This is a genomic window from Chromobacterium sp. CCUG 30098, from assembly GCF_059916605.1.
The window spans coordinates 34024-89248 of record NZ_JAUCGS010000006.1; the positions used below are offsets into that span (position 1 = coordinate 34024).

56 protein-coding genes (1 of these 56 cut by a window edge) are annotated in these 55225 nt (G+C 64.4%); 25 read left to right on the top strand and 31 right to left on the bottom strand.

The annotated features are described in order from the left end of the window. Nucleotides 1–458: 458 nt before the first annotated feature. From QUG03_RS14515 to uraH, 3 genes are all read right to left on the bottom strand, one after another. The gene (locus QUG03_RS14515; RefSeq protein ID WP_500820302.1) at nt 459–908 is read right to left on the bottom strand and encodes a hypothetical protein; all 450 of its coding nucleotides are present in this window, start codon (nt 906–908) and stop codon (nt 459–461) included. A gap of 400 nt (nt 909–1308) precedes the next feature. Beyond that, nucleotides 1309–2565, bottom strand: coding sequence for a urate hydroxylase PuuD (locus tag QUG03_RS14520; RefSeq protein WP_500820303.1), 1257 nt, complete (start codon nt 2563–2565; stop codon nt 1309–1311). A 33-nt stretch (nt 2566–2598) separates the two neighbouring features. After that, nucleotides 2599–2952 (bottom strand): hydroxyisourate hydrolase, encoded by a 354-nt coding sequence (gene uraH, locus QUG03_RS14525; RefSeq protein ID WP_500820304.1) that lies wholly within the window; start codon nt 2950–2952, stop codon nt 2599–2601. A gap of 177 nt (nt 2953–3129) precedes the next feature. On the opposite strand from uraH, the gene QUG03_RS14530 reads away from it, so the two are divergent. The 7 genes from QUG03_RS14530 (at nt 3130) to QUG03_RS14560 (ending at nt 9071) form a co-directional block, all read left to right on the top strand. Further along, nucleotides 3130–3870: a GntR family transcriptional regulator gene (locus QUG03_RS14530; protein WP_488905690.1), complete on the top strand. Its 741-nt coding sequence runs from the start codon at nt 3130–3132 to the stop codon at nt 3868–3870. Between the two features lie 17 nt (nt 3871–3887). Beyond that, nucleotides 3888–4826 (top strand): allantoinase PuuE, encoded by a 939-nt coding sequence (gene puuE, locus QUG03_RS14535; RefSeq protein ID WP_488905689.1) that lies wholly within the window; start codon nt 3888–3890, stop codon nt 4824–4826. Then, nucleotides 4817–5329 (top strand): 2-oxo-4-hydroxy-4-carboxy-5-ureidoimidazoline decarboxylase, encoded by a 513-nt coding sequence (uraD, locus tag QUG03_RS14540; protein ID WP_253313552.1) that lies wholly within the window; start codon nt 4817–4819, stop codon nt 5327–5329. Before puuE ends, uraD begins: the two co-directional genes overlap by 10 nt. 24 nt (nt 5330–5353) lie before the next feature. Then, nucleotides 5354–5971: a LysE family translocator gene (locus QUG03_RS14545; protein WP_486636360.1), complete on the top strand. Its 618-nt coding sequence runs from the start codon at nt 5354–5356 to the stop codon at nt 5969–5971. 47 nt (nt 5972–6018) lie between these two features. Next, nucleotides 6019–7059 (top strand): allantoicase, encoded by a 1041-nt coding sequence (gene alc / locus QUG03_RS14550; RefSeq protein ID WP_488905688.1) that lies wholly within the window; start codon nt 6019–6021, stop codon nt 7057–7059. 42 nt (nt 7060–7101) lie between these two features. After that, nucleotides 7102–7605, top strand: coding sequence for an ureidoglycolate lyase (locus QUG03_RS14555; RefSeq protein ID WP_488905687.1), 504 nt, complete (start codon nt 7102–7104; stop codon nt 7603–7605). A 110-nt stretch (nt 7606–7715) separates the two neighbouring features. Then, nucleotides 7716–9071: a nucleobase:cation symporter-2 family protein gene (locus tag QUG03_RS14560; protein WP_107797758.1), complete on the top strand. Its 1356-nt coding sequence runs from the start codon at nt 7716–7718 to the stop codon at nt 9069–9071. A 27-nt stretch (nt 9072–9098) separates the two neighbouring features. On the opposite strand, the gene QUG03_RS14565 is transcribed toward QUG03_RS14560, so the two are convergent. The 18 genes from QUG03_RS14565 to QUG03_RS14650 form a co-directional block, all read right to left on the bottom strand. Then, complete coding sequence (locus QUG03_RS14565) at nt 9099–10556, bottom strand: diguanylate cyclase domain-containing protein (RefSeq protein WP_500820305.1); 1458 nt, start codon at nt 10554–10556, stop codon at nt 9099–9101. Between the two features lie 279 nt (nt 10557–10835). Beyond that, a complete protein-coding gene (locus QUG03_RS14570) occupies nt 10836–12536 on the bottom strand; it encodes a hydrogenase maturation protein (RefSeq protein WP_500820306.1) in 1701 nt (566 codons plus the stop codon). Nucleotides 12537–12764: 228 nt separating this feature from the next. Beyond that, a complete protein-coding gene (locus QUG03_RS14575) occupies nt 12765–13505 on the bottom strand; it encodes a LytR/AlgR family response regulator transcription factor (RefSeq protein ID WP_107797761.1) in 741 nt (246 codons plus the stop codon). Continuing rightward, the gene (locus tag QUG03_RS14580) at nt 13493–15208 is read right to left on the bottom strand and encodes a tetratricopeptide repeat-containing response regulator (RefSeq protein WP_107797762.1); all 1716 of its coding nucleotides are present in this window, start codon (nt 15206–15208) and stop codon (nt 13493–13495) included. The genes QUG03_RS14575 and QUG03_RS14580 overlap by 13 nt, the downstream gene beginning before the upstream one ends. An 85-nt stretch (nt 15209–15293) precedes the next feature. Beyond that, nucleotides 15294–17450, bottom strand: coding sequence for a UvrD-helicase domain-containing protein (locus tag QUG03_RS14585; RefSeq protein WP_235085037.1), 2157 nt, complete (start codon nt 17448–17450; stop codon nt 15294–15296). Between the two features lie 78 nt (nt 17451–17528). Continuing rightward, nucleotides 17529–17999 carry a DUF2269 family protein gene (locus tag QUG03_RS14590; protein WP_500820307.1) on the bottom strand — a complete coding sequence of 157 codons (471 nt, stop codon included), beginning with the start codon at nt 17997–17999 and terminating at the stop codon, nt 17529–17531. After that, the gene (locus tag QUG03_RS14595; RefSeq protein WP_500820308.1) at nt 17996–18364 is read right to left on the bottom strand and encodes a DoxX-like family protein; all 369 of its coding nucleotides are present in this window, start codon (nt 18362–18364) and stop codon (nt 17996–17998) included. Before QUG03_RS14595 ends, QUG03_RS14590 begins: the two co-directional genes overlap by 4 nt. Beyond that, complete coding sequence (locus QUG03_RS14600) at nt 18361–19200, bottom strand: NAD-dependent epimerase/dehydratase family protein (RefSeq protein WP_500820309.1); 840 nt, start codon at nt 19198–19200, stop codon at nt 18361–18363. Before QUG03_RS14600 ends, QUG03_RS14595 begins: the two co-directional genes overlap by 4 nt. Next, nucleotides 19197–19568 carry a hypothetical protein gene (locus tag QUG03_RS14605; RefSeq protein ID WP_253313544.1) on the bottom strand — a complete coding sequence of 124 codons (372 nt, stop codon included), beginning with the start codon at nt 19566–19568 and terminating at the stop codon, nt 19197–19199. The genes QUG03_RS14600 and QUG03_RS14605 overlap by 4 nt, the downstream gene beginning before the upstream one ends. Before the next feature lie 115 nt (nt 19569–19683). Next, on the bottom strand, nt 19684–20211 hold the full coding sequence (locus QUG03_RS14610) for a GbsR/MarR family transcriptional regulator (RefSeq protein WP_107797769.1): 528 nt from the start codon (nt 20209–20211) through the stop codon (nt 19684–19686). Nucleotides 20212–20329: 118 nt separating this feature from the next. Further along, nucleotides 20330–20560, bottom strand: a complete 231-nt coding sequence (locus QUG03_RS14615) for a DUF2061 domain-containing protein (protein ID WP_019102374.1) — start codon at nt 20558–20560, stop codon at nt 20330–20332. 277 nt (nt 20561–20837) lie between these two features. Beyond that, complete coding sequence (locus tag QUG03_RS14620) at nt 20838–21680, bottom strand: isopenicillin N synthase family dioxygenase (protein ID WP_500820310.1); 843 nt, start codon at nt 21678–21680, stop codon at nt 20838–20840. A gap of 134 nt (nt 21681–21814) precedes the next feature. Further along, nucleotides 21815–22618 (bottom strand): DUF3658 domain-containing protein, encoded by an 804-nt coding sequence (locus QUG03_RS14625; protein ID WP_500820311.1) that lies wholly within the window; start codon nt 22616–22618, stop codon nt 21815–21817. Then, entirely contained in the window at nt 22615–23394 is a 780-nt protein-coding gene (gene cysE, locus QUG03_RS14630; protein ID WP_107797772.1) for a serine O-acetyltransferase, read from the bottom strand. The genes QUG03_RS14625 and cysE overlap by 4 nt, the downstream gene beginning before the upstream one ends. A 34-nt stretch (nt 23395–23428) precedes the next feature. Next, nucleotides 23429–24139 (bottom strand): TIGR02117 family protein, encoded by a 711-nt coding sequence (locus tag QUG03_RS14635; RefSeq protein WP_500820312.1) that lies wholly within the window; start codon nt 24137–24139, stop codon nt 23429–23431. A 7-nt stretch (nt 24140–24146) separates the two neighbouring features. Beyond that, on the bottom strand, nt 24147–25643 hold the full coding sequence (rng, locus tag QUG03_RS14640; protein ID WP_048413615.1) for a ribonuclease G: 1497 nt from the start codon (nt 25641–25643) through the stop codon (nt 24147–24149). A 17-nt stretch (nt 25644–25660) separates the two neighbouring features. Beyond that, nucleotides 25661–26257 carry a Maf family protein gene (locus QUG03_RS14645; RefSeq protein WP_107797774.1) on the bottom strand — a complete coding sequence of 199 codons (597 nt, stop codon included), beginning with the start codon at nt 26255–26257 and terminating at the stop codon, nt 25661–25663. 73 nt (nt 26258–26330) lie between these two features. Then, entirely contained in the window at nt 26331–26486 is a 156-nt protein-coding gene (locus QUG03_RS14650; protein WP_158274200.1) for a hypothetical protein, read from the bottom strand. Nucleotides 26487–26505: 19 nt separating this feature from the next. On the opposite strand from QUG03_RS14650, the gene QUG03_RS14655 reads away from it, so the two are divergent. The 6 genes from QUG03_RS14655 (at nt 26506) to QUG03_RS14680 (ending at nt 32004) form a co-directional block, all read left to right on the top strand. Then, nucleotides 26506–27684 carry a multidrug effflux MFS transporter gene (locus QUG03_RS14655; RefSeq protein ID WP_500820313.1) on the top strand — a complete coding sequence of 393 codons (1179 nt, stop codon included), beginning with the start codon at nt 26506–26508 and terminating at the stop codon, nt 27682–27684. Nucleotides 27685–27860: 176 nt separating this feature from the next. Further along, entirely contained in the window at nt 27861–28658 is a 798-nt protein-coding gene (rsmA, locus tag QUG03_RS14660; RefSeq protein WP_107797776.1) for a 16S rRNA (adenine(1518)-N(6)/adenine(1519)-N(6))-dimethyltransferase RsmA, read from the top strand. Between the two features lie 126 nt (nt 28659–28784). Beyond that, complete coding sequence (locus QUG03_RS14665; RefSeq protein ID WP_019102383.1) at nt 28785–29690, top strand: glutamate/aspartate ABC transporter substrate-binding protein; 906 nt, start codon at nt 28785–28787, stop codon at nt 29688–29690. Nucleotides 29691–29852: 162 nt separating this feature from the next. After that, complete coding sequence (locus tag QUG03_RS14670; RefSeq protein WP_227106438.1) at nt 29853–30593, top strand: amino acid ABC transporter permease; 741 nt, start codon at nt 29853–29855, stop codon at nt 30591–30593. Further along, on the top strand, nt 30590–31264 hold the full coding sequence (locus tag QUG03_RS14675) for an amino acid ABC transporter permease (RefSeq protein WP_107797779.1): 675 nt from the start codon (nt 30590–30592) through the stop codon (nt 31262–31264). The genes QUG03_RS14670 and QUG03_RS14675 overlap by 4 nt, the downstream gene beginning before the upstream one ends. 5 nt (nt 31265–31269) lie before the next feature. Then, complete coding sequence (locus QUG03_RS14680) at nt 31270–32004, top strand: amino acid ABC transporter ATP-binding protein (protein WP_107797780.1); 735 nt, start codon at nt 31270–31272, stop codon at nt 32002–32004. Between the two features lie 203 nt (nt 32005–32207). On the opposite strand, the gene QUG03_RS14685 is transcribed toward QUG03_RS14680, so the two are convergent. The 6 genes from QUG03_RS14685 to QUG03_RS14710 all read right to left on the bottom strand — a co-directional run bounded on the left by QUG03_RS14685 (nt 32208) and on the right by QUG03_RS14710 (nt 38636). Next, on the bottom strand, nt 32208–32549 hold the full coding sequence (locus QUG03_RS14685; RefSeq protein ID WP_199225780.1) for a hypothetical protein: 342 nt from the start codon (nt 32547–32549) through the stop codon (nt 32208–32210). A 75-nt stretch (nt 32550–32624) separates the two neighbouring features. Beyond that, nucleotides 32625–32984, bottom strand: coding sequence for a GIY-YIG nuclease family protein (locus tag QUG03_RS14690; protein WP_500820314.1), 360 nt, complete (start codon nt 32982–32984; stop codon nt 32625–32627). Further along, complete coding sequence (locus tag QUG03_RS14695; RefSeq protein WP_227106442.1) at nt 32971–34551, bottom strand: TerC family protein; 1581 nt, start codon at nt 34549–34551, stop codon at nt 32971–32973. The genes QUG03_RS14690 and QUG03_RS14695 overlap by 14 nt, the downstream gene beginning before the upstream one ends. A 136-nt stretch (nt 34552–34687) precedes the next feature. Continuing rightward, entirely contained in the window at nt 34688–35833 is a 1146-nt protein-coding gene (gene ccsB, locus QUG03_RS14700; protein WP_107801571.1) for a c-type cytochrome biogenesis protein CcsB, read from the bottom strand. Next, on the bottom strand, nt 35833–37851 hold the full coding sequence (locus QUG03_RS14705) for a cytochrome c biogenesis protein ResB (RefSeq protein ID WP_500820315.1): 2019 nt from the start codon (nt 37849–37851) through the stop codon (nt 35833–35835). Before QUG03_RS14705 ends, ccsB begins: the two co-directional genes overlap by 1 nt. A 167-nt stretch (nt 37852–38018) precedes the next feature. Continuing rightward, complete coding sequence (locus QUG03_RS14710) at nt 38019–38636, bottom strand: c-type cytochrome (protein WP_107797784.1); 618 nt, start codon at nt 38634–38636, stop codon at nt 38019–38021. A gap of 91 nt (nt 38637–38727) precedes the next feature. Here QUG03_RS14710 and yihA point away from each other — a divergent pair, with 91 nt between their 5' ends. Next, a complete protein-coding gene (gene yihA, locus QUG03_RS14715; protein ID WP_107797785.1) occupies nt 38728–39360 on the top strand; it encodes a ribosome biogenesis GTP-binding protein YihA/YsxC in 633 nt (210 codons plus the stop codon). 314 nt (nt 39361–39674) lie between these two features. Here the strand turns inward: yihA and QUG03_RS14720 are convergent, their stop codons facing one another. The 3 genes from QUG03_RS14720 to QUG03_RS14730 all read right to left on the bottom strand — a co-directional run bounded on the left by QUG03_RS14720 (nt 39675) and on the right by QUG03_RS14730 (nt 41895). Further along, a complete protein-coding gene (locus QUG03_RS14720) occupies nt 39675–40547 on the bottom strand; it encodes a septal ring lytic transglycosylase RlpA family protein (protein WP_107797786.1) in 873 nt (290 codons plus the stop codon). Nucleotides 40548–40679: 132 nt separating this feature from the next. Further along, nucleotides 40680–41144, bottom strand: a complete 465-nt coding sequence (locus QUG03_RS14725) for a tRNA (cytidine(34)-2'-O)-methyltransferase (RefSeq protein ID WP_081555202.1) — start codon at nt 41142–41144, stop codon at nt 40680–40682. Between the two features lie 40 nt (nt 41145–41184). Continuing rightward, complete coding sequence (locus QUG03_RS14730; protein ID WP_500820316.1) at nt 41185–41895, bottom strand: ComFC family protein; 711 nt, start codon at nt 41893–41895, stop codon at nt 41185–41187. Nucleotides 41896–42039: 144 nt separating this feature from the next. Here QUG03_RS14730 and bioB point away from each other — a divergent pair, with 144 nt between their 5' ends. The 10 genes from bioB to QUG03_RS14780 all read left to right on the top strand — a co-directional run bounded on the left by bioB (nt 42040) and on the right by QUG03_RS14780 (nt 52712). After that, complete coding sequence (gene bioB / locus QUG03_RS14735; protein WP_107797787.1) at nt 42040–43023, top strand: biotin synthase BioB; 984 nt, start codon at nt 42040–42042, stop codon at nt 43021–43023. 116 nt (nt 43024–43139) lie between these two features. Next, a complete protein-coding gene (gene bioF, locus QUG03_RS14740) occupies nt 43140–44294 on the top strand; it encodes an 8-amino-7-oxononanoate synthase (RefSeq protein WP_500820317.1) in 1155 nt (384 codons plus the stop codon). A 72-nt stretch (nt 44295–44366) separates the two neighbouring features. Further along, a complete protein-coding gene (locus QUG03_RS14745) occupies nt 44367–47216 on the top strand; it encodes a bifunctional diguanylate cyclase/phosphodiesterase (RefSeq protein ID WP_500820318.1) in 2850 nt (949 codons plus the stop codon). Next, on the top strand, nt 47206–47835 hold the full coding sequence (locus QUG03_RS14750; RefSeq protein ID WP_107797790.1) for a class I SAM-dependent methyltransferase: 630 nt from the start codon (nt 47206–47208) through the stop codon (nt 47833–47835). Before QUG03_RS14745 ends, QUG03_RS14750 begins: the two co-directional genes overlap by 11 nt. A 24-nt stretch (nt 47836–47859) precedes the next feature. Next, nucleotides 47860–48624 (top strand): pimeloyl-ACP methyl ester esterase BioH, encoded by a 765-nt coding sequence (gene bioH, locus QUG03_RS14755; protein ID WP_107797791.1) that lies wholly within the window; start codon nt 47860–47862, stop codon nt 48622–48624. Then, nucleotides 48621–49523 carry a malonyl-ACP O-methyltransferase BioC gene (gene bioC / locus QUG03_RS14760; RefSeq protein WP_107797792.1) on the top strand — a complete coding sequence of 301 codons (903 nt, stop codon included), beginning with the start codon at nt 48621–48623 and terminating at the stop codon, nt 49521–49523. The genes bioH and bioC overlap by 4 nt, the downstream gene beginning before the upstream one ends. 4 nt (nt 49524–49527) lie before the next feature. Beyond that, nucleotides 49528–50073 (top strand): GNAT family N-acetyltransferase, encoded by a 546-nt coding sequence (locus QUG03_RS14765; protein ID WP_500820319.1) that lies wholly within the window; start codon nt 49528–49530, stop codon nt 50071–50073. Nucleotides 50074–50088: 15 nt separating this feature from the next. After that, nucleotides 50089–50988 (top strand): patatin-like phospholipase family protein, encoded by a 900-nt coding sequence (locus tag QUG03_RS14770; protein WP_107797794.1) that lies wholly within the window; start codon nt 50089–50091, stop codon nt 50986–50988. 90 nt (nt 50989–51078) lie between these two features. Then, nucleotides 51079–51732: a glutathione S-transferase family protein gene (locus QUG03_RS14775; protein ID WP_107797795.1), complete on the top strand. Its 654-nt coding sequence runs from the start codon at nt 51079–51081 to the stop codon at nt 51730–51732. A gap of 122 nt (nt 51733–51854) precedes the next feature. Further along, the gene (locus QUG03_RS14780) at nt 51855–52712 is read left to right on the top strand and encodes a sterol desaturase family protein (RefSeq protein ID WP_500820320.1); all 858 of its coding nucleotides are present in this window, start codon (nt 51855–51857) and stop codon (nt 52710–52712) included. A gap of 119 nt (nt 52713–52831) precedes the next feature. On the opposite strand, the gene QUG03_RS14785 is transcribed toward QUG03_RS14780, so the two are convergent. Further along, on the bottom strand, nt 52832–53560 hold the full coding sequence (locus tag QUG03_RS14785) for a glycine zipper 2TM domain-containing protein (protein ID WP_227106455.1): 729 nt from the start codon (nt 53558–53560) through the stop codon (nt 52832–52834). A 513-nt stretch (nt 53561–54073) separates the two neighbouring features. Between QUG03_RS14785 and QUG03_RS14790 the strand changes: the two genes are divergently transcribed. Then, a protein-coding gene (locus tag QUG03_RS14790; protein ID WP_235084993.1) for an amino acid permease crosses the window boundary here: on the top strand, nt 54074–55225 show its 5' portion. 231 nt of this gene lie beyond the right edge of the window; only the first 1152 of its 1383 coding nucleotides appear in the window; its start codon is at nt 54074–54076; the stop codon falls past the right edge of the window.

Genomic DNA, 55225 nt, shown 5'->3' on the forward strand with positions numbered 1-55225 from the left:
CAATACCTCCGACCAAACCATCCGCCGTAGGGAGGGAGGAGCGCAGCGGTACCCACGCGGAAACGCGATGGGATCGATGCTTGGATCTTGGCGGCGGGCTTTGGTGGGTATCGCCTATCGGCTCCACCCACCCTACAAATACCTCCGACCAAACCATCCGCCGTAGGGAGGGAGGAGCGCAGCGGTACCCACGCGGAAACGCGATGGGATCGATTTGGATCTTGGCGGCGGGCTTTGGTGGGTATCGCCTACGGCTCCACCCACCCTACAAATACCCCCGACCAAACCTCCTGCCGTAGGGTGGGCGGAGCACAGCGATACCCACGCGGAAACGCGGTGGGATCGATGCTTGGACCTTGGCGGCAGGGTTTGGTGGGTATCGCCTATCGGCTCCACCCACCCTACAAGACCATCCGCCGTAGGGTGGGTGGAGCGCAGCGATACCCACCGCAAGACGCTTAGCGGTTTCGCAGGCGGATGCGACGGAAGCGCGCTTCCAGGCTGAAGCGCTGTCCCAGCGCCAGGTAGATCTGGTGTTGGCTATCGACATGGCGGTAAACCCGGACCCGGTCGGCGCCCAGCAGCATCATGATTTCCAGATAGTTGAAAAAGCCCATCCACTGGCCGCGACCGGCGCGGTCGTCAAAATCGATGTCGCGCGCCACGCGGCTCAGCAGGCCTTTGCCGACGTATTCCCGGTTGTCCTTCAGCCATTGCAACAGGTGAGCCGCGCATTCGCGGCCATAGGCGTGGTCGGCGAGGAGATCCTTGCTGGGCGTGGGCATTTGCCAGTAATGCGGGTAGGTGCGGCCGGGGCAGAAGCGGACGAAGGGGAGCAGTGCGCTCTGTTGCTCCAGGGCGTTCAGTTTGTAGCGACGGCGCGGGGGAAAGTTTTGAGCATGTTGCATGGTGTTTCTCCTGCTGTGACACAAGATAAACCACCTGCCGGGGAAGGCTGAGGGATTAGGCAGGCGCGTGGCAGGATTGGCGTACTGGTCTACTTACCAAACCAGTGAGTGCATGGCACTCCCCCACCATGCGCCTGCCAAATGGCACGGCCATAGTAAAGCTGCTCACGCGGCATGCCGCGTAAGCAGAAGTTGGTAAGTAGAGGACGGGACGCCAATCCCGTGTACCGCTTGTTTTGGCGGCAACGTGGGGATTGTTGCCGAGCGGCGGGCGGGGGTCAAGGCGAGGCGGCTTCTTGATCGTTTCAAGATATCCACAGATGGGGCGGAATGGGAAAGTTATCCCCAGTCAACCCATATGGCTAAGCCGCTCGCCATTTTCAAACGGGTCGGCGTTGCGTTAGCGGCCGGGCGCCGGCCCCCATTTCGCCAGAGTCTCGCGCTCTTCCTGGGTCATCTGGGTCAAATTGGCCAGCGGCATGTATTTGGACGCCACCGCCTGCTTGATTCGGTGCGCGTTGATGAGAATCTCCTGCGCATCGTCAAACTTCAGGCCGGCCGGCGGCGCCACGAAACCGGCCTGACTGGGCGTGGCCGAGTGACAGGAGAGGCAGCGGTTTTGAATGATGGCGTGAATCTGCCGCAGACGGACATCGGCCGCCGTTTGCGCCGCCGCCGGTTCAGCGGCGTCCACCGCGGCTTGCGGCGCCGCGGGCGCGGTATTGGGCGGGGGCGGCGCGGCCAATAGCGCCACGCCGACCAGCAGCAGGCCGCCCAGCGCCGGCAGCAGCGGCCGCTGGCGGCCGGAGTGGCGCAGCACGAAGTATTGGCGGATCAGCGCGCCGGACAGGATGAACAGCACCATGATCAGCCAGGCGTGGCGGCTGCCGAAGGTGAAGGCGTAGTGGTTGCTGATCATCAGGAACACCACCGGCAGCGTGAAATAGGTGTTGTGCACCGAGCGCTGCTTGCCGCGCAGTCCATCCAGCGGATTGGGTTTGTCGCCGGCCTGGATGGCGCGCACCATGCGGCGCTGACCGGGAATGATCCAGAACAGGACATTGGCCGACATGCAGGTGGCCATGACCGCGCCGGTGATCAGGAAGGCGGCGCGGCCCTGGAAGATGTGGCTGCTGGCGTAGGCCGCCAGCGCCATCAGCAGCGCCACGGCCAGGCTGAGCGCGCCGTCGCGGTTCATGTCCGGGCTGATGCGGCGGCAGAGCTGATCGTAGGCCAGCCAGCCGCCCAAGAGGAAGGCGACGGCGATTAAGGCGGCCGCGCCGCCGGACAAGGCCGCCGCCCAGGCCCAGGGGCTGGCGGGGTTGACCAGGTAGAAGGCGGGATTGAGCAGGTAGAGCAGGGAGAACAGGCCGAAGCCGGACAGCCAGGTGGCGTAGGATTTCCAGAATGACCAGTGCAGTTTGTCGTCCAGCGGGAAGGGCGGTTGGCCCAGGTATTTCTGGTTATGGTAAAAGCCGCCGCCGTGTACGGCGAACATCTCGCCGTGCAGGCCGCGCCGGGCATCGGCGGGGGCGGGCGGCGACAGGCTGTTGTCCAACATGACGAAGTAAATCGATTCGCCTATCCAGGCGATGGCGGCGATCACGTGCAACCAGCGCAGCAGCAGGTTGCCCAGCTCCAGCAGGTAGTTTTCCATGGCGAGGTTTCCGGGTGGGGGACGGGAACAGCGTCAACTGCCGCGGTAGGTGGAGTAGCTCCACGGCGTCAGGACCAGCGGCACATGGAAGTTTTCGTCCGCCTTGGCGACGCCGAAGCGCAAGACCACCTGATCTAGAAAGCGCGGTTCCGGCAGCTTCACGCCTTGGGCGGCGAAGTAATCGCCGGCATGGAATAGCAGTTCGTACACGCCGGCGCGCAGTTGCTCGCCTTCCAGCAGCGGCCGTTCGCAGCGGCCGTCGCTGTTGGTCGTCGCCTCGGCCAGCAACAGCCGTTGTTCTCCGTCCAGCCGGTACAACTGGCAGCGCACGCCCGCCGCCGGCTTGCCGTGCATGGTGTCCAGCACATGGGTGGTCAATTTGCCCACGGTTGTTTCTCCTTTGTTGTGCGGCCCGATCTGGCGGACCTGTTGTCGATCTTGCTGTTCGCGATGGCGATTTAAAATTGTCGACAATTTGTGTTGACGATAGTGTTTGCCAACGACAATAATTGTCAACAAAATTCTGAAGGCATAGAGCGGGATATGGAAATACCGGGAGAGGACATGTTGCATTCCGCTAACGGAACGCAGGCCGCGGCGCCCAGAGCGTCCACCTTGGTGGGCGACGGCGCGCCGAGCAATGACGCCGATCGTTTGTACTGGGAAATCTTCGACGCGGTGATAGACCAGCGCTTATTGCCGGGGGTCAAGCTGACCGAGGCGGTGCTGTGCGACGCCTTTCAATGCTCGCGCAGCAGCGCCCGCAGCGCGCTGGCCCAGCTGGCGCACGACAAGATCGTCGACATCCTGCCCAACCGCGGCGCTTTCGTCGCCAAGCCGGACGAGAAGGAAACCCGCGATGTGTTCGAGGCGCGGCGCATGGTGGAGGCGGCGATTCTGGACAAGCTGCTGGCCTTGCCCGATCTGGCCGAGCGCCTGCCGCCGATGCGGCGCATGGTGGCCGACGAGCGCGCCGCCTTCGAGCGCGGCGACCGGGTCAGCTGGATCCGTCTGTCCAACGCCTTCCATGTGCAATTGGCGCGGCTTGCCGACAACGAGGTGTTGACCGAGTTGATGCACGGCCTGTGTTCGCGCACTTCGCTGATCATCGCTTTGTACGATGTGCCCGGCCGCAGCGCTTGTTCCTTCGACGAGCATGAAGCGATTCTGACGCGGCTGGAGGCGGGGGACCGCGCCGGCGCGGCGGCGGCGATGCACCATCATCTGGAGGATTGCGAGCGGCGGATGAAGGTGGAAACCCATACCCATTTGGACCCGTGGACGGTGTTCAATCTTAAGCGCTGACAGCGGGAAGGATGGCCATGCAGGCGGATTATCCACGCGATTTGATCGGCTACGGCCGCGATCTGCCGGAGGCCAATTGGCCGGGCGCGGCGCGCATCGCCGTGCAGTTCGTGCTCAATTACGAGGAAGGCGGCGAGAGTTGCGTGTTGCACGGCGACGCCGGCTCCGAGCAGTTCTTGTCGGAAATCATCGGCGCGGCGGCCTACCCGGCGCGGCATCTGTCGATGGAGTCGATTTACGAGTACGGCTCGCGCGCCGGGGTGTGGCGCATTCTGCGCGAGTTTGAGCGGCGCGGCCTGCCCTTGACGGTGTTCGGCGTCGGCATGGCTTTGGAGCGGCATCCGGAGCTGGCCGGCGCGCTGGCGGAGCTGGGCCACGAGATCGCCGGCCACGGCTATCGCTGGTTGCATTATCAGCAGGTGGACGAAGCGGTGGAGCGCGAGCACATGCGGCGCTGCGTGGAGGCGATCCGTCGTTTGACCGGCCAGCGTCCGTCCGGCTGGTATACCGGCCGCGACAGCCCCAATACGCGCCGGCTGGTGGCGGACGACGGCGGCTTTCTCTACGACTCCGATTACTACGGCGACGATTTGCCGTTCTGGACCCTGGTGCGGCGCAGCGACGGCGGCGAGCAGCCGCATCTGATCGTGCCTTACGCGCTGGACACCAACGATATGCGCTTCGCCACCGCGCAGGGCTTCAATACCGGCGAGCATTTTTTCAGCTATCTGAAAGACGCGTTCGACGTGCTTTACGCCGAAGGGGCGGACAAGCCGCGCATGTTGTCGGTGGGTCTGCATTGCCGCTTGATCGGCCGGCCCGGCCGCTTTGCCGGCCTGTGTCGTTTTCTCGATTATCTGGAGCGTCATCCGCGGGTATGGATCTGCCGGCGGCTGGACATCGCCCGGCATTGGTGGGAGACGCATCCTTTCACCGGAGAGCGGCCATGTCCTTGACGCTGGAACGCATCAACGCCCTGCCGACGGAGCAGTTCGTCACCGCGCTGGGCGGTGTTTTCGAGCACTCGCCGTGGGTGGCGGCGCAGGCGGCCGGCCTGAGGCCGTTCGCCAGCGTGGCGGACCTGCACGGCTGCATGCGGCGGCAGGTGGAGGAGGCGGGCGCGGAGGCGCAATTGAAACTGATCCGCGCCCACCCGGAGCTGGCCGGCAAGGCCGCGCTGCGCGGGGAGTTGACCGCCGAATCCGCCGCCGAGCAAGGCGGCGCCGGCCTGGATCAGTGTTCGCCGCAGGAACTGGAGTTGTTGCGGCGGCTGAACGCCGACTACCGGGCCCGTTTCGGTTTTCCCTTCATCCTGGCGGTGCGCGGCTATGGGCGCGCCGGCGTCATCGCCGAGTTCCAGCGGCGGCTGGCTGCGGAGCCGGAGGCGGAACGGCTAGCCTGTTTGCAGCAAATCTATCGGATCGCCGGCCTGCGCTTGGCCGAACTGATTTCTTCCTGATCCCGCGCCTAGACCGGAGCCGCCATGTCCAGCCAGATTCTCGTCATGTACTTGTTGTCCATCCTGGTGGTGATCGCCGTGCCCGGCCCCCTGTCGCTGTTCATGGTCGCCACCAGCGCCGAGCATGGCCTGTTGCGCGCCTGGCCGGCGTTTGCCGGCGGCGTGCTGGCGTCTTTGTCGCTGCTGCTTTTGTCCGCCTTGGGCGTGGGCGCGCTGATCCTGGCCTCTCCCGGTCTGTTCTCCGTCCTGCAGACGCTGGGGGCCGGCTATCTGCTGTGGCTGGGTTTCAAGACCTGGCGCGGCGCCGGCCGGGCCGCGGCGGCTCAGGGCAGCCGAAAGGCGGCGCCGGCGCAATGGTTTTCCCATGCTTTTCTGCTGGGCATCAGCAATCCCAAGGACATCGCTTTTTTCGTGGCGCTGCTGCCGCAGTTTATCAACGCCCAAGCGCCGCTGGCGCCGCAACTGGGCTGGATGGCGGCCGGCTGGGTGGCGATCGATTTATCGTGCAAGACCGCGTACGGCCTGTTGGCGGAGCTGTTCTTCCAGCGTCTGGCGGTGCTGCGGCTCGTCTTCCTCAAGGTTTCGGCCTTGTTTTTTCTCGCCTTGGGGCTGGCGCTGATTTGGAGCCGGCTGGCGGCATGAACGGCGTACGGCGCGCGCGCCGACGTCATTGATAAGGAGAAAGTTTGATGGCGCTTGTCAATCACCCGGCGGGAACGGCGCTGCACGCCCCGGCGGTCGAGGTGCCGGAGTTCGCCCGGCGTTACGCCAATCTGGCCGCGGCGGATTTCGGCGCCAGGGTCCTTGCCTGTTCCGATCAGTGGTTCGCCGCGGCGGAACGGATGCTGCAAGCGTCCGAGCCGGTGTTCATCGTCGGCGAGTTCGACGATCACGGCAAATGGATGGACGGCTGGGAAACCCGCCGCCGCCGCAACGGCGGCTACGACCACGCGGTGATCAAGCTGGGCCTGCCCGGGGTGATCAAGGGACTGGACATCGACACCAGCCACTTCAGCGGCAACTACCCGCCGGCGGCCTCGGTGGACGCCTGCCGTTCGGCCGGCGATCCGGACGAAGGCAGCGAGTGGGTGGAAATCCTGTCGGCCACCTCCTTGGGCGCCAGCGCTCATCATTTCATCGCCATCGACGATGCGCGTGATTGGACCCATCTGCGTTTGAATATTTACCCGGACGGCGGCGTGGCGCGTTTCCGCGTCTACGGCCAGCCCGCCTGCGACTGGGCGCGACAGGACCCGGACGCGCTGCATGAGGTGTCGGCGCTGGAAAAGGGCGGCCGCATCGTCGCCTATAACGATGCCCACTTCGGCGTGCCCTTCCGGCTGATCATGCCGGGGCGCGGCGTGAATATGGGCGACGGCTGGGAAACCCGTCGCCGCCGAGAGCCGGGCAACGACTGGTGCATCGTCGAGCTGGGACATGCGGCGCTGGTGGACAGCATCGAAGTCGACACCGCGCATTTCAAGGGCAATTACCCGGATCGGGTCTCGGTGCAGGCGGCTTACGTTCGTCAAGGCACCGATCAATCCATCGTGACCCAAGCCATGTTTTGGGAGCACTTGTTGCCGGAGCAGAAAACCGAGATGGACCGGCAGCATTTTTACGACAAGACCATGCTGCGCGATCTGGGCGCGGTCACCCATGTGCGGCTGAACATCTTCCCGGACGGCGGAGTCAGCCGGTTGCGGATTTGGGGACGGCTGGCGGATTGAGCCGCTCGCCCTTGCCGACGGCGTTCTGTTGAGGAGCGAGGCATGAGGATTCTAAGCTTGGAACCGTTGACCAAACAGGCGTTCGCCCCGTTTGGCGATGTGATCGAAATCGACGGCAGCGATTGGTTTCCCATCAATCAGGGCAGCACTCGCCGCTATCACCGGCTGGGCCTGGTGGAGGCCGGCGGCGGCCAGCCCGGCATCAGCATGGCGCGCGGCGACGCGCATGGCCTGCCGTTGGAGATCCGCATGCTGGAACGGCATCCGCTGGGCAGCCAGGCCTTCATCCCCTGCAGCGGCGCCGCCTGCGTGGTGGTGGTGGCGCCGGCAGGCATGGGCGACCGCCCGGACGAAGACCGGATTCGCGCCTTCCTGGCGCGCGGGGATCAGGGCGTCAACTACCACCGCGGCACCTGGCACCACCCGCTGACCTGTCTGGAGCAGGTGGGCGATTTCATTCTGCTGGACCGCATCGGCACCGGCGACAACTGCGACGAGGCCGTCTTGTCGCGCCCCTGCCTGATCAAACCGGGCGGCGCGGGCTGAGCCTGCGCCGCCTTCCCTTTTTGCTGTCAAGGAGTCGATTGTGTAATACCCGCAAGTCGCCAGGACCGCGTGTTTGAAAAAGCGGCCCGGCATCTACCAAGGAGACGAGCATGGATGGCAAGCAGACGGTGCACCCGGTGGATCAGCCCCTGCCGGCGGGCAAGCTGTTCACCCTGGGCCTGCAGCATGTGTTGGTGATGTACGCCGGCGCGGTGGCGGTGCCGCTGATCATCGGCGGTTCCCTGGGCTTGCCCAAGGAGCAGATCGCGTTCTTGATCAGCGCCGATTTATTCTGTTGCGGGCTGGTGACGCTATTGCAGTGCGTGGGCTTCCGCGGTCTGGGCATCCGGCTGCCGGTCATCATGGCGGTGACTTTCGCCGCCGTGGGCCCGATGGTGGCCATTGGCGGCAACCCGGCGCTGGGCCTGCCCGGCATTTTCGGCGCCACTATCGGCGCCGGGGTGCTCAGCCTGTTGCTGGTGCCGCTGATGGGGCGCTTGATCGGCCTGTTTCCGCCGCTGGTCACCGGGGTGGTGATCACGTCCATCGGCCTGTCCATCATCCGCGTCGGCATAGACTGGGCCGCCGGCGGCAGGGGCAACCCGGATTACGGCCATCCGCTTTATCTGGGGGTATCGGTGGCGGTGCTGGTGTTCATCCTATTGATCACCCGCTATCTGAAAGGCTTTTTCTGCAATATCGCGGTGCTGCTGGGTTTGCTGTTCGGCTTTGTCCTGGCCTTGCTGCTGGGCAAGGTCAATCTGGGCGGCCTGGGCGAGGCGGCCTGGTTCGCGCCCATCGCGCCCTTCCGTTTCGGCATGCCGCGCTTTGAGCTGTGGTCCATCCTGACGCTGACCGTGGTGATGCTGATCATCTTCGTGGAGTCCATGGGCATGTTTCTGGCGCTGGGGGAGATCGTGGAACGTCCGGTGGACAGGGCGGCCTTGGTGCGCGGCCTGCGGGTGGACGCGCTGGGCACGGTGATCGGCGGTCTGTTCAATTCCTTCCCGCATACCTCGTTTTCCCAGAACGTCGGCCTGGTGGGCGTCACCGGGGTCAGCAGCCGCTGGGTGTGCGTGATGGCCGGCGGCATCCTGGTGGTGTTTGGCCTGGTGCCCAAGATGTCGCTGATCGTGGCGTCTATTCCGCCCTTTGTGTTGGGCGGGGCCGGCCTGGTGATGTTCGGCATGGTGCTGGCCACCGGCATCAAGATTCTGGGCAAGGTGGACTATCAGACGCAGAGGCATAATCTGCTGGTGGTGGCCATCAGTCTGGGTCTGGGCATGATTCCCACGGTGTCGCCCGGTTTTTTCCGGCAACTGCCGGAGGTGCTGGCGCCGCTGCTGCACAGCGGCATCCTGTTGGCCACGGTCAGCGCGGTGGCGCTGAATGTCTGGTTCAACGGCCTGGCGCGGCCGCGGGAGACGGCGTCGTCAGGCGTCGCGCTTGGGGAGGCCGCGCATTAGCGGGGGCGGGGTTGCGGCGGCCTGGGATCAGGCCGTCTCGGCGCCCGCCGCCGCGATCTCGCGCTTGTCGCCGTACATTTTGCGGTCCGCCACCGTCAGCAGTTCGTCGATCAACAAGCCGTCCTCCGGGTAATAGGCGATGCCGATGCTGACGCCCACCGTGATCAGGTTATCGTTGACCTCGTAGGGCTGATGAATCACCTGTTTCAGGCGATTGACGATTTTGTCCGCCTCGCGGTTGGATTCTATGTCTTCCATCAGCACCACGAACTCGTCGCCGCCCAGCCGCGCGACCGTGTCTTCGCCGCGCAATTCTTCTTTGATGCGGGCGGCGATCAGTTGCAGGATGCGGTCGCCGGTGATGTGGCCGTAGGTGTCGTTCACCGGTTTGAAGCGATCCAGGTCCAGGAACAGCAAGGCCAGCCGCTTGCCGCTGCGGTCCACCCGAGAGATGGCGTGTTGCAGCCGGTCGTAGAACAGATTGCGGTTGGCCAGGCCGGTCAGACGGTCGTGATTGGCCAGGTAGAACAGTTGGTTTTCACGCTGGCGACGTCCGTGCGCCAGTTGCAGATAGTGGTGCGACACCAGCAGCAGGCCGGCCAGCAAGGCCAGCGACAGGAATAGCAGCATGCCCCATTCAAACGCGCCTATCTGCCGCCAGCCCAGTTGCTGGCTGATGGTGAGCAAGAGCGGCTGGCTGGCGCCGCCCAGCGGATGGCGGGCTTCCAGCCGGGGGAAGAGCAGGGTTTCCAGGGCGCTGGCGCGTGCCGCGTCACGCAGCAGGGTGGGCGGGCCGGGCGGCGGGTCGTTGCGGTGGAACAGGCGCACTTCCACGCCCTCGCGCAGCGCCAGCGGGCTGGGCAGCAGGCTGTCGGCGCGTATCGCCATGGCGGCGAAGTGGGCCGGCGCCAGCGGGGCGGCCAGCGGCTTGCTCAGCATATCGTCCATGGCGCGGATCAGCAGATAGCCGGCCGGGAGGCCGGGCAACTTGATCTGACTGGAGATTTCCATCCGTCCGCTTTCCAGCGCGTTCTGAAGGGCTTGGCGCGCGGTTTGCAGCCGGCCCAGGTCCGCGGCCAGCAGGCCGGGCTGGGGCATGGGTTCGATGAAGGCGAGCGGGAACAGGCCGAAGCGGCCTTCCCAGCCGTCGCCGCTGGCGGCGGGCAGGGGCAGCGCCTGGCCGTACAGCTGCTTCAAGCGTTGTCTGAACATCGGCAATTGGCCGGGACTGATGCGTTCGATATGCCCCAGCCACTGGATCTGGGGATAACGGCGCAGCAGTTGCCGGGCCAGCCTTTTCTCGGACGGCAGGCTCCAGCTGCGGTCCAGCGTGCTGAAGGTGGCGTAGCTGTCCAGCACGGTTTCATGGCTTTGCAGTTTTTGATTGAGCTGTTCGGACAGCAGCAGGGCGTCGCGGTTGAATTGCTGCTCCGCGCCCAGCAGCGCGTGACTGGCGACCGACAGGGCCACTAGCGCACTCAGCACCAGCCATATCGCGATGCATCCTGCATAAACCAGCCGTGTCCGCATGTAGCAACCGTAGGAAGGGGGAAAGAGGGGATGACAGATTTTATAAGAAGGAGCGGCTATTTTTTAGCTTTGACTGATGAAAAAGCGGGTTTTAAGTAGTTGTACGTAAAACAATACTGTGGTTTTTCGGGATGAGATTGAAATCAAACGGCCCGCCAGGGCGGGCCGTTTGGGCGTTGAAGAGACGGGGCTTTGCTCTTTGAAGGCTGTTTTAAAGCGCTGTCTCGCCGTTGCTCAGCGCGCCTGCGCCCAGTCGGCGATCAGGCGTTGCGGCGTGCCGCAGGCTTTGCGCTTGAGCACGAAGTTGCGGCATTTTTCCAGGAACTGGCCGCGGTTTTCCACCATGTCCTGGCGCATCTCCAGCAGCTCGGTCTGGCGGCAGCGCTCCATGCGCTCCAGATCCAGCTCGGCCTTGCGCGCGCGCTGCGGGCGGAAGCGGTCGTCGCTCAGCGCCAGTCCGGCGGCCTGCCGCAGCCAGACGCCGAAGTCGTGCGGGTCGTGCGGGCCGATGTCGTGGACCATGCCCAGACGCCAGGCTTCGCGCGCGCTCAGCGGCAGGCAGGCTTCGGTCAGCTGCTGGGCCTGTTCCTCGCCCACCGCGCGCGGCAGGCTGTAGGTCCAGTATTCCGAGCCGTACAGGCCCATGGTCTTGTAGTGCGGGTTGAGCACCACGCCGCCGCGGGCGAACACCAGATCGGCGGCCAGGGCCAGCATCACGCCGCCGGCGCCGGCGTTGCCGCTCAGGCCGGACACCACCAGCTGCCGCGCAGTCAGCATTTCCTGGCAGACGTCGTCTATGGCCTGGATATTGGCCCAGGCTTCCAGCCCCGGTTCCGGCGCGGCCTGAATCACGTTGAGGTGGACGCCGTTGCTGAAGCTGCCGCGGCCGCCGCGCACCAGCAGCACGCTGGTGTCCTGGGCCTTGGCCCAGCGCAGGGCCTCGCTCAGCCGCCGGCATTGCTCGGTGCTCATCGCGCCGTTGTAGAACTCGAAGGTCAGCTCGCCGACGCGGCCGTATTCGCGGTAGCGGATGGGCTGATAGCTTTCCTCGCAGTGAGGATGGGTGGCGAGGCTCCAGTCCAACCGCGGCACGTCGTCCAGCAAGCCGGCCAGCACATGGCGCGCCGGGCGTTTGAAGGTTTCTTCGCCGGCCTCCGGCTTGCGGCGCAGCGCGCCCAGCCACAGGCTGTGCTCGCCGGCGCCCACCAGCACGGCGTCGTCGTGCACCGCCAGCAGTTGGCCAGGCTGGCCGGCGCGGTAGTCCAGATGGGCGTCGTAGACGTAGTAGTCGCCGCCGGCCAGTTGCGTCAGCACGCCGGGCTGGCCGTCGGCGGCGTCGATGCGGCGCTTGATCTCGGCGGCGGGCTGTTGCCACAGGAAGGCGCGGTCGCTTTGCCGCATATTGGCTTGCAGCCGGCCGCGCACATGCGCTTGGCCGTAGTCCAACGGCGCGGGCTTGAAGCCGGTGCCGAACTTCTCCACCACGTCGCGGATGCAATACAGGGCGGCGTCGCTGACCGGGCCGTTGTAGAGCTCGGATTTGCGCACGTCCGGCGGCATGTCGAATTCGCAGCTGGACCAGATCGGGCCGGCGTCCATTTCCTCCACCGCCTGCAGCGCGGTGACGCCCCAGCGTTTTTCCCGCAGCGTGATGGCCCAGTCCAGCGCCGAGGCGCCGCGGTCGCCGACGATGCCGGGGTGGATGATGACCACCGGCCGGCTGGCGTCGCGCCACAGGGTTTCCGGCACCCGGTCCTTGAGGAAGGGGCAGATGACGAGATCGGCGCCGGATTGCTGGATGTTGGCGCTGACTTCCTGTTCATTGGTGAACAGCTGCACGCTGACTTGGTGGCCGGACTGGCGCAATTCCAGCCAGGCACGCTGGGTGAGTCCGTTGAACGCCGACGACAACAAGATGATTTTCAATGACCGCATGACCGCTCCTTGCCCAAAAATGAATGTATGGCCGGCGGCGGGACGCTGCCGCGCGAACCGTGCGCATGGGCGAGGATGATAGTTTTAGTTCTGATAATGACAAATGACTAAAGTCAAGCTTGATGCGATTGAAAAGCAGAACGCAGCTTTCTGCCATTAATGATTACAGATGCTTTGGTTTTGTGATCTGTATATATGGCGACGGCGCGCGGGGAGGGAAGGGCGCGCCTAGTCCTGCTGGTGCAGGCATTGCTTGATGCCGGCCAGCTGCCGCCGGCTGACCGGCAGAGGCTGGCCGATATCGGCCAGGCGCACCTGCCATTGTTCCTCGCCGTCCGCGCTGGCGCGGAACAGCTCGCGCAGCGCGTGGCGCATCACCAAGCAATTGCGGTGGATGCGCACGGCGGCGTCGCCCAGCCGCTGTTCCAGCGCGATCAGGGTTTCGTCCAGCAGGTATTCCGCGTCCGGGGTCACCAGGGTGACGTATTTGAGTTCGGCCTTGAGGTAGCGGGCCTGGGAGAAGGGGATGGGCAGCAGGCGGTCGCGCTGGCGCACGGTGAAGCTGGCTTCCGGCTGCGGCGCATCGCCGCGCTGGCGGCCGGCGCGCTCCAGCGCCTGACGCAGGCGTTCGCGCCGCACCGGCTTGAGCAGGTAGTCTATGGCCTCCAGTTCGAAGGCGCTGACCGCGTACTGTTCATGGGCGGTGGTGAAGATCAGCTGCGGCGCCAGCGGCTGGCGCCGCAGTTGCTGAGCCAGTTCCAGGCCGGAAACGCCGGGCATGGAGATGTCGGCCAGCACGATGTCGGCCGGGTTTTGCGCCAGCCAGCTCATGGCCTGGCGGCTGTCGGTCAGGCAGTAAACATGTTGCAGGCCTTGCTCGCGCAGCAGTTGGCGCAGGCGCTCGCAGGCCAGCGGTTCGTCGTCCACCACCAGCGCGCGCCAATCTTGCCAGGGGCTTACAGCACCCATTGCGGCTTGCCCAGCTTTTCCACCAGCATGCGCCAGGCTTGCAGGATTTTCTGGAACTTGTTGTTGGTGGGGGCGAGGTCGCGCACCTTGCTCAGCATGTCGTGGGCGCGGCGCATATGGCTTTCGTGCCAGCCCTGGCGGTGGACGTAGGCCATGGTGGCGTTGATCAGGTTGAGCATGACCTGGATGTTTTGCGGCATTTCCTCGTGGGCTTTGACGAAGCGCTCGATGGCGGAGTCGAATTGCCCGGCCTGGGCTTCGCGCACCGCCTGGTTGTTGAGTTCCAGCACCGATTGCACATTGTCGGCGATCAGCTGGCGGCCGTCCTCGCCCAGGCCCACTTCTTCGAACATGTCGCCGAAGCGCGCCAGCAGTTCCTCGTCGTCGTGATGGTTGCGCACCAGGTCGCGCATCACGCTGTTGCCGGCGTCCTTGTGGCCCTGGGCGTAGCAGGCGCGGGCGAACTCCATCTGCGCGTCGCTGCTGAGTTTGGGCGCCAGCTGGCGGAATTTGGTCTCGGCGTCGCTAAACAACTGACGCGCCTTGTCGCGGTTGCCCTTTTTGTTTTGCAGCTGGCTGTCCACCACGCCGGCCATCCATTCGCCTTCTTCGTTGTAGCGGTAGTCGCGGCGCAGATTGGACAGGGTGCGGCCGACGTTGGCGGTGTCGCCGCGCGCCAGTTGCACCCGCGCCAGCGCGGCGTAGTGGGTGGGGCTGCGGTGCCAGGTGTATTTGGCGATGTCCAGCGTGGTCTGGCAGGCGCCTTCCGCCACTTCCAGCTGATTATTGAGCAGGGCCACTTCCGCCAGCTGCTGCTGGCGGCGGAACACCACCGGCGAGATGTCGGTGGCCTGTTTCAAGGTGGCCTGGGCTTCGTCCAGATTGTGGTTGCTGCGGTAGAGCTTGGCCAGCCAGTCGTAGGCTTCCATCACCCGGTCGTTGTCGGTGAGCACCTCTTCGAACAGCAGCCGCGCCTCGTCGTAGGCTTTCAGCCCGGTCAGCGATTTGGCCAGGCCCATCTTGGCCCAGGGCACCGGCTTGATGCGCAGCACGTCCATGTACAGGGAACGCGCGCTGTCGAAGTCGCCAATCTTCAGCGCCAGCGAGCCCTTGAGCTTCATGAAGTCCAGCGTGAATTCGCCTCGCTCGCCGATCAGGCGCGTGCAGACTTCGATGGCGCTCAGGTATTCGTGGCGCATGATGGCCTCGTCCACCAGACGGAAGGCTTCGCGGCGGCGCATCGCCTTTTCCAGCCGCTCGCGCAGCACTTCGCCGGTGAAGGGTTTGAGCAGGTAGTCGTCCGGCCCCAGTTCCGCGGCGGAGATCACGCGCTGGGAGCGGCGCTCGCCGGTGACGATCATGAACACGCAGGACTGCTTGATCAGATTGCGTTCCTTGACCTCTTCGAACAGGTAGAGGCCGTCGTAGCCGTTGCCCAGATCGTAGTCGCACAGCACCACGTCGAACTCGTACTTGCCCATCTTGGCCAGCGCGTCGCCGGCCTTGCTGGCGTACTCCACCTTGTCGGCGCCGAAGGAGGAAAGGGTCATCGCCAGCGCGCGCTGCATTTCCGGCAGGCTGTCTATGATCAGGAACAGACGCTTGCTGTACGGATCGTCGTAGCTTTTCCGCGGCGCGGCGCCGGTCTTGCTGGCGGCGGCGACGCTCTGGAAGGTGGTCGAGTTGGTGTTGGCTGTGCTCATCTCGCTATCTTTGACGATTCTCCGCAAACTGTCATCAGTGCGACTTACAAAAATCGCTCAAGCGGCCGCCGCCGCGGCGAGAGGCTTAGCCGGCGCTCAGCTTGGCGTAGCGCAGATCCAGCCACTTCACGCCGTGCTCGGCGAAGTTGATTTGCAGGCGCACATCCTCGCCGCCGCCTTCGGCGTTGATCACCACGCCGCTGCCGAACTTGGCGTGTTCCACCGATTGGCCGATGCGGAAGCCCTGGCTGTTGTCGGCGGCCACGCGGCCCACCTTCGGAACCGCGCGCCAGGATGCATTTGTCGATGCATTTGTCTTGGCCGTCGCTTTCACTTTAGCAGATAGGTCGTGGGTGAGCTCCGCCGGGATTTCGTCGACGAAGCGCGAGCGGATGGGGTAGCGGCTCTGGCCGTGCAGCATGCGGCTTTGCGCGTTGGACAGATAGAGGCGCTGACGCGCGCGGGTGATGGCCACGTACATCAGCCGGCGTTCTTCTTGCAGGCCCTTGCCGTCGTTCATGCTGTTTTCATGCGGGAACAGGCCTTCTTCCAGGCCGGAGACGAAGACGGCGTCGAATTCCAGGCCCTTGGCGGCGTGCACCGTCATCAGTTGCAGCGCGTCGCTGCCGGCTTCGGCCTGGTGTTCGCCGGCTTCCAGGCTGGCGGCGCTGAGGAATTCGGTCAGCGCTTGCGCCGGCTCGTCCGGCATGAAGCCGGCGGCGGCGTTGATCAATTCGTCCAGGTTGGCCAGGCGCTCTTCGCCTTCTTTCTTGTCCTGCTCGTACATCGCGCGCAGGCCGGAGTCGTCTATGGCCAGGCTGACGGCTTCGGCCAGCGGCAGCTCGCGGCCGCGTTCGCGCATGCGCTCCACCAGCAGCACGAACTCGCCCAGTTTGGCCGCGGTGCGGCCGCCGCCGGAGGCGCAGGCGGCCTGCCACAGGGTGACGCCCTGCTCGCGGCTGACCGCTTGCAGGCCTTCCACCGTGCGCGCGCCGATGCCGCGCGCCGGCACATTGATCACGCGCAGCAGCGCGTTGTCGTCTTCCGGGTTGGCGATCAGGCGCAGATAAGCCAGCGCGTGTTTGACTTCCTGGCGTTCGAAGAAGCGCAGGCCGCCGTAGATGCGGTAGGGAATCTGGGCGTTGACCAGCACGTGTTCCAGCAAGCGCGACTGGGCGTTGGAACGGTAGAGAATGGCCATGTCGGACAGATTGAAGCCGTCCCGCTTGAGGCTGCGCACCTCGTCGCTGATGAACTCGGCTTCCTCGCCGTCGGAGTAGGCTTCGAACAGGCGGATCTTTTCGCCCTCGCCGGCGTCGGTCCACAGATTCTTGCCCAGCCGGCCATCGTTCTGCTCGATCAGCGCGTTGGCGGCGTTGAGGATATTGCCCATCGAACGGTAATTCTGTTCCAGCCGCACCGGCTCGCTGACCGAGAAGTCGTTGAGCAGGGAGCGCATATTGCCCACTTCCGCGCCGCGGAAGGCGTAGATGCTCTGGTCGTCGTCGCCGACGGCGAACAAGGAGCCGCCGTCGCCGGCCAAGAGCTTGAGCCAGGCGTACTGCAGGCGGTTGGTGTCCTGGAACTCGTCCACCAGGATGTGGCGGAAGCGGCTGCAATAATGCTGGCGCAGCGCCTGGTTGGCGCTCAGCAGCTCGTAGCTGCGCAACAGCAGTTCGGCGAAGTCCACTACGCCTTCGCGGCGGCATTGGGCGTCGTAGGCGGCGTACAGCTCCACCAGCTTGGCTTCGTAGGGATTGAGCGCCGGCGGCAGCTTGTCGGCGCGCAGGCCGGCTTCCTTGCTGCCGTTGATGAAGCTTTGCACCGCGCGCGGCGGGAATTTCTCGTCTGACAGTTCCAGGCTTTTCAGCAGGCGTTTGATCGCCGCCTGTTGGTCGGCGGAGTCCAGAATCTGGAAGGTCTGCGGCAGGCCGGCGTCGCGGTAGTGGGAGCGCAGGAAGCGGTTGCACAGGCCGTGGAAAGTGCCTATCCACATGGTGCGCACGTTGACCGGCACCATGGTCGCCAGCCGGGTCTGCATCTCGCGCGCGGCCTTGTTGGTGAAGGTCACCGCCAGAACGCCGCTGGGACTGGTTTGTCCGGTGGACAACAGCCAGGCGATGCGGGTGGTCAGCACCCGGGTCTTGCCGCTGCCCGCGCCGGCCAGCACCAGCGCGCTCTTGTCGGGCCAGGTGACGGCGCGCAGTTGTTCTGGATTGAGGCCGGCGAGGAGATCTGTCATGGCGAGGTGTCTATCTGGTTCAGGCAAAACGCCATTTTACACCAGGCGTGCGGCGTGGCGGTTTTGGCGCGCCGTTGCTTACAGTGTCGGTTTTAGCACCATCAGAAAATACACCGCCAGCATCGCGCAAAACGCCGGATAGCCCAGGCATTCCCAGTAGCGGGCGTAGCGCCAGTAGCGCGCGGGCAGCGGCTGGCCGGCGGCGACGGCGGCGCGCGCCATCGCCGCCATGCGGGTTTGCAGCCGCAGCACCGGCAGCCAGCACAGGCCGGCGAACAGGAACAGGCCGATGGAGGCGAGCAGCCAGTTGCTGGCGAGCGGCCAGCCGGCCTGCCGCGCCAGCCACAGGCCGGACAGCGGTTGGAAGATCACCGCCGGCGTGGTGAACCACCAGTCGGCGCGCACTACCAGCCGCGCCACTTCGGCCTGGGCCGCAGTCTGGCGGCCGCGGTTGGTGAAGAACAGGTAGAAGGCGGAGCCGAAGCCGGTGCCCACCATCAGGGTGGCGGACAGGATGTGCAGGGTTTTGACCACGAGATAGGCGTTCATGCGGAAGTCTCCCGGCGGGCGCCCAGCCACAGCAGCATGGCCAGGATGGGCAGGTTTTTCACTAAGGGGGCGAACGGATGCAGCCAGTTTTCCGGCAGCCAGAGCGCCAGCGTCAGGCTGTAGCCGGCGACGGCGGCGGCCTGGGTCCGCCACAAGGCGCGGCAGGGGCGTCCCAGCGTCAGCAGGCCGAAGACGAGGTCCAGGCCGCAGGCGGCGAGGAAGAGCGGCGCGGCCCAGGCGGCGGGCAAGGGCAGCCGCTGCAGCATGGCGACGGACGCGTCCCAGGCGCTGAGCGGCGGCTGCAGGCCGCTCCACAGCCACAGCGCCGCCAACGCGTATTCGATGTTGCGCGTGGAGGGGGTCATGGCGCTTCCCGGAATTGGCCGCTGGCCAGCGGCGCGCGTTGCAGCAGCGCGCCGAGGGTGGACGGGTCGCCGCAGCTGCCGTGGTTCAGCATCTCCAGGGTGTCGCGGCTGATCAGGCTGGACGGCCAGCGTTCGGCCAAAGCCGCCAGTGTCCGGCTGGCCTGGGGCGGCAGGTTGAGGGTGTAGGCCGGGGCGTTCAGTCCTTGCAATCGACGCAACTGGCGCAGGTAGTCGGCCAGGGTCAGCGCCTCGGCGCCGACGAACTCGATGACGCCTTCCGGCGCGTCGTCGGCCAAGGCCAGCCGCGCCAGCCCCTCCACCGCGTCGTCCAGCGCCAGCGGCTGGATGCACTGATTGCCGCCGTCGGGCAGCAGCCACAGGGGCAGCCGCGCCAGTTGCAGCAATAGCCGGCTGCTGGCGCCTTGCGGGCCGTAGATCAGCGAGGGCCGCGCGATGCGGGCTTCCAGGCCGCTGGCCAGCAGGGCGGCGTCGCCGCGGCCCTTGCCGGCCAGGAACGGGGTGGCGGCCTGCGGGTCCGCGCCCAGCGCCGACAGCTGCACCCAGCGGCGCACATCGGCTTGATAGGCCATGCTGGCCAACTGCAGCGGTCCCAAGTGATGAACGGCTTCCAGCACGCCGGCTGGGCGGTCCAGCAACTGGCCGGCGGCGTTGACCACCGTGTCGACGCCTTCCAGCCATTGACGCCAGTCGGCGCGCGGCTGGCGCAGGTCCAACTGCCGGCGCGAGGGCGCGCTGACTTGGTGCCCGTCCCGTTCCAGCCGCTGGCGCAGCGGCCGTCCGATGAAGCCGCCGCCGCCCAAGAGCAGTATCTTCATTGCGCGGTCTCCTGAGGCGCGGCGGGCAGGGGCTGGGCCTGCCGCGCGACGGGGCGGGGCGCCACCTGTCGCCAGACCAGGCGCAGCAGCACCAGCAACTGGGCCACCACGCCCAGCAGCGCCCACATCAGGATGGCGCGGATGTCCAGCCATAGAGAGGCGGAAGGGGCGTCCGGCGCGAACAGCAGCACGGCCAGCAGCGGTCCGGCCAGGATCAGGATCAAGAAGGCGCGCTGCCAGAACGGGCCGCCGGCGCCGTGCTCGCACAGGGCCTGGGTCACTTGCCGCAAGGGGCCGGCCAGCAGCCACCAGCACAACAGGCTGCACAGCAGGGGGACGATGATCATGCTGGTGATGAATCCGCTCATGGTGTTCTCCTTTGTTTCTGAAATTTCTGTCAAAACAGAAATGTAATGGCAAAAAAAATGCGCGAGGTTTCCGGCGGGGCAAGGCCGCCCGGCGGCGCCCGCGTGCGCGGCGAATTTATTTATCCCGTCCCAGCAGTTTCTGAATGCTGGCGCCCATCTTCAGCACCCGGCTCAGCGTGGCGGTGGACAAGCGCAGCATTTCCCGAGTCCAGGAGGTGAGGGTGTCCATGAACTGCCAGGTGTTGCGGATGCGTTCCTGCGCCAGCGGACTCTCCTGCTGGAAGTCCGGGCTGTCCATGCATTCCTTCAGCACCAGCAGGGTGGGCTCGATTTCACGGCGCTGCCGCTCCGCCACGATGATGCGGAACAGTTCCCAAACGTCGCCCGAAGTTTCAAAGTGGTCGCGGCGGTCGCCCAGCACGTGCACGATGCGGATCAGCTGCCAGTTCTGCAGCTCTTTCAGGCTGTTGCTGATGTTGGAACGGGCCACGTTGAGGGTGTCGGCCAGTTCTTCGGCGTTCAGCGGGCGGCCGGTGATGAAGAGCAGCGCGTGTATTTGAGCGACGGTGCGGTTCACGCCCCAGCGGGTGCCCATTTCGCCCCAGTGCAGCACGAAGCGTTGGGATACGGGTGTCAGTTCCATGGTGCTTACGATAGTTGTTTCCGAAATTTCTGTCAATACAGAAATTCATTGGCATGGAGCGGAACGAAGCGCCGCGAGAGCAAGGCCGCGCCCGGATCGGGGCGCGGCGCCGTTGGCGTCAGTGCTGATGGAACAGGGCGTTGTGTCCGGCGGCGCCGGTTTCGGCGGCTTGGGCCTTGCGGCCGCGGATGCGGTCCCACACCTTCTCGTGGAAGTAATAGGCCACGGTGTTGACCAGCGGTTCCACCAGGGCCAGCAGGCTGGAGACGCCGATATTCCCGGTCAGCAGATAAGCCACGCTGAAGGCGACGGTGAAGTGGCAGATGGCGAAAGTAATGGTCTTGAGCATGGCAGGGCTCCACGTTGAGTATTTATTGAATGATAGTCATTATCATTTAAGTGGGCCAGTTGAATATTTTGCTCAGAGCGATAGCATTTTTCTAATGAATTTTTGGATTTGATTGCGGAGGGTCGCCAGCGGCGGTGGGAAGCCGCCGCTGCGAGGGGTTTGCCGTCTGTTCACGATCGCGCGAGCGCAGGCGAGACAAGGCGTTGCGGCAAGGGGATGATGGATGAGGCTGCGAAGCCGCACCCACCGGGTTAGGCCGCGCGACGCGCGGCGGTTCTTACATCTTGACGCCCAGTTCGCGCAGGCGCTCGTTCAGATAGCTGTCCGCGGTATAGCGTTCGGACAGCACCACTTCCGGACGCGGGTGCAGGAAGAGCGGCAGCGAGATGCGGCTCTTGGTCGCGCCTTCGCCGCAGGGGTTGACCACGCGGTGTTGGGTGGACGGATAGTAGCCGCCGGAGGCCTCTTGCAGCATGTCGCCGATATTGACCACCAGGGTGCCGAAATCACAGGGCACGTCCAGCCATTCGCCTTGCTTGTCCTGCACTTGCAGGCCAGGCTCGTTGGCGGCGGGCAGGATGGTCAGCAGATTGATGTCGCCATGGGCGGCGGCGCGCAGCGAGCCGGCCGGCTCCTGGCCGGTGAGTGGCGGATAGCGCAGCACGCGCAGCAGGGTTTTCTGGCTGTCGGCGATCATGTGGGACAGCGGCTCGGTGTAGCTGGCGGCGATATGGGCCGGTGTGTATTGCTGCACCCAGGACAGCAGCTCCTGCGCGAGCTGGTTGGCGACGGCGTAGTAGTGGTCGGCGTCGGCCTTGAGTTCCGGCGGCACGCGGCCCCAGGGGTAGATGTGGAAGTATTCCTTGATGTCTTTCAGGCTTGCGCCCTTGGCGGTTTCCGATACCTCCGGGGAGAACCAGCCGTCCTGACGTTCCATGGAAAAGGCGTAGTCGTATTTGGTCTGGCTGTTGAAGAAGGCCAGCCAGTCGGCGTAGATATTTTCCACCAGGCTTTGCGGGATCGGATGGTTGACCAGCACGCCGAAGCCGGTTTCGTGCAGGGAGCGGGTGAATTGTTCCGCCGCGTCCGGCGCGTGGTAGTCGACAACTCTGACATTCATGGGGTGGGGTTCCTGAGGATTGCAGGACGCTGCCATTCAATGGCGGGGCAGGCGCCGAGGGCTGGGATTTTACCCGCGGCTCCTGGCATCACCAAGCGCGGGCCGCGGGGGTGTCGCGTCGCGGCAACGTCGGTTCAGCCGCCGGCGCGGATGAAGGGCGAGGAGCCGCCGCCGGCCATGGTTTCGGCGCGGAGCCGGCCCGCGCGCAGCAACTGCTGGACGCGCCAGAACAGGATGTCGGAGGACAGCAGCGCTTCCCGGATGTGGACGAGGGCGTCGCCGACCAGGCGGGACACCGCGCGCGGCTGCTCGCCGCTCAGCTCCAGCAGCAGCGCGTCGTAGCGGTCCAGCGGCGCTTCGACGACGTCATCGTCTTGCAGGCGGCGCAGGCCTTGGCCGTGTTCGCGCCAGCGGCGCCATTGCGAGGCCAGCGCCTGGCGTTCGCCGGCCGCCAGCGGGCGCTCCCGCCGCCGGCAATCCGCCAGCCGTTCCAGCGGCAGCATGGCCATGCTCCACTCCGCCATCTCGTCGCCGGCCTGCCAGACGGGCACCGGCGCGACGCAGACGGTCAACGGGCAGTCCGCCGGCAGCTGCTCGGCCAGCAGCGCCAACGCCAGGCGGTCGCCGGCGTTGCGGCCTTGCCAGACGGTGAGCGGCCGCGGCCGCTCCAGCAGCCGCAGCAGCGCTTTGCGGCCGGCTTGATGCCGGCGCAGCCAATCGTCCTCGTATTCCGGCAGCCAGGGCTGGGCCTGCAGCAGTTGCTGATGCCAGGCCAGGCGCAGGCCTTGATCGATGGCGTCGGCGTCCAGCAGCGGCCCGGCGCTCAGGTCTTCGATGAAGGGCAGGACCTCGCCGTCCAGCAGGCCATCGCGCCGCAGCGCGTTCAGCATGCCGGCGGCGGAGTCGCCGACGGCGAGGTGAACCCGCTCCGCGCTCATACGCGCTGGTCCATGTCCAGCGCCGGGGTGCCTTCGGCGCGGGCCACCACGCGGGCGGGCACGCCGACCACGGTGGTGTGGGCCGGCACGTCTTCCAGCACTACGCTGCCGGCGCCTATCTTGGCGCAGGCGCCCACCAGGATGTTGCCGAGAATGGAGGTGTTGGCGCCGATCAGTACGCCGTCGGCGATCTTGGGATGGCGGTCGCCGTGTTCCTTGCCGGTGCCGCCCAGGGTCACGCCCTGCAGCAGCGAGACGTTGTCGCCGATGACGGCGGTTTCGCCCACCACCACGCCGGTGCCGTGGTCCAGCATCACGCCCTGGCCGATGCGCGCGGCCGGGTGGATGTCGGCGCCGGTGACTTCGGAGATGCGGTTCTGCAGAAAGAGCGCCAGGGTTTTGCGCTCCTCCCGCCACAGCCAGTGGGTGATGCGCTGGCACTGGATGGCGTGGAAGCCCTTGAAGTAAAGCAGCGGGGTGGAGTAGTTGTCGCAGGCCGGGTCGCGGTCGAAACAGGCGCTGATGTCGGCGCGGGCGGCGGCGCTGATGGCCGGATCGGCGTCCAGCGCCTCGCGGAACAATTCCATCAGCGCGCGGGCGTCCATCACCGGGCTGGCGAGCTTGCTGGACAGGTGGAAGGCCAGCACGTCTTCCAGGGTGGTGTGGCGCAGCACGGTCATGTGCAGGAAACTGGCCAGCATGGGCTCGTCTTGCGCGGCTTGTTCGGCTTCCCGCCGGATGGCGGACCAGAGCGGGTCGCCGTTTGCTTCGTTCATTTTGCGAAACTCCCTTGCGCTGGGGCGGCGCGCCTCAGCGGTCTTTCAATTGCCAGGATAGTGCGCGGTCGAATGGGGACCACCAGGCGGTGCGCGCGCCGCTGGCGGCCAGCGCGTCGCGTACCCACTGGTTGCAGGTGGTCAACGGGCTGTAGCGGCCGTTGGCCAGGTAAAACGCGTCCTGATCATGATAATGATAGCCCGGCATCCACAGGGCCTGGCCGGCCGCGTCGCGGGCGACGGCGGCCTGGATGAAGCCGGTCAGCCGCCGGTATTGTTCCGGCGCGAGCAGCAGGCGCCGGGTGGCGGCGCCTTCGCGCGGCGTCGGCAGGTATTCCACGTGCAGCACGGCGCCGTCCAGCCCGGACAGCGCGTAGAGCGCCTTGCCTGGGGTGAGGTCGGACCAGTTCCGCGTTTCCAGGTAAAAGCTGCGGCTGCCCCAGCCTATGCCCACATAGGGCAGTTTGTCCAGATTGGCCCCGGTCCGCGGATGGCGCGGGGAAAAGGTCTCGTCCCAGTCCATGCCCGGGGCGCGGCGGGGCAGCAGCAGGCCGGCGTGCACGCCGTTGCTGTCCAGGTAGACCGGTATGCCGGACTCGGCCGGCCGCCAGTCCCGGTTGACCGGCAACAGGCCCAGGGTCAGCGCGGCGAGCAGATAGAGGGCGATCAGGGCCAGCAGGCCCAGCGCCGCGCGGGACAACAGGCGCGGCAGCCGGGCCGCCGGACGGGGCGGGCGGGATGGCATGCGCGGCTTACAACAGGACGACGTCGAATTGTTCCTGGGTGTAAGTGGCTTCCACCGACAGCGAGATCGGCTTGCCGATGAAGTCGATCAGCATCGCCAGGCTTTGCGATTCCTCGTCTATGAACATGTCGATCACCGATTGCGCGGCCAGGATGCGGTAGCCTTTGGCGTCGAACTGGCGCGCCTCGCGCACGATTTCGCGCTGGATCTCGTAGCACACGGTTTGCGCGGTCTTGATCTCGCCGCGGCCCTGGCAGGTGGGGCAGGGTTCGCACAACACGTGGGCCAGGCTTTCGCGGGTGCGCTTGCGGGTGATTTCCACCAGGCCCAGGCTGGTGAAGCCATTGAGGGTGACGCGGGTGCGGTCGCGCGCCATCGCCTTGGCCAGCTCCGCCAGCACCGCGGACTGGTGCTCGTCGTTGTCCATGTCGATGAAGTCGACGATGATGATGCCGCCCAGATTGCGCAGCCGCAGTTGCCGGGCGATGGTCTGGGTGGCCTCCAGATTGGTCTTGAAGATGGTTTCGTCGAAATTGCGGTTGCCGACGAAGCCGCCGGTGTTGACGTCTATCGTGGTCATCGCTTCGGTCTGGTCGATGATCAGATAGCCGCCGAACTTGAGGTTGACGCGGCGCGCCAGCGCCTTGTCGATCTCGGCTTCGATGCCGTGCAGCTCGAACAGTGGGCGTTCGCCGCTGTAGCGCTCGATCTTGTCCACGGCGATCTGCACGTATTGCTCGGCGAACTCCACCATGCGGCTGTAGTTCTCGGTGGAATCCACCACCACCTTGTCGGTGAAGTCGCTGACCATGTCGCGCAGCACGCGCACCGCCAGCGGCAGGTCCTCGTAGAGCAGGCTTTGCGCCGGCAGGTGCTGGGACTTGTGGCGGATGTCGGACCACAGCTTGGACAGGTAGTCGATGTCGGCGGCCAGTTCGTCGTCGCGCGCGGTCTCGGCGCTGGTGCGGATGATGTAGCCGCGCGGGCTATTGGCCGGCAACAGCTTTTCCAGCCGGGACTTCAGATTGTGGCGCTCGCTTTCGCTGTCTATTTTCTGCGAGACGCCGATGTGCTCTTCCTGCGGCAGGTGAACCAGGAAGCGGCCGGCCAGAGAGATCTGAGTGGACAGGCGCGCGCCCTTGGTGCCGATCGGATCCTTGATCACTTGCACCAGCACGGTCTGGCCTTCGAACAGCATTTTTTCGATGCGTTGCGGCTCGGTCGGGTGCTGGCGTTGTTCCAGCACGTCGGCGATGTGCAGGAAGGCCGCGCGCTCCAGGCCGATTTCAATGAAGGCGCTCTGCATGCCGGGCAGCACGCGCTTGACCTGGCCCAGGTAGATGTTGCCGACGATGCCGCGGCTGGCGGCGCGCTCCACGTGCAGTTCCTGGACGACGGCGTCTTCCAACACCGCGACCCGGGTTTCCTGCGGGGTGATGTTGACCAGGATTTGTTCTTTGGGGCGCGGCAGATCGCGCGGCAGGGGTATCGATTGATGCAGCATGGTGGTTCCCCGCGCGCTCATGGAAACTGAAAGCCGAATTCGCTCAGCAGCGCCGCGGTTTCGAAGATAGGCAGGCCCATCACGCCGCTGTGGCTGCCGTGGATGCGCTCGACGAAGACGCCGGCCTTGCCCTGGATGCCGTAAGCGCCGGCCTTGTCGAAAGGCTCGCCGCTGTCCAGATAGCGCTCGATGTCCTGCTCGCTGAGCGGACGGAAGAACACCTCGGTCACCGAGGTCTTGAGTCTGACTTGTTCGCCTTCGCGCACCGCCACGCTGGTGATGGCCTGATGGCCGCGGCCGGAGAAGGCGCGCAGCATGCGGCGGGCGTCGTCGGCGTTTTCCGGCTTGCCGAAGATTTCGCCGTCCATCGCTACCGTGGTGTCGGCGGCCAGCAAGGGCCGGGACGGCAGTCCGCAAGACTCCACCACCTGCCAGCCGGCCTCGGCCTTGGACAGCGCCAGCCGTTCGGTATAGGCGACGGCGGACTCGCCGGGCCGCACCGATTCGTCGATGTCGGCGTGGATGCGCTCCAGGTGCATGCCCAACTGTTCCAGAATTTCGCGGCGGCGCGGGCTGCCGGAAGACAGGTAAATCCGGGTGTCATTTGCGGTCATGATAGTCTGCTCATTTGTTCTTTCGGTCGTCGTCTAGGTTACCAGACGCGTGATGCCGCAACCATCGAATCCATCAGACGCCGGGCGTTTTCAGGCCGGCAAGCTCCCATTCAAATGGCGTCAATTTCCTGTTTTTAAAGGCGTGGAAGCGGCGCGCGGACGGGTTTTTTTCCGGCGGCCTGCTGCGGCGGAGCGCGCTGCCCGGTATCATGGCGGCTTGCTTCCCCATCTCCTGTCGTCATACCCCGATGCCCAAGTCCAGCGTTTCCCCGTTTGCCCGCGCCGCCACTTTGGCGGCCATTCTGTTGATCCTGTTCAATCCCTTGGGCATCGATCTTTACCTGTCGGCGATGCCGGCGATGCAGCGGCATTTCCAGGCCGACGTCGCGATCAGCCTCAGCGTGTTCATCTTCAGCCTGGGGCTGGGGCAGTTGCTGTTCGGCCCGCTGGCGGACCGGATCGGCCGCAAGCCGGTGGCCCTGGGCGGCCTGCTGCTGTATGCGGCGGCGGCCTATTTGGCCAGCCGCAGCGACAGCCTGGGCGGTTTCCTGGGTCTGCGCGCGCTGCAAGGCCTGGGCGCCAGCGCCAGCTCGGTGTGCGCGTTCACCCTGGTGCGCGATTGTTTCTCCGGCAATGCGGCGGCCCAGCGCTACAGCCTGCTCAACGCCGCGCTGAACGTGGTACCGGCGATGGCGCCCTTGCTGGGCGGCTGGCTGACCGCGCGCTGGGGCTGGCAGTCCTGCTTTCTGGCGCTGGCCGGCAGCGCGGTGCTGGCGGCGGCGTGGCTGGCCTGGAAAATGCCGGAAACCCGGCCCGCGGCTTCCAGCGCCGCCGGCCCGGCGATGGGCATGCGCCAGGTGCTGGCGACGCCGGCGCTGCGCCGTTACGGCGCTTGCTGCTGCGCGGCGCTGGCCTTGATCGTCAGCTATGTGACGCTGGCGCCGGCGGTGCTGATCGAGCGCGGCGGGGTGGACAGCACCCCCTTCGGCCTGCTGTTCGGCGGCAACGCTCTCTTGGTGATGGCGGCCAGCTTCCTGGGTCTGAAGCTGATCGGCCGCTTCGGCCAGAAGGCGATGTTGCGTTACGGCCTCAACATCATGTTGCTGGCCGGCGTATTGCTGCTGGCGCTGTCCGGCCAGCCGGGCGCTTGGCATTATATGTTGCCGATCGGCGTGCTGAGCGTGGGCTTCGCCTGGACGCTGGGGCCGGCCAGCGGCATGGCCATGGCGCCGTTTTCCCAGGGCGCCGGCCGCGCCGCCGCCTTGCTGGGCTGCGGTCAGATGCTGTTCGCCGCCGGCGTGTCGGCGGGGCTCGCGGCGCTGCCCTTGCCGGGCGAATGGGCGCTGGGCGCGACGGTCCTGCTGCTGGCCGGCCTGTGCCGCTGGCTGACCCGGCCCGCGGCGGCGATTCGGGAAAATCCTCACTGATTTTCAAGCGTTTGGCATGTATTGTGAGATTTGTGGCGCGGGTCCGGCTTTAGCTCTTGTCGGGCAGCCTACAATCGGCAGACAATTGGCCCAAATTTGAGAGTTGACTTCGACAATGAGGCGCGGCGGCAAATCACCCGGCGCTTCTCCGTTCTTTGCACTGATTAGCAGATTTCATGAACAAACATATTCCGCGCAAGCGTTTCGGCCAGAATTTCCTGCAAGACGCCAGCGTCATCGCCAACATCGTGCATGCGGTGAACCCGCAGCCGGACGACGTCGTCATCGAAATCGGTCCCGGCCTGGGCGCGATCACCAAGCCGCTGCTGGCGGCGCTCAAGCACTTGCACGTGGTGGAGATCGACCGCGACATCATCAGCCGCCTGCAAAAGGAGTTTCCGGCCGAGCGCCTGAGCATCCACGCCGGCGACGCGCTGGCCTTCGACTTTGCCTCCGTGGCGGAGGGCAAGCTGAAGATCGTCGGCAATCTGCCCTACAATATTTCCACGCCCTTGCTGTTCCATCTGGCCACTTACGGCCAGAAAGTCACCGACATGCATTTCATGTTGCAAAAGGAGGTGATTGAACGCATGGTGGCGGAGCCGTCCACCGCCGATTACGGCCGGCTGACGGTGATGTTGCAGTACCGTTTTGAAATGGAGAATATCCTGCACGTGCCGCCGGAAGCGTTCTGGCCGCCGCCGAAGGTGGATTCCGCCGTGGTGCGGATGATTCCGGCGCCGGGCCGCTGCGGCGTGGCCAGCGACGAGCTTCTGCTGGAGCAGGTGGTGACCACGGCGTTCTCGCAGCGGCGCAAGACGCTGAAGAACAACCTGAAGGGCCTGCTGGACGCGGAGGGTTTCGCCGCGCTGGAAATGGACCCCGGATTGCGGCCGGAGAATCTGCCGGTGGAGGATTACGTCCGCCTGGCCAATTATCTGAGCGCGAAAGGCCACAAGGCCAAACGTCAGTAACGGGGCTTTGGCAACGTAAAAAAATACGAGCGGGCGTTCAGCGCCCGCCGCACTACAAAGAGTCGTCCGTCCCCGTCCTTGTCGGCGGGGGCTGTCTATCACAGGAAGTGAAAAAGGAGAAACTTCATGCGTATTCGCTCCACCCTGATCTGTGCCGCCACTCTGGGCGCCTTCTGCGCCGCTCCGGCCATGGCAGCCGAACTGACCGGCACCCTGAAGAAGATCAAGGATTCCGGCGTGATCGTCCTGGGCAACCGCGACGCGTCCATTCCGTTTTCCTACTACGACAACAACCAGAAGCCGGTGGGCTACTCGGTGGACTTGGCCAATAAAGTGGTCGAGCAGGTGAAAAAAGAGCTGAAAATGCCGAACCTGCAGGTCAAGTACAATCTGGTGACCTCGCAGACCCGCATCCCGCTGGTGCAGAACGGCACCGTGGACCTGGAGTGCGGCTCCACCACCAATAACGTGGAGCGTCAGAAGCAAGTGGCGTTCTCGGTGGGCATCTTCGAGATCGGCACCCGTTTGCTGACCGCCAAGACCTCGGGCATCAAGGACTTTCCGGATCTGAAGGGCAAGAACGTGGTGACCACCGCCGGCACCACCTCCGAGCGCCTGATCAAGGCGATGAACGCCGACAAGAAGCTGGGCATGAACATCATCTCGGCCAAGGATCACGGCGAATCCTTCCTGATGCTGGAGTCCGGCCGCGCCGCGGCGTTCATGATGGACGACGCGCTGCTCTACGGCGAGATGGCCAAGGCCAAGAGCCCGGCCAACTGGGTGGTGACCGGTAAGGCCCAGTCCTATGAGATCTACGGCTGCATGATGCGCAAGGAAGACCCCGCCTTCAAGAAGGTGGTGGACGCCGCGCTGAGCAACACCTTCAAGTCCGGCGAGGTCAACAAGATCTACGCCAAGTGGTTCACCAGCCCGGTGCCGCCCAAGGGCCTGAACCTGAACTTCCCGATGTCCGATGAATTCAAGGAGCTGATCGCCAAGCCGACCGACAAGTCTGCCGAGCAGATGTAAGTCGCGGTTGGCGCGCCGCCGCCCCGTCCTCCCCGCTGTCTGGCGCGGAGCCCGGGGCGCGCGGCCGTACCCGCTTTCTTTGTGTGTGGCCGGGCGTTTGCGCCGGCCGCGGCCCGCCTGCGCATGAGCGCGCCCGGTGGGCTGGCGTTGTGGGAGTGAAGCATGAATTACCACTGGGACTGGATGGTGTTTTTCAAGTCCACCGGGGTGGGTAGCGAGATCTATCTGAACTGGTTCGTCACCGGCCTGGGCTGGACCATCGCCGTGGCGCTGGCCGGCTGGGCGATCGCCCTGGCCTTGGGCTCGGTGCTGGGCGTGATGCGCACGGTGCCGAATCGCTGGGTGGCCGGCATCGCCGCCGCCTATGTCGAGTTGTTCCGCAATGTGCCCTTGCTGGTGCAATTATTCGTCTGGTACTTCCTGATCCCGGACCTGCTGCCCGAGGGCGCGCAGACCTGGTTCAAGCAGGACCTGGCGCCGGCCACATCCGCCTTCTTGTCGGTGGTGGTGTGTCTGGGCCTGTTCACCGCGGCGCGGGTGTGCGAACAGGTGCGCACCGGCATCGAAGCTTTGCCGCTGGGGCAGCGCAACGCTTCGTTGGCCATGGGTTTCTCCCTGGCGCAAACCTATCGCCACGTGTTGCTGCCGCAGGCTTTCCGCATCATCATTCCGCCGCTGACCAGCGAGTTTCTGAATATTTTCAAGAACTCCTCGGTGGCCTCGCTGATCGGCCTGATGGAACTGCTGGCGCAGACCAAGCAGACCGCGGAGTTCTCCGCCAACATCTTCGAGGCCTTTACCTTGGCCACCATCATCTATTTTGTGCTCAATATGAGCCTGATGACGCTGATGGCCTGGATTGAACAGCGGGTGCGCATTCCCGGCATGATGGGGGGCAAATGATGGATTTCGATTTCAGCCAGATCGGCCCGGCCTTGCCGGGACTGTGGCAGGGCATGCAGCTGACGCTGAAGCTGCTGGTGATGGCGGTGGTGGGCGGCGTGGTGCTGGGCACTCTGCTGGCGCTGGCCAGGCTGTCCGACAACCGGGTGCTGGCGCCGTTGGCCAAGTTCTACGTCAATTACTTCCGTTCGATTCCGCTATTGCTGGTGATCTCCTGGTTCTACCTGGTGGTGCCGCTGTTGCTGAACTGGATCACCGGCAATTTCGAGCCGGTGGGGGCGTTCACTTCCTGCCTGGTGGCCTTCGTGATGTTCGAGGCGGCGTATTTCTCCGAGATCGTCCGCGCCGGCATCCAGGCCATTCCCAAGGGTCAGGCCGGCGCCGCCTACGCGCTGGGCATGAATTACGGCCAGGTGATGCGTCTGGTGATCCTGCCGCAGGCCTTTCGCAAGATGACGCCGCTCTTGCTGCAACAGTCCATCATCCTGTTCCAGGACACTTCGCTGGTGTACGCTGTCGGCTTGATGGATTTTCTCAACACCGCCCGCTCCAAGGGCGACGTCGTCGGCTTGCCGCATGAGTTCCTGCTGTTTGCCGGCGCAGTCTATTTCGTGATCAGTTTCGGCGCTTCGCGGCTGGTGAAGCGTATGCAAAAGAGGTTGGCTGTATGAGCGCAATGATTTCCCTGAAGCAAGTCAGCAAATGGTATGGCCAGTTCCAGGTCCTGACCGATTGCACCACCCAGGTCGCCAAGGGCGAGGTGGTGGTGGTGTGCGGGCCGTCCGGCTCCGGCAAATCCACCCTGATCAAGTGCGTGAACGCGCTGGAGCCGTTCCAGAAGGGCGAGATCATCGTCGACGGCATTTCGGTGGGGGCGCCCAAGACCGATCTGCCCAAGCTGCGCAGCCGCGTGGGCATGGTGTTCCAGCACTTCGAACTGTTCCCGCATCTGTCCATTACCGAGAATCTGGCCATCGCCCAGGTCAAGGTGCTGGGCCGCAGCCAGGACGAGGCGCGCGACAAGGGCTTGAAATTGCTGGACCGGGTGGGGCTGAAGGCGCATGCCGACAAGTTTCCCAGCCAGCTGTCCGGCGGCCAGCAGCAGCGGGTGGCGATTGCGCGCGCGCTGGCGATGGATCCGATCGCGATGCTGTTCGACGAGCCCACCAGCGCGCTGGACCCGGAGATGATCAACGAGGTGCTGGACGTGATGACCGAACTGGCGCACGAGGGCATGACCATGATGTGCGTGACTCACGAGATGGGCTTTGCCCGCCGCGTGGCCAATCGCGTGATCTTCATGGACCAGGGCCATATCGTGGAGGATTGCGACAAGGACGAGTTCTTCGGCAATCTGGACGGCCGTTCCGAGCGCGCCCGTCACTTCCTGTCCAAGATCTTGCAGCACTAAGAACCTATTCACGATCTCGCGAGCTAAGGCGAGACAAGGCGAAAACGAGAGAAAAAGCGGAATGTACACGGGTACATGAGCATTTTGAGCTTGGTTTCAACGCCGTATCGCCGACGCGCAGCAGATCGTAAACAGGTTCTAAGCCAGGTTCTGGTCAAAGTAAAAGCCCGCCGTTTGGCGGGCTTTTCGTTTGGACGGCGCGATCAGTTGCCGTTCTTGATCTGTTGGCTGACCTGGTTCTCCTCCTGATTCAGCGTTTTTTGCTCCTGCTTGGTGATGTGGCCGTGATCGAGCTTGGCCATGTCCTGCTCCTGCTGGCGGATGTCGCGGTCTTCGCCGTGCAGCTTGCGCGCTTCGTCGCGGCTGATCTTGCCTTCCTTCAGTTCGCGGTGAATGCGGCGGTCCTGATGATGCAGGCGCTGATTGACTTCCTCGCGGCGCGGATGCTCCTTCTGCCATTCGGATTCGGCCCGGGCCTGGGCGGCGAGCAATAGGCTGGCGGCGAGCAGGCCGGTCAGCAGCAGGGGGCGAGCGTTCGTTTTCATCTTGATCTCCTGGGATGGCAATGATTGCCAGATGTCATCCTAGAAGGGGGCAGGGCAAGTGTTTGTTAAGGCTGTTTAATCTGTGTTGCCCGCGGCGGGCTTAGACATGAAAACTAAGAAATCTCCGTCCACGGGCGCATGGCGGTTCAGAAAATCCAGTTTGGCGGCGCGGTCCAGCCGCTTGAACGCGTATTCGGCCTTCAGCGCCTCGGAGCGGCCTGCGCAGACCAGCACCAGGGCCAGCGCCTGCGGCGGGTTGAGCCGGGTGTAGCGCGCGCCCTTGCCGGCGGCGTGCTGGGCGTAGCGGCGCGCCACATCGGTGGTGACGCCAGTGTAGAGCGCGCCGTCGCGGCAGCGCAGCACATATAAAAACCAGGGCCGGGGGGAAGCCCGGCCCTGCGTGTCCCGCGCGTCGGCGGATTTAGATGCTGGCATCCAGATTGGCCAGCGGGCTGATCAGCACCCGTTCGGTGCGGTTGCCCTTTTGCACGGTGACGCGCAGCTTCCATTCGCCGACGGTGATTTCATCGCCTTCGCGCGGAATGCGCTCCAGGCAGTCCATCAGCAGGCCGGCCACGGTGTGGAAGTCTTCGTCTTCGAAGTCGCCCAGCACGATGTGCTGCTCCAGCGTCACCAGTTCCAGGCTGCCTTCCACGTCGAAGCTGCCGTCGGCCTGCGGCACGATGGCCGGCAGTTCGTGACGCTCGTGTTCCTCCGGAAACTCGCCGGCGATCGCCTCCATCAAGTCCTTCTGGGTGACGATGCCTTCCAGGCTGCCGAACTCGTTGACCACGAAGGCCATGTCCGCCGAGTGCTGGCGGAAGCTCTCCAGCGCCTTGAGCACGGTGACGGTTTCCGGCAGCACCAGCGGCTGGCGCAGCGCGGCGTCGATATTCATTTCGCCGCCATCCAGCAACTGGGTCAGCAAGTCCTTGCGCGCGACGATGCCTTGAGGCTCGTCGATGCTGCCGTCCTTGATCACCACCAGCCGCGAGTAAGGACTGTCGCGCAGCACTTTGCGCTGCGCGTCCTGGCTCTGGCTCAGGTCCAGGCGGTGCACGTCGGCGCGCGGCGTGGCGATCACGCGGATCGGCCGCTCGGCCAGGGTCAGCACGCTGTGTATCATCGCGCGTTCGTTTTGGGCGAAAGCTTCCTGCGGCTCGGCGTCCTTGCTGTCCTCCACCTTGCCTTCGTCGGCGCTGGGGCTGGTCAGCTTGCTGCCCATCAGGCTGAGCACCGCGTTGGCGGTGCGTTCACGCAAGGACTGGTTGCGGTTCAGGTAGCGGATGCGATTGGCCTGCGACACCTGGTTGAAGGCTTCAATCAGCACCGAGAAGCCGATGGCCGCGTACAGATAGCCCTTGGGAATATGGAAGCCGAAGCCTTCCGCCACCAGGCTGAAGCCGATCATCAGCAGGAAGCCCAGACACAGCATCACCACGGTGGGGTGGGCGTTGACGAAGGCGGTCAGCGGTTTGCTGGCGGCGATCATCATCAGCATGGCGACGATGACGGCCAGCATCATCACCGGCAGGTGTTCGGCCATGCCGATGGCGGTGACTACCGAGTCGATGGAGAATACCGCGTCCAGCACCAGAATCTGGGCGACGACGGTGCCGAAGGCGGCGTAAGCCTTCTGGCCGTTGCTCTTCACTTCATCCACGCCTTCCAGGCGTTCGTGCAGTTCCGTGGTGGCTTTGAACAACAGGAATACACCGCCGCCCAGCATGATGAGATCGCGCCCGGAGAAGGGCTGGCTGAGCACGTGGAACAGCGGCGAGGTCAGCGTCACCAGCCAGGAGATGCTGGCCAGCAGCACGAGACGCATAATCAGGGCGAGCGACAGGCCGGTGATGCGGGCGCGGTCGCGTTGGTGCGGGGGGAGCTTTTCCGCCAGGATGGCGACGAAGATCAGGTTGTCAACGCCCAGCACCACCTCCAGGATGATCAGCGTGAGGAGGCCAAGCCAGGCGGAAGGGTCAGACAGCCACGAAACGTCCATGATGAAAACGAAGATTCCTTATAGATAAAAACGGGGTAAAAATAGCACAGTCGGGGCGCGATTAACAAAAATCCATTGCGCCCGGCCGCGGCGGCAAGAAAAAACCCCGCCGAGGCGGGGTGGCTCGGGAGGCGGTTTACAAGCCGCCGTAGGAATGCAGGCCGGCCAGGAACATATTGACGCCGAGGAAGGCGAAGCTGGTGACGAACAAGCCCACCACCGCCCACCATGCCAGCGGCGCGCCGCGCCAGCCCTTGACCAGGCGGATATGCAGCCAGGCGGCGTAGTTCAGCCACACGATCAAGGCCCAGGTTTCCTTCGGGTCCCAGCTCCAGTAACCGCCCCAGGCGTCGGCGGCCCACATCGCGCCCAGAATGGTGGCGATGGTGAAGAACAGGAAGCCGACGGCGATGGCCTTGTACATCACCTCGTCCAGCACTTCGGCCGGCGGCAGCTTGTCCTTGAGCCAGCCCTTCAGCGCCAGCAGTTCGGCGATGCCGAGCATGGCTGCGATGGCGAAGGCGCCGTAGCCGACGAAGTTGGCCGGCACGTGTATCTTCATCCACCAGGATTGCAGCGCCGGGATCAGCGGCTGGATCTCATGGGCCTGGCGGTCGAAGGTGTACCACAGGATGAAGCCGACCGAGGCGCAGATCACCAGCAGCACGAAGGCGCCCATCTGGCGCGCCGCGTACTTGGCCTCGTAGTACAGATACATCAGCGCGGTGATCAGCGTGAACAGCACGAAGACTTCGTAGAGGTTGGAGACCGGGATGTGGCCGATGTCCGGGCTGATCAGATAGCTTTCGTACCAGCGGGTGAACAGGCCGGCGAGACCCATGACCGACGCGGCCCAGGTCAGGCCGCTGCCCATGCGGTTCAGCGTGTCGGAGCGGGTCAGCAAGCCGGCCCAATACGAGAAGGCGGCCAGGAAGAACAGCGTGCACATCCACATGATGGAGGATTGGCTGGACAGCATGTATTTGAGCAGGAAGGCGGTCTGGCCGCGCGCCAGCTCGTGCTGATACACCTGGATCGCCAGCAGCGAGATACAGCCGGCCAGCGGGAAGAACCAGCGCCAGGCTTTCCAGAACCAGCCCAGGCCGATCAGTCCCAGCGCGGAGCCGGCCAGGATGGCCTGTTCGTAGCCGTCCATGTAATGGTTGTACAGCGCGTAGCTGTAGCCGGCGGCGGCCAGCACCAGCAGCGCGTAGAGCCAGTCGGCCGGGGTCAGCCGTTTCAGTAGCGGCTGCCGCGAGAAAGAAGCGTGGGCCAGTTCCATCATGCACCTCGTACCAGCTGTTTGATAAGTTGAGTATGGCGCGCAAAGTCGCCGTCCAGATCGCGATTATGCCGGTTTGACGTCATCGCGACCCGTACTTTGGAACCGTTGACGCGCACCCACAGGCGCAGCTCGCGCACATAGAACATCAGGATGATGCCGAAAACCAGCAGCACCGAGCCCAGATAGACCAAGGTCTTGCCGGGCGAGCGGGTCAGTTGCAGTCCGGAGGCCTGCACCTGCTCGAAGCCTTCCAGCTGCAGGAAGACCGGCGCGCCGTAGTCGTGCAGCGAGCTGGCCGCCACCAGGCTGTCCAGTAAGAAGCGGTAATGCTCGCTGTCCAGCTTCATCGGCGGCAGGCCGGCTTTTTCGTCGGCCACCGACATCACGTCCACCACCGCGCCTTGCAGGATCTTGATATAGGTTTGCGCCACCGCCTGGCGCTTGTCCTGCGGCACGCGGTCGTCCAGGAATTTCTCCAGGCCGACGAAGCCGCTGTCGCCAAAGCGCGCCAGCACCCATTTGACGCTGTCGGTGAACTGCTGCTGCATCGCCGGGCTGATGGCGTCGCCTTTCAGCGCCTTGTGCGCGGCGCGGCGGGCGATCTCATCGTAACGCGCCGGGTCCAGCAAGGCGGCGCGCAGGCGCATGAAGCGCTCCACGCTCATCTCCTCGTCCAAGGGGATGCGCACGTACTGGAACGGTTCGGCCACGGTCTTGCGCACGCCGGCCATCATATAGCTGGCGCCGTCCTGCTGGATGGGCGCCATATAATGCATGAACTCCACCGCCTGGCCCTGGGCGTCGCGCAGCTTGAAGCTGATCGACGGGCCCTGGTTTTTCAGCTGCTTGTCCTGTTTGACCTCGCGCGCGTCGTGCATGCGCTGCGACAGCGTGCGCTGGCCTTCCTGCGGCTTGCCGATGTTTTCGATATTGAAGACGCGCAGCTCGCCCACTTCCAGCGTGTAGTCCTTGCCGTTGGCTTTCAGCGGCTGGCTGGACATCGACACCGCCGGAATCTCGGTCGGACGCGCTTGCGGCGCGGCCAGATTCCAGGCCTTGAACTTGAGCGGGGACGCGCCGTCGCCGAAGCTGGACTGGTAGATGGCGATGCCGTTGACGATCAGCGGGTGGTTGACCTTGACCGTGGCCTCGGTGGTTTTGCCGCTGGCCTTGTCGGTGACCACGATGTCGCTGGCGAACAGCTTGGGCATGCCGTTGCTGTAGTAATCGACGTGGAACTTCTTCAGGGTGATGATGAAGGGCAGTTCCTGCACCAGATAGCCGTTGCCGGCGTTGAGGAAGGTGACGTCGGCGCTCTTGTTCTCCGCGATGGTGACGTTGCCGCGGAAGGACAGATTGTTCGAGCCCAGCCGGCTGGCCGCCGGAATCTGGTTTTGCGGCACGTCGCGGGTCTCCGGCACCACGCGGCCGGTGAGCTCGCCGATTTTCAGCGGCAGGTTGCCGTCCAGCAGGCCGCCGATGCAGATCACCACCAGCGCGATGTGGGCGAAGAAATAACCGAGCTTGCCGGCCGCGCCCTTCTTGGCCGCCAGAACCAGGCCGCCGTCGGCGCGAGGCTGCTCCTTGAGGCGGAAGCCTTGCGCCTGCAAATAGGCGCGCGCGGCGTCGGCGTCGAAGCCTTCGGCCTGGAAGCTGACGCTGTGCTTCATCGCCGCCAGGGAGTTGTCGGAGGCTTTTTCGCGGTAGGCGCGCATGTCCTTGATGAAGCCGGGACCGTTGCGCAGAATGCACAAGCTGGTGGACAGCACCAGGAAGGTGAGGATGGTGAGGAACCACGCCGAATGGTAGACGTCGTACAAGCCTAGCCATTCAAACGCTTGAAACCAGAATTGCCCGAACTCGAAAGCGTAGTTGGGATAGGGTTCGTTCTGTTTCAGAACCGTCCCGATCACCGAGGCGATGGCCAAGATGGTCAGCAGGCCGATGGCGAATCGCATCGAACTGAGCAACTCATACCAGGCGTGAGCCAGGCTGTTGCGGCTAGTTTTTTTCATAGTGGCGTAAAGTGCAAAAAGGAAAGCCCGTGGACGGGTCTTCCCTTTTGAGCCGGCGTGCCGGGCAAAGTTGCCGGCGCGCCCCGGAGCGCGGGCGGCGGAGCCCCCGCAGGGGCGGCCCCTGAGGGGCCGTCAGGCTCGGCCGGTGCGGCCGGGCTGCTCAACGCTTAGCGCAAGCCGGAAATGTATTCGGCCACCGCTTTCATTTCGGCGTCGCTCATGCGATTGGCGATGTCCTGCATCGGGCCGTTCTTGCGGTTCGCGCCGCCCTTGAATTCGTTCAGTTGCTTGACGATGTAGCCGGCGTGCTGGCTGCCCAGACGCGGATACTGGTCGGGCAGGCCCTTGCCGGCGGGACCGTGGCAGGACATACAGGCGGGAACCTGAGTGCCGGCGTTGCCGACGCGGTAAATCTTGGCGCCCAGCGGCATTTGCGCCTTGTCGGAGGCTTCGCGGTCCTTCGGCTTCTGCTCGCTGTAGTAGGCGGCGACATTGCGCATATCGTCCTCGGACAACATGGAGGCCATGCCCAGCATGGTCGGGTCCTTGCGCACGCCGGCCTTGAACGCCTTCAACTGGGTGTACAGATAGTGCGCGTTCTGACCCGCCAGCGTGGGGTTGGCCGCGGCTACGCTGTTGCCGTCAGTGCCGTGGCAAGCCGCGCAAACCGTTTCTACGATCTGTTTGGCCTTCACCGGGTCCGCCTTGACGGCTACCGGCGCAGCCGCCAACGCGTTTCCGGCCAGGGTTGCAGCCGCCATCGCCAACAGCATCATACGTTTCATGGTCGCTCCTTTAGGGGCTATCCCTAAATATCTGTAAAAGTGGCAATTTCAAACCTGCTATTCTATACCAACTGATTTCACCCTTACTACTATGTCGACTTTTCAAAACGCCCGATTTTATACCACCGTCAACCACATGAAGGACTTGCCGCCTACCCGAGCGGAGGTCGCTTTCGTGGGGCGCTCCAATGCCGGCAAGTCCAGCGCCATCAACACATTGGCCAATCACGGCCGCCTGGCGCGGGTGTCCAAGACGCCGGGCCGCACCCAGCACATCAATTTTTTTGAGCTGGGTAACGAATGTTTTCTAGTCGATTTGCCCGGCTATGGCTATGCCGAGGTGCCTGAAGCGGTTCGCGCGCACTGGGTGGAACTGCTGGGACGCTATCTGCAGTCGCGCCAGAGCCTGATCGGTCTGCTGTTGATCATGGACGCGCGCCATCCTTTGAAAGAGCTGGACCGCAAGATGCTGGAGTTCTTCCGGGTGAACCGGCGACCGGTGCATATCCTGTTGTCCAAAGCCGACAAACTGTCGCGCCAGGAGCAATCCAAGGTGCTGGCCCTGGTCAAGAGCGAGCTGAAAGACTATCCGGACGTCAGCGTGCAGATGTTCTCCAGCCTGAAGAAAAGCGGGGTAGAGGACGTGGAGCGGGTGGTGAACGGCTGGTTCGAGCAGTACATGGGACAGCCGGCCGCGGACGAGGCCGCGCCGCCGGAACTTTAGGAACAGGCCCGCACCTAAACAAGCAGGTGGCCAACACCTCCCGCTTGCCTCCCTGAGCGGGGCCTGGATTGATCAGGCTTACCCCGGCAGCAGCTTGCCGGGGTTTTTTATCGGCGGCGGAAACGAAAAAGGCGAAGGAGATCTCTCCTTCGCCTTTGTTTTTGACCGAGCGCTTGTAGAGCCTGTTTACGATCTCGCGAGCTAGAGCGAGACAAGGCGAAAACGGCTGAGAAAGCGGAATGTACATTGGGTACATGAGCATTTCGCAGTCGGTTTCAACGCCGTATCGCCGACGCGCAGCAGATCGTTGGTTCTTACAAGCTGGTGACTACGGTCTCTACGTGCAGGTTCTCGGCGGCGTTGCGCACCGCGTCGCTGGAGCGGAAAGGCCCCAGGCGCACTTTGTAGACGCCTTCCTGATTCACGATGCCAAGCTTGGACTCGTACTTGTCGTCCATCTCGCCCAGCATTTTCTGCACCATCGCCTCGGCGTTGGACAGTTTGGAGAAGCTGCCCAGTTGCAGATACTTGGGCGTGTCTTCTACGCGTCGCGCGGTGTTGACGGGACGGGTGCTGGCGATGTTCTCGCCGCCGGCGTCCGGCCATACGCGTTCGATGGCGATCTTGGCGCTGCCTTGCTTGATGAAGCCCAGGCGGTAGGCCGCCGCGTAGGACAGGTCCATCAGGCGGCTCTTGTGGAAGGGGCCGCGGTCATTGACGCGCACCACCACGGATTTGCCGTTGTTCAGATTGGTGACCCGGGCGTAGCTCGGGATCGGCAGCGTAGGATGGGCGGCGGTCATGGCGAACATATCGTATTTCTCGCCGGAGGACGTCTTGCGGCCGTGGAACTGCTTGCCGTACCAGGAGGCGCGGCCCGTGGCTTGATAGGGCTTTTCGCGCGTGTCGGGACGGAAGCTCATCCCCAGCGCCGTGTAGGGCAGATTGGCCGACTTGATCAGCGGCTCTTCCTGCGGCACGGCGTCCGGCACCAGGTTCAGGTTGACCGGGATATGGTCCGCGGGACCATCGTTCTGGAAATAAGCTCCATTCTTGGCAACGGTTTTCTTGTTGCCGGTCGACGAGGACGCCGACTGGTTGGTGGCGCTGGCCGTCTTCACGGTGGAACAGGCCACGAGTACGAGACTGACGAACACAAGCCACAGCCATCGGAGTACTGATTGCATAGATCTCCCTTATGCTGTCGGAACCACTGCAAAACCTTGGCGCGCCGTTTCAACGTCGGCGCTTCGCGCTTGCTTGCAAGCGCCAAGTCCAGGCTTTCCAGAGTCCCTTGTTGGGCCGATCTGCGAACCGCTTCAGCTTCCCCCTGCGAAATCGAGCTGTCGCCAAGCCTCGAACACCGTCACCGCGACCGCGTTCGAAAGATTGAGACTTCTTGATTCTGGACGCATCGGCAAACGAATCCTCTGCTGCGGAGGCAAAGACTCCAGCACTTCAGGCGGCAGACCGCGGGATTCGGGACCGAACAAAAAAACGTCCCCAGGTTGATAGGATATCCGGTCATGGCGCTCGGAGCCCTTGGTGGTGGCGGCGAAAATACGCCGTCCGCGCAAAGTCTCTTGACAAGCCGCCCAATCCTCATGAACCACTACGCGAGCGTACTCGTGGTAATCGAGTCCCGCGCGTCGCAGCTTGGCGTCCTCCAAAGGGAAGCCCATGGGTTTGACCAGATGCAGTTCACAGCCGGTGTTGGCACATAAACGAATCACATTGCCCGTGTTGGGCGGTATTTCCGGCTGAAAAAGAATTACAGTGAACATCGTTGGCAGCCTGGATTGTTCCAAAGAATCAAAATCTTGGTCAAGTTTTAGGAGAAAAGGCCCTGGCGAGCACCCAGCCATCGACCCGTTTTGCCCCCTGTTTTTTCAAAATTTCGGCCAGCGCCGACAGGGTGGCGCCGCTGGTGGCGACGTCATCGACAATGGCGATGGAAAGCCCGTCACAGCGGCAATTTACGCCGAAAGCATGGCGGAGGTTTTTCCGGCGTTCGGCGCGCCCGAGCGAGGCCTGGGACGGAGTGTTGTATTTTCGCCAACAAACCTCGGCGCTCAAACGGCTCGCCATTGTAGCAGCGAATGCTTTTGCCAACTCATGACTTTGATTGAAACCGCGCTCGGCAAGTCGTTCTTTTGCCAGTGGAACGGGAATGACAAGGTGATAGTCTTGGCGGCGCGGACGGGCGAAATCGGCGAGCAGGCCGCTAAGCGCCGCGCCCATCTGCAGCTGTTTTCCGTATTTGAAGGCGTGGATCAGCGCGGCGAGCGGGTAGTCGAAGCAGTAGGGCGCGTACAGCGCGTCGAAGGCGGGCGGGCGGCGTTGGCATTGGCCGCACAGGCCGGAAACCGGCAGGGGTTCGGCGCAGCGCGCGCATTGCGCGGACGGCAGCGCCGGCAGCCGGCGGCGGCAGTCGGCGCAGAAACCCCGGCTTGCCCGCCAATCCCCGCAGAGCCAGCAGGGTTGATTAAATATTGTGCAATTGTCAATTATGAGGCTTGTCAGGTTTGACAGCATGGCGCCCTCCCCAGCAAGATGCGCTGATTCGCCCCACGCCCGGCCGGGCGTGGCACTCTGACGGTCCTGACGGCGCAAGCCGGAATTATCCTTGCCTGATCAAGGTCTTCCATCGCCGGACAGCGACCACAGCCAGGATAGACCATGCATTCTTCCGCTATCGAATTCAAGCCTTCCGCCACCCCGCACCCGGAGTCTCCCAGCTGGACTGTGGCGGAAATCGAAACTCTGCTGGCGCTGCCCTTCATGGAGCTGGTGTTTCGCGCGGCCGAGATTCATCGTCAGTTTTTCGACCCCGCCAAAGTGCAGCTGTCCACGCTGATTTCCATCAAGACCGGCGGCTGTCCGGAGGACTGCGGCTACTGTCCGCAATCGGCGCATCACGACACCCCGGTGCCCAATCAGCCGATGCTGACGGTTGATGAAGTTTTGAGCGCCGCGCGCGCGGCCAAGGCCAACGGCGCCAGCCGCTTTTGCATGGGCGCGGCCTGGCGCGGCCCCAAGGACGCGGACTTGGAGAAAACTTTGGAAATGGTCAAGGAAGTCAAAGCCTTGGGCCTGGAAACCTGCGCCACTTTCGGTTTGCTGAAGGGAGGCCAGGCGGAAAAACTGAAGGCGGCGGGCCTGGATTATTACAATCACAATCTGGACACCTCGCCGGACAAATATTCCGATATCATTGCCACGCGCGACTACGAAGACCGTCTCGACACTTTGGGAAAAGTACGCAGCGCCGGTCTGTCGGTGTGCTGCGGTGGTATTGTTGGCATGAATGAAACCCGCAACGATCGCGCAGGTCTGATTGCACAGCTAGCGAATCTTGAGCCGCAACCGGAATCGGTGCCTATCAACAAGCTGGTCAAGGTGGAGGGCACGCCGCTGGAAGGCGCCGCGCCGCTGGACTGGACCGAGTTTGTGCGCACCATCGCGGTGGCCCGCATCGTGATGCCCAAAACCTATGTGCGATTGTCCGCCGGACGCCGTGAAATGGATGAGTCCACGCAGGCTTTGTGCTTCCTGGCCGGGGCCAATTCCATCTTCTACGGGGACAAGCTGTTGACCACCGGCAACCCCGAGGTGGACGCCGACCGGCTCTTGCTGGAAAAGCTTGATCTGACGCCGCTTTGAGCGGTTTGGGCGGCGGATTCGCGGGCGATGTAAAAAATGTATATATAAGGAATAGCTTGGGCGGACGGCGAGGCCGGTTTCCGCCAAGCCCTTTACACGGGATATTTCGAGCCGATATGCGCCTTCAAGACCTGCCTGCCGCCCTGATGGATCTTTCCGCCACCCACCGCCGCCGCCAACGCGCGGTCGTCGACAGCCCGCAGGGGGTTGAAGTGGTGGTGGACGGACGTTCCTATGTTTCTTTCGCCAGCAACGATTACCTCGGGCTGGCCGATCACCCGGCCCTGGTGCGCGCCGCGCAGCAGGGCCTCGAGCGTTGGGGAGTGGGCGGCGGTTCATCGCATCTGCTGGCCGGCCACTTCAGCGTGCAGCAAGAAGCCGAGGAGGCGCTGGCGGAATTCGTCGGCCAGCCGGCGGCATTATTGTTCGGCTCCGGCTACGCGGCCAATCTGGCGATTGTCAGCAGCTTGCTGGATCGCGGCGACGCGGTGTTCGCCGACCGGCTGAACCACGCCTCGCTGAACGACGCCTGTAGGCTGAGCCGCGCCGAGTTCAAACGCTTCCATCACAACGATTTGACGCAGCTGGAGCGCTTGCTGGCCGAGTCCGACGCCAAAACCAAGCTGATCGCGGTGGAGTCGGTGTACAGCATGGACGGCGACGAAGCGCCGCTGCCCGCGCTCTTGGCGCTGGCCGAGCGTTACGAGGCCTGGCTGTACGTGGACGACGCCCATGGTTTCGGCGTGCTGGGCGAGGGCCGCGGCGCGCTGGCCGAGCACGGCCTGTCCAGCCCGCGCCTGATTTACATGGCGACCCTGGGCAAAGCCGCCGGCGTGGCCGGCGCCTTCATCGCCGGCGGCGCTGATCTGGTGGAATGGCTGATCAATGCGGCCCGCAGCTATATCTACACCACTTCCCAGCCGCCGGCGCTGGCCTGTGCGATCTTGGCCAGCCTGTGCCTGATTGCCGAGGCCGACGAGCGGCGCGCGCGCTTGCGCGAATCGATAGCAATCATCAAATCCGGACTATCCGAGTCCAAATACTCCGCAGGGGCTTCCCGAACGCCGATTCAGCCACTTATCATAGGCGGCGATGAACAGGCGTTGGCCTTGGCCGCCCGTCTGCGCGACCAGGGTTTGTGGGTGCCGGCGATCCGCCCGCCCACGGTGGCCGCAGGGACGGCGCGCTTGCGTCTGTCCTTGTCGGCCATGCACCAGCCGGAACACTTGCAGCGCCTGCTGTCCTGTATTCAGCACGCCGCGGCGTCCTGAGCCGACGCGCCCATGGGGAGGGGCGCGCCGGCATGGCCGGATTTTCCAGCTAACTCATACTACGATAATCACATGAAGAGCATGGCTGAATATCTGGCGACGCCAGAGCAGGCCGCCGCTATGGCGCTGTCTCTGCTGCAAGAGCAGGGAGGGGTGCGCGTTGCCGCGGTCTGGCGGCAGCTGGGGGCGGCTTGGCAGCTTTTGGCCGCGCTGGGCGACGCCGACGCCTTGCCCGGCGCGGAAGCGCTGGCGAGCGGGGACAGGCTGGATGCCGGCTGCGAGGCGATGCCTTTGCGCGCCGGCGAGCAAGTGCTGGGTTGGCTGGTGTGGCGCGGCGACGCCGGTCCGGCGTTGAATCCATCCGCCGCCTTGCTGTGCGCCCATCTGCTGTGCGCGCGGCTGGGCGCGGAGCAGGTGGCCTCGCGCGAGGCCAACGAGGCCTTGTTCGATATTTCTCAGCTGGCCGAAGAGTGTGGCACCATCGATCAGGTATTGCCCGGCCTGCACCGGCAGATGATGCGGCTGATGGACGCCAGCAACTTCTACATCGCCCTGTACGACGATGAAGCCCAGGTCATTCACTTTCCCTTCTACATCGACCAGCGCGATCCCGCGCCGCCCGCCAGCGACGCCATTTTCCCGCTGAGCGGCCACGCCCAGTCCCTGACCGCCTGGTTGATTCGCGGCGGCAAGCCGGTGGTGTTGAGCCGGGAGCGCCTGTTGGAAGTGTGCCAGCAGGAGGGCCTGAGCCGGCAAGGGCTGTTGCCGGCCAGCTGGATGGGCGCGCCGCTGGCCAATGCCGGCGGCCATGTCATCGGCGCGGTGGTGCTGCAGCTGTACGAGGATCAAACGCCGCTGACCTCGGCCGAGCAGCAGTTGTTCCTGTTCGCCGCCCGCCATGTCGGCTTCGTGCTGGAGCGGGTCTTGCACCGCAGCCAGCTGGAGCGTCAGGTCTGGCTGCGCACCAGCGAGCTGGAGGGCGCCAACGCGAGGCTGCGCGCCGAGGTGGCCGAGCGCAAGCGCGCCGAGCGTTTCCAGGGCGCCTTGTTCCGGATCGCGGAACTGTCCAATACCAGCTTGTCGCTGGAGGCCTTTCTCGGCGGCCTGCACCGCTTGCTGGCCGAGATGGTGCCGGCGCGCAATTGCCTGGTGGCCTTGTACGACCAGACCGAGGATTGCATCAGCTTCCCCTATTGCGCAGACGAATACGCGCCGCCGCTCAAGCCGCATCGGCCGGGCAAGGGTTTCGTCGAACAGGTGCTGCACAGCGGCCGGCCCTTGTTGATCGACCCCTATTCGCAACAGAACCGCCAGCCGGACGCCGACGAAGAACTGCCCCGGCCCAAGAGCTGGCTGGGCGTGCCCCTGTATTGCGGCACCGATCTTCTGGGCGTGCTGGCGGTGCAAAGCTATGAAGACGACGTGGTCTACAACTTCCGAGACCAAGAAGTGCTGGAGTTCGTCGCCAACCACATCGGCGCGGCGCTGACCCGGGTCAAGGCGCTGGAGAGCCTGCAAACCGCTTACGTGGAACTGGAGCAGCGGGTGCGCGAGCGCACCAGCGAGCTGGACGCGGTCAACGCCCAGCTGGAGTTCGACAGCCTGCACGATCCGCTGACCAAGCTGCCCAACCGCAGCTATTTTTCCAAGGCTTTGCGCCGGGCCTGGGAGGCGTACGCGAATGGCGGCGGCGAACGCTTCGCGGTGCTGTTCATCGATCTGGACCGCTTCAAGCTGGTCAACGACACCCTGGGCCATCTGGCCGGCGACCACCTCTTGTTCGAGGCCGGCGCGCGCATCCGCTCCTGCCTGCGTCATTACGATTTCCTGGCGCGGCTGGGCGGCGACGAATTCGCGGTGCTGATGTTCGGCATGGACGGCGGCGGCGACTGCGAGCGCATCGCCCAGCGTATCGTCAGCGAGTTCGAACGGCCGGTGATCCTGGCGGGGCGGGAGGTGTTCTCCACCGCCAGCGTCGGCGTGGTGCTGGCGGACCATGAGCATTACCACAAGGCCGACGATCTGCTGCGCGACGCCGACCACGCGATGTATTGTACCAAACAGCAAGGGCGGCAGGGCTATACCCTGTTCAACCACGAGTTGCGCATCAATCAGGCGGACCAGCTGGCGATGGAGAGCGAACTGCGGCGCGCGCTGGAGGAGGAGGGGCAGCTGCAGCCGTATTTCCAGCCCTTCATCGACGGCGACAGCGGCGAGCTGGTGGGCTTCGAGGCCTTGGCCCGCTGGCAGCACCCGCAGCGCGGCCTGATTTCGCCCGGCCTGTTTTTACCCATCGCCGAGGAAAGCGGGCTGATCACCCGGCTGGACCGCTATATGCTGAACGCGGCCTGCGCCCAATTGAGCGCGTGGCGCGTTCAGGGCCGGGTGGGGCCGGAGGTGGCCTTGCACATCAATCTGTCCTCGGCCCATTTCCACGATCCGGAACTGGCGGCCTGGATAGGAGAGCGCATCCGGCATTACCGGCTGCCGCCGGCGACGTTGCACCTGGAAATCACCGAGAGCGCGCTGATCGATCAGCCGGAAATCGCCGCCACCGTGATGCACGCGCTGCATGAACTGGGCGTGAGGCTGGCGCTGGACGACTTCGGCACCGGCTATTCGGCGCTGTCCTATCTGCACCGCTATCGTTTCGACGTGCTGAAGATAGACCAGTCCTTCGTCTTCGATCTTGACCGCACCCAGGAGTCGGCGGCCATTGTGCGCGCCATCCTGGCGTTGGCCAAGGCGCTGGATCTGGAGGTGGTGGCCGAGGGCGTGGAAACCGCCGCCCAACTGGCCATGCTCAAAAAAATGGGCTGCGGCAAGCTGCAGGGTTTCTACTTCGCCGCCCCGGCGCCGGCGGAGGGCGTGGACTGGGAGCGGCTGGCCCGCTTCCGGCAGGAGTTCCTGAGTGAGCGCTAGCGGATGGCGGCGTTGGCCGCTGGCGTTCAACCGCTGGCGCTACAACCTGTACGCGCCGGTCTACGACCGGGTGGCGCAGGCCTTCGCCGCGCGCCGGCGCCGCTCCATCGCCCTGCTCAACCCGCAGCCGGAGGAGCGCATCCTGCTGGTGGCGGCCGGCACCGGCCTGGATCTGGATTTCATGGTGCGTTGCCGCCATGTGGCCGCCATCGACATCTCGGACGGCATGCTGGAGCGGCTGAGCGCCCACGCCGCGGCGCTGGGCATGGCGGTGGACGCCAGGGTGATGGACGCGCAGGCGCTGGATTTTCCCGACGCCAGCTTCGACGCGGTGGTCTTGCATCTGGCGCTGGCGGTGGTGCCGGACCCGCAAGCCTGCATCCGCGAAGTGGAGCGCGTGCTCAAGCCCGGCGGCCGGGCGGCGGTGTTCGACAAATTCCTGCCCGACGGCCGGCGGCCGTCCTTATTGCGCAGCGCCGGCAATCTGCTGTCGCGGGCGATCGCCACCGATATCAACCGCCGGCTGGAAGATATCCTGGCGGCTTGTCGTTTGAGCAAGGTTCATGACGAAGATGCCGGACTAGGTGGTTTCTTTCGCATCGCGATCTTGCGAAAATGAAGGTTTCACCCCATCTGGTCGTCCATGAGTCTGTTTGTTGAAACGCTGGGCCAAGGCCCGGACGTGGTCCTGTTGCACGGCTGGGGCCTGCATGGCGGCGTGTTCAGCCGCGTGGCGGCGCGCTTGGCCGCCAGTCATTGCGTGCATCTGGTCGACCTTCCCGGTCACGGCGCTTCCGCCCCGCTGGCCTCCTTCGACGCCGACGCGGTGGCCGATCTGCTGGACCAGGCCTTTCCATTGCCGCTGCAATTGGTGGGCTGGTCGCTGGGCGGTTTGATCGCCCAGCACTGGGCCGCTCGCCATCCGGACAAGATCAAGAGCCTGGCCTTGGTGGCGACCAGCCCGCGCTTCGTGCGCGACGACAGCTGGCCGCACGCGCAGGAGCGCAAGTCCATCGAAGCGGTGGCCGCCAGCCTGGACGGCGCCTTCGAACAGACGCTGGAGCGTTTTCTCGCCTTGCAGATGATGGGCGCGCCGTCGGCGCGCGACACCCTGAAGGCCTTGCGAGCGGACTTGTTCGCCCACGGCAGGCCGCAAGGCCTGTTGCCGGCGCTGGAACTGCTGCTGACGGCGGACGCGCGCGCGCTGGCCGGACGCATTCACTGCCCGGCGGGCCTGTTCTACGGCGCTCGCGACGCCATCACCCCGATAGGCGCCGGCCGTTGGCTGGCCGACGCGCTGGGCGACGCCCGGCTTTATGAATTTCCGCAAGCGTCGCACGCGCCGTTTCTGTCGCACGAAGCCGAATTCGTCGCCGCGCTTGCCCAGCATTTGGAAGCCCATGCATGACTGAAGCGTTTTACACCGACAAGGCGCGAGTGCGCGCCTCGTTCGAAAAGGCCGCCGCCAGTTACGACTCCGCCGCGGTCTTGCAGCGCGAAGTCTCCGACCGGATGTCCGAGCGGCTGGACTACATCAAGTTTCAGCCGCAAGTGGTGCTGGACGCCGGCGCCGGCACCGGCTACGGCTCGGCCCAGCTGCGCGCCCGCTACCCGGACGCGCGCGTGGTGGAGCTGGATCTGGCGCAGGCGATGCTGCAAGCCTCGCGCGCCAAGCAGCAAAGCGGCGACGGCCTGTTGAAGAAACTGTTCCGCCCCAGCCTGCCGTGGCAGGTGGTGGCCGACGTCGAGCGCCTGCCGCTGGCCGACGCCAGCGTGGACATGATCTGGTCCAGCCTCACCATCCAGTGGGTCAATGTGCCGGACAGCGTGTTCGCCGAATTCCGCCGCGTGTTGAAGCCCGAAGGCATGCTGATGTTTTCCACCCTGGGCCCGGACACCCTGCATGAGCTGCGCGGCGCTTTCGCCGGCGTGGACCGCGCCACCCACGTCAACCAGTTCATCGACATGCATGATCTGGGCGACGCGCTGATGCGGGCCGGTTTCGCCGAGCCGGTGATGGACATGGAGAAAATTGTGCTGACCTACGGCCGCGCCCGCGAGGTGATGGCGGATCTGAAGGCCATAGGCGCGCACAACGCCACCAGCGGCCGCGGCCGCGGCCTGATGGGCAAGCACGCCTGGCAGCGGGTGGAGGCGGCCTACGAGAGCCTGCGTCGCGACGGCAAGCTGCCCGCCACCTACGAGGTGGTGTACGGCCACGCTTGGAAGGGCGGCGACAAGAAGCTGGCCAAATTCAGCGAGGACGGCCGCCAGGTGATCGAGTTCGTCAAGAAGCGGCCGGACTAAGGCGATGCAGACCATCCGCCTGGCCGCGCCCAAGGATGCCGGCTGCCTGGCCGCCTTGTCGATTCAAGTGTGGCTGAGCACCTACGTCACCGACGGCGTCCGCCGGGACATGGCCGACTATGTGCTGAGCGAATTCACGCCGGCCAATTTCGAGGCGCTGATCGCCAGCCCCTCGCATCATCTGCTGGCGATGGAGCAAGACGGCTTTCTGCTCGGCTACGCGCTGATGAAGCTGGACAGCCCCTGCCAAGGCTGCGACTTCCCCACCGTGGAAGTGTGCAGGATCTACCTGGTGGAAAGCCGCACCGGAGAGGGCCTGGGCCGGCGTTTGCTGGAAGCGGCGCGGCAATGGGCGCTCGCCCTTCCCGAACCCGCGCGTTTGTGGCTGACGGTGTGGCACCGCAACGAGCGCGCGATCGCCTTCTACCGCCGGCTGGGCATGACCGTCCACGGCGAATGCCATTTCGAATTGGAGGGCGCGCGGCATCTGAATTACGTGATGCTGGACTGCGCGCCCGTTGGGGCGGTTCCAACCACCGCCGATGCCTGAAAGCCCGATGAAATCATGATGAGCAAACACACTCTCCGCCCCTGGCTGTTGGCGGGCATGGCCGCGCTGTTGTCGGCTTGTTCCACCTTGTCCTCCCCTCCCGCGGCGCAGCCGCCGAAGCCGGCGCTTAAGCCCAAGATCGGCTTGGCGCTGGGCGGCGGCGCGGCCAAGGGCTTTGCCCACGTCGGCGTGATCAAGGTGCTGGAAGCCGCCGGCCTCACGCCTGATCTGGTGACCGGCACCAGCGCCGGCAGCGTGGTCGGCAGTCTGTACGCCTCCGGCCTCAGCGGCATGCAGCTGCAAAGCCGGGCGATTCAACTGGACGAATCCAATCTGACCGATTGGACCTTGTCGAGCAAGGGCGTGATCAAGGGCGAGAAACTGCAGAACTGGATCAACGCTCAGGTGGCCAACAAGACCATGGAGCAATTGCCGCGGCCGTTCGGCGCGGTGGCCACCGAACTGGACAGCGGCCGCAAGGTGGTGTTCCGCCTGGGCAACACCGGCCAGGCCGTGCGTGCCTCGGCCAGCATTCCCAACGTCTTCCTGCCGGTGAAGATAGGAAACAAGAGCTATGTGGATGGCGGCCTGGTCAGCCCGGTGCCGGTCAGCGCCGCGCGCGAGATGGGCGCGGACTTCGTCATCGCCGTCGATATCTCGGCGCGGCCGCGCAAGGGCGCCGCCACCGGCTTTCTGTCCATGCTGGATCAGAGCCTGAACATCATGAACGGGCCGGCGCTGGCGCAAGAACTGAAGCAGGCCGACGTGGTGATCCGCCCGCAAGTGCAGAATATCGGATCCGCTCAATTCGACGCGCGCCATCAGGCTATTCTGGAAGGAGAGCGCGCCGCGCAGGCGGCGCTGCCGCAGATCAGGCAATTGCTGCAGCAAAAAGCCGTTGCCATGAATAAGTAATGGCATAATGCTGCCGGGCTGGCCCTGCATTGCAGCATGGCCGGCCGCCTTCCATCAGCAACCGCAGGCCCGGCCTGCCTGGAGACCTGAATGATCAAGCTTTACGGCGCTGCGCTGTCCCCTTATTACAACAAGGTCAAAATCGCCTTGCTGGAAAAGGGCGTCAACTTCCAAGAAATCCTCACCGCCCCTTCGCAGCAGGAAGAACTGCTGGCGAAGAGCCCGATGGGCAAGATTCCTTTTGTCGAAGTGGGCGGCCACGCCATGGCGGAGTCATCGGTGATCCTGGAATGGCTGGAGGACGCCTATCCCACCGCCTCCTTGCTGCCGCCGACGCCGAACGGCCGCGCCCACGCGCGCCAGCTGAGCGCGATGCTGGATTTGTACGTGCTGATGCCGGCGCTGCCTTTATACCGCCATTGGCTGTTCGGCAGCCCGCTGGAAGCGGGCGCGATCGACGCCGCGCGTCAGCAGATCGCCCGTGGCGTGGCCGCCTGCGCCCAGTTGCTGGATTACGGCCCTTGGGCCTGTGGCGAGGATTTCAGCAGCGCCGACATCGGCGCCGCCTGCGTCCTGCCGGCGCTGGAGCAGATGAGCAAGGCCTTGCTGGGCGAAGACCTGACCGCCGGCTTCCCCGATCGCGACGCCTATCTGCAGCGCCTGTCCGCCCGCAAGAGCGTGAGCCGGACCTGGAGCGAGCGTGAGGCGTCCTTGACCGCGTTCCGCGCGCGTCAGCAGCAATAGGGTAAACCGCAGGACAGGACCGACCCGCTTGCCGGCATTCGGCGTTTGAGTAATTATAGAGCTCAAACTCCAATCAAGTGTTTGCCCCTGACGCAAACGCCTTGCCCAAGCGGGAGGCCGTGATGAAGTTCGATATTCAGCTGCTGTTGTTGGTGATGGCGCCGGTGTTCCTGGCCTTCGTCGCCGGCGAGTTGTGGCATTTGCGCCGGCAGGGCCGGCTCAGTCTGTACGATTGGCGCGATTCAGTGTGCAGCGCCTGTCTGGGCTTGCTGCACCAGGGGGCGGACAAGCTGGCCTGGGTGCTAGTGCTGCCCTTGTACGCGTGGATTTTCCAAGAACACCGGCTGTTTCAATTTTACGACTCCTGGCTCAGCTTCTTGCTGTTGTTCATCGGCCAGGATTTCCTCTATTACTGGTTCCATCGCGTCAGCCACCGCGTGCGTTGGCTGTGGGCCGCCCACAGCGTGCACCACAGCTCCACCCGGATGAATTTCACCACCGCCTTCCGCCAGAGCCTGATGTATCCGCTGGCCGGCATGTGGGCGTTCTGGCTGCCGCTGGCCTGGCTGGGCTTTCCGCCTGAGCAGGTGGTCGGCGTGGTGTTGCTGAACCTGGCCTTCCAGTTCTTCGTGCATACCCAGGCCTGCCCCAAGCTGGGTTGGCTGGAATACGTTCTCAACACCCCGTCCATCCATCGCGGCCACCATGCCAAGAATCCGCGCTACATCGATCACAACTACGCCGGCGTGCTGGTGGTCTGGGACCGCCTGTTCGGCACCTATGTGGAGGAAAGCGCCGACGATCCCTGCGACTACGGCACGGTCAAGCCGGTGAACAGCTTCAATCCGCTATGGGTCAGCGTGGTGGAATGGCGCGATATGTTGCGGGAAGCCTGGCGCGCGCCCAACTGGAAGGACCGCTGGACGGTCTTGTTCGGCCCGCCGGAAGAGGCTGAGGCGGCCGCGGCGCGCTGGCGCTGAGGGCATGAAAAAAGCGGACCGGGAGGTCCGCTTTTGCGTGGCATGGTCTTGCCAGCCTGTGTGGCTAGCAAGCATCAGCGTCAGCGCTGAGCCAGTCGGCGCAACGCTACAGCAGGATGCTAAACCAGCACCTTGCCGTTCTTGGCCGGCAAGGTCTTGCCCTTGGGCTTGCGATCCATGCGCACGGTGCCGGTCTTGCCGTCCAGCGAGTACTTGACGTCGTAACCGACCACCTTCTCGCTGCTTTCGTTCACTTCATTGCAAATGGTCTGGGTGCTGTTGACCTGATCGCGTTGCTGCATGCCTTCCTGCACCTTGTTGCCGGCCAGGCCTCCCGCCAGCGCGCCGATCACGGTGGCGGCCTTCTTGCCGTTGCCGCCGCCCACCTGATTGCCCAGCACGCCGCCGATCACGCCGCCTATCACCGAGCCGGCGATGCGGTTTTGATCCTGGACCGGCGCCTGATGGGTGACCTGCTCCTGATGGCAGACCTGCTTGGGCGCGTTGACGGTTTCCTTGATCGGCGTCACCGCCAGGATGCGGGCATGGGTGGCGTGGACCGGAGCGGCCGGCTTGGCCGGCGCGCTGGGTTCGGCGGTTTTCTCCGCCGGCTTGGCCGCTTGGGCGGCTGCGACGGGCGCGGCCGCGGCGACGACCGCCGGGGCGGAGGCCACGGCGGGCGGCAGCACCGCCACTGGGGCGGATGCGGCTGCCGGCGCGCTGGCGGTTTGCTGCGGCGCGGCCGCGGTCTGAGGATTGGATTTCACGGCTTGATAGCCGGCCACGCCCAGGCCGCCGAGCGCGATGCCGCCGCCCAGCACGCTGGCGATCAACAAGGATTGTTTCATGGTTCGTCTCCAAAAGCGGGCCGTCTATGCGGCCGTAATCATGATGAGTGAGATGAAATTCAGACACTTCATGGTGGCAGACAGTTGCAAATCAAATGTTTTCCATTTGTTACTAAAAGTGGCGAATCGTTAGCGTTTGCGGCGGCGGCTCCGGTGTTGCAGCGGCGCTAGCAATTTGATTTAAATCAATATATCAGCGAGTGAACGCTTGCTTATATGCAAAATGGCATGCTGGGCCCCGCGATGGGGGGTGTGGCAGAAATTTGCAGTAGTCTGCAGGTAATTGAGCAATTAGAGCAAAGTTTTTGTTTAAATAATCGAATTTAATTTCATTGCATCCAATATATGACGCTATTAAGGCATAAAAATCCAATGTCTTCATTTGACGCGAGGCGAGCATGAGTGCTTAATGTCCAGCTTGTTGATGTTTGCAACAGAAACGAAGCGGCTTGCCTGAATTGTCATGCTGTTGGTATTAATGTTGCTGGAAAATGATGATTTTAGGGGGCAGCCTTGACTGATATCTCCACCGAAGCCGGTTTGAAGCGCGGTTTGAAAAACCGCCACATCCAATTGATCGCCTTGGGCGGCGCGGTCGGCACCGGCCTGTTCTTGGGCTCGGCCAGCGTGCTGAAGGCCGCCGGTCCGTCCATGATTCTGGGCTATGCCGTCGCCGGCCTGATCGCCTTCATGATCATGCGCCAGTTGGGCGAAATGGTGGCCCAGGAGCCGGTGGCCGGCTCGTTCAGCCACTTCGCTTACCGTTACTGGGGCGATTTCGCCGGCTTCCTGTCCGGCTGGAACTACTGGGTGCTGTACATCCTGGTCAGCATGGCGGAACTCACCGCCGTCGGCGCCTATGTCCAGTACTGGTGGCCGCATGTCCCCGCCTGGGTGTCGGCGCTGGTGTTCTTCGTCTGTATCAACGGCATCAATCTGGCCAACGTCAAGGTTTACGGCGAGGCGGAGTTCTGGTTCGCGCTGATCAAGGTGGTGGCGGTGATTGCCATGATTCTGTTCGGCGGCTACCTGCTGCTGACCGGCACCGGCGGTCCGCAAGCCTCGTTCAGCAATCTGTGGAGCGATGGCGGCTTCTTCCCGCATGGTTTCAGCGGCCTGTTCATGATGATGGCGGTGATCATGTTCTCCTTCGGCGGCCTGGAACTGATTGGCCTGACCGCGGCCGAGGCGGATAACCCGCGCACCACCATTCCCAAGGCGGTGAACCAGGTGATCTACCGCATCCTGATCTTCTACATTGGTTCGCTGGTGGTGCTGCTGTCGTTGTACCCGTGGAGCAAGGTGGCGTCCGGCGGCAGCCCCTTCGTGATGATCTTCCAGCAAATCGGCTCCGGGCTGACCGCCAATCTGCTCAACTTCGTGGTGCTGACCGCGGCGCTGTCGGTGTACAACAGCAGCGTTTACGCCAATAGCCGCATGCTGTATGGCCTGGCCAGACAGGGCAACGCGCCCAAGGCCTTGATGCAGGTGGACCAGCGCGGCGTGCCGGTGCCGGCGATCCTGGTGTCGGCGTTGGCCACTTTCGCCTGCGTGATCCTCAACTATGTGCTGCCGGGCGAGGCCTTGGGCATTTTGATGTCGCTGGTGGTGGCCGCGCTGGTGACCAACTGGGCGATGATCAGCCTGACGCATTTGAAGTTCCGC

Bases quoted from the DNA above. Each gene is read 5' to 3' on its own strand.
- QUG03_RS14515 (WP_500820302.1), bottom strand. From the start codon at position 908: ATGCAACATGCTCAAAACTTTCCCCCGCGCCGTCGCTACAAACTGAAC.
- QUG03_RS14520 (WP_500820303.1), bottom strand. From the start codon at position 2,565: ATGGAAAACTACCTGCTGGAGCTGGGCAACCTGCTGCTGCGCTGGTTG.
- QUG03_RS14530 (WP_488905690.1), top strand. From the start codon at position 3,130: ATGTTGCATTCCGCTAACGGAACGCAGGCCGCGGCGCCCAGAGCGTCC.
- puuE (WP_488905689.1), top strand. From the start codon at position 3,888: ATGCAGGCGGATTATCCACGCGATTTGATCGGCTACGGCCGCGATCTG.
- uraD (WP_253313552.1), top strand. From the start codon at position 4,817: ATGTCCTTGACGCTGGAACGCATCAACGCCCTGCCGACGGAGCAGTTC.
- QUG03_RS14545 (WP_486636360.1), top strand. From the start codon at position 5,354: ATGTCCAGCCAGATTCTCGTCATGTACTTGTTGTCCATCCTGGTGGTG.
- alc (WP_488905688.1), top strand. From the start codon at position 6,019: ATGGCGCTTGTCAATCACCCGGCGGGAACGGCGCTGCACGCCCCGGCG.
- QUG03_RS14555 (WP_488905687.1), top strand. From the start codon at position 7,102: ATGAGGATTCTAAGCTTGGAACCGTTGACCAAACAGGCGTTCGCCCCG.
- QUG03_RS14560 (WP_107797758.1), top strand. From the start codon at position 7,716: ATGGATGGCAAGCAGACGGTGCACCCGGTGGATCAGCCCCTGCCGGCG.
- QUG03_RS14570 (WP_500820306.1), bottom strand. From the start codon at position 12,536: ATGCGGTCATTGAAAATCATCTTGTTGTCGTCGGCGTTCAACGGACTC.
- QUG03_RS14575 (WP_107797761.1), bottom strand. From the start codon at position 13,505: ATGGGTGCTGTAAGCCCCTGGCAAGATTGGCGCGCGCTGGTGGTGGAC.
- QUG03_RS14580 (WP_107797762.1), bottom strand. From the start codon at position 15,208: ATGAGCACAGCCAACACCAACTCGACCACCTTCCAGAGCGTCGCCGCC.
- QUG03_RS14585 (WP_235085037.1), bottom strand. From the start codon at position 17,450: ATGACAGATCTCCTCGCCGGCCTCAATCCAGAACAACTGCGCGCCGTC.
- QUG03_RS14590 (WP_500820307.1), bottom strand. From the start codon at position 17,999: ATGAACGCCTATCTCGTGGTCAAAACCCTGCACATCCTGTCCGCCACC.
- QUG03_RS14595 (WP_500820308.1), bottom strand. From the start codon at position 18,364: ATGACCCCCTCCACGCGCAACATCGAATACGCGTTGGCGGCGCTGTGG.
- QUG03_RS14600 (WP_500820309.1), bottom strand. From the start codon at position 19,200: ATGAAGATACTGCTCTTGGGCGGCGGCGGCTTCATCGGACGGCCGCTG.
- QUG03_RS14605 (WP_253313544.1), bottom strand. From the start codon at position 19,568: ATGAGCGGATTCATCACCAGCATGATCATCGTCCCCCTGCTGTGCAGC.
- QUG03_RS14610 (WP_107797769.1), bottom strand. From the start codon at position 20,211: ATGGAACTGACACCCGTATCCCAACGCTTCGTGCTGCACTGGGGCGAA.
- QUG03_RS14615 (WP_019102374.1), bottom strand. From the start codon at position 20,560: ATGCTCAAGACCATTACTTTCGCCATCTGCCACTTCACCGTCGCCTTC.
- QUG03_RS14620 (WP_500820310.1), bottom strand. From the start codon at position 21,680: ATGAATGTCAGAGTTGTCGACTACCACGCGCCGGACGCGGCGGAACAA.
- QUG03_RS14625 (WP_500820311.1), bottom strand. From the start codon at position 22,618: ATGAGCGCGGAGCGGGTTCACCTCGCCGTCGGCGACTCCGCCGCCGGC.
- cysE (WP_107797772.1), bottom strand. From the start codon at position 23,394: ATGAACGAAGCAAACGGCGACCCGCTCTGGTCCGCCATCCGGCGGGAA.
- QUG03_RS14635 (WP_500820312.1), bottom strand. From the start codon at position 24,139: ATGCCATCCCGCCCGCCCCGTCCGGCGGCCCGGCTGCCGCGCCTGTTG.
- rng (WP_048413615.1), bottom strand. From the start codon at position 25,643: ATGCTGCATCAATCGATACCCCTGCCGCGCGATCTGCCGCGCCCCAAA.
- QUG03_RS14645 (WP_107797774.1), bottom strand. From the start codon at position 26,257: ATGACCGCAAATGACACCCGGATTTACCTGTCTTCCGGCAGCCCGCGC.
- QUG03_RS14650 (WP_158274200.1), bottom strand. From the start codon at position 26,486: ATGGGGAAGCAAGCCGCCATGATACCGGGCAGCGCGCTCCGCCGCAGC.
- QUG03_RS14655 (WP_500820313.1), top strand. From the start codon at position 26,506: ATGCCCAAGTCCAGCGTTTCCCCGTTTGCCCGCGCCGCCACTTTGGCG.
- rsmA (WP_107797776.1), top strand. From the start codon at position 27,861: ATGAACAAACATATTCCGCGCAAGCGTTTCGGCCAGAATTTCCTGCAA.
- QUG03_RS14665 (WP_019102383.1), top strand. From the start codon at position 28,785: ATGCGTATTCGCTCCACCCTGATCTGTGCCGCCACTCTGGGCGCCTTC.
- QUG03_RS14670 (WP_227106438.1), top strand. From the start codon at position 29,853: ATGAATTACCACTGGGACTGGATGGTGTTTTTCAAGTCCACCGGGGTG.
- QUG03_RS14675 (WP_107797779.1), top strand. From the start codon at position 30,590: ATGATGGATTTCGATTTCAGCCAGATCGGCCCGGCCTTGCCGGGACTG.
- QUG03_RS14680 (WP_107797780.1), top strand. From the start codon at position 31,270: ATGATTTCCCTGAAGCAAGTCAGCAAATGGTATGGCCAGTTCCAGGTC.
- QUG03_RS14685 (WP_199225780.1), bottom strand. From the start codon at position 32,549: ATGAAAACGAACGCTCGCCCCCTGCTGCTGACCGGCCTGCTCGCCGCC.
- QUG03_RS14690 (WP_500820314.1), bottom strand. From the start codon at position 32,984: ATGCCAGCATCTAAATCCGCCGACGCGCGGGACACGCAGGGCCGGGCT.
- QUG03_RS14695 (WP_227106442.1), bottom strand. From the start codon at position 34,551: ATGGACGTTTCGTGGCTGTCTGACCCTTCCGCCTGGCTTGGCCTCCTC.
- ccsB (WP_107801571.1), bottom strand. From the start codon at position 35,833: ATGGAACTGGCCCACGCTTCTTTCTCGCGGCAGCCGCTACTGAAACGG.
- QUG03_RS14705 (WP_500820315.1), bottom strand. From the start codon at position 37,851: ATGAAAAAAACTAGCCGCAACAGCCTGGCTCACGCCTGGTATGAGTTG.
- QUG03_RS14710 (WP_107797784.1), bottom strand. From the start codon at position 38,636: ATGAAACGTATGATGCTGTTGGCGATGGCGGCTGCAACCCTGGCCGGA.
- yihA (WP_107797785.1), top strand. From the start codon at position 38,728: ATGTCGACTTTTCAAAACGCCCGATTTTATACCACCGTCAACCACATG.
- QUG03_RS14720 (WP_107797786.1), bottom strand. From the start codon at position 40,547: ATGCAATCAGTACTCCGATGGCTGTGGCTTGTGTTCGTCAGTCTCGTA.
- QUG03_RS14725 (WP_081555202.1), bottom strand. From the start codon at position 41,144: ATGTTCACTGTAATTCTTTTTCAGCCGGAAATACCGCCCAACACGGGC.
- QUG03_RS14730 (WP_500820316.1), bottom strand. From the start codon at position 41,895: ATGCTGTCAAACCTGACAAGCCTCATAATTGACAATTGCACAATATTT.
- bioB (WP_107797787.1), top strand. From the start codon at position 42,040: ATGCATTCTTCCGCTATCGAATTCAAGCCTTCCGCCACCCCGCACCCG.
- bioF (WP_500820317.1), top strand. From the start codon at position 43,140: ATGCGCCTTCAAGACCTGCCTGCCGCCCTGATGGATCTTTCCGCCACC.
- QUG03_RS14745 (WP_500820318.1), top strand. From the start codon at position 44,367: ATGAAGAGCATGGCTGAATATCTGGCGACGCCAGAGCAGGCCGCCGCT.
- bioH (WP_107797791.1), top strand. From the start codon at position 47,860: ATGAGTCTGTTTGTTGAAACGCTGGGCCAAGGCCCGGACGTGGTCCTG.
- bioC (WP_107797792.1), top strand. From the start codon at position 48,621: ATGACTGAAGCGTTTTACACCGACAAGGCGCGAGTGCGCGCCTCGTTC.
- QUG03_RS14765 (WP_500820319.1), top strand. From the start codon at position 49,528: ATGCAGACCATCCGCCTGGCCGCGCCCAAGGATGCCGGCTGCCTGGCC.
- QUG03_RS14770 (WP_107797794.1), top strand. From the start codon at position 50,089: ATGATGAGCAAACACACTCTCCGCCCCTGGCTGTTGGCGGGCATGGCC.
- QUG03_RS14775 (WP_107797795.1), top strand. From the start codon at position 51,079: ATGATCAAGCTTTACGGCGCTGCGCTGTCCCCTTATTACAACAAGGTC.
- QUG03_RS14780 (WP_500820320.1), top strand. From the start codon at position 51,855: ATGAAGTTCGATATTCAGCTGCTGTTGTTGGTGATGGCGCCGGTGTTC.
- QUG03_RS14785 (WP_227106455.1), bottom strand. From the start codon at position 53,560: ATGAAACAATCCTTGTTGATCGCCAGCGTGCTGGGCGGCGGCATCGCG.